The organism is Paeniroseomonas aquatica, assembly GCF_030409335.1.
Lineage (GTDB): Bacteria > Pseudomonadota > Alphaproteobacteria > Acetobacterales > Acetobacteraceae > Belnapia > Belnapia aquatica.
This window is the reverse complement of the sequence record NZ_JAUFPN010000102.1, coordinates 1-42,838: the sequence shown is the minus strand read 5'-3', so window position 1 is coordinate 42,838 and position 42,838 is coordinate 1. Positions and strand designations below refer to the sequence as shown.

General features: G+C 73.0%; 47 protein-coding genes and 1 riboswitch. Of the genes, 18 read left to right on the top strand and 29 right to left on the bottom strand.

What is annotated here, in order from left to right:
* From QWZ14_RS09050 to QWZ14_RS09035, 4 genes are all read right to left on the bottom strand, one after another.
* Positions 1-657 (bottom strand): endonuclease III domain-containing protein (locus QWZ14_RS09050; protein WP_290316307.1); only part of this gene is annotated, 657 nt, incomplete at its 3' end.
* Positions 658-687: 30 nt separating this feature from the next.
* Entirely contained in the window at positions 688-2,325 is a 1,638-nt protein-coding gene (locus QWZ14_RS09045) for an ATP-binding protein (protein WP_290316306.1), read from the bottom strand.
* A gap of 22 nt (positions 2,326-2,347) precedes the next feature.
* Complete coding sequence (locus tag QWZ14_RS09040) at positions 2,348-3,874, bottom strand: ATPase domain-containing protein (RefSeq protein WP_290316305.1); 1,527 nt, start codon at positions 3,872-3,874, stop codon at positions 2,348-2,350.
* Positions 3,875-4,087: 213 nt separating this feature from the next.
* A complete protein-coding gene (locus QWZ14_RS09035) occupies positions 4,088-4,477 on the bottom strand; it encodes a carboxymuconolactone decarboxylase family protein (protein ID WP_290316304.1) in 390 nt (129 codons plus the stop codon).
* A gap of 143 nt (positions 4,478-4,620) precedes the next feature.
* Here QWZ14_RS09035 and QWZ14_RS09030 point away from each other — a divergent pair, with 143 nt between their 5' ends.
* From QWZ14_RS09030 to QWZ14_RS09020, 3 genes are all read left to right on the top strand, one after another.
* On the top strand, positions 4,621-5,502 hold the full coding sequence (locus QWZ14_RS09030) for an NAD(P)-dependent oxidoreductase (protein ID WP_290316303.1): 882 nt from the start codon (positions 4,621-4,623) through the stop codon (positions 5,500-5,502).
* Between the two features lie 110 nt (positions 5,503-5,612).
* The gene (locus tag QWZ14_RS09025) at positions 5,613-6,299 is read left to right on the top strand and encodes an SCO family protein (protein WP_290316302.1); all 687 of its coding nucleotides are present in this window, start codon (positions 5,613-5,615) and stop codon (positions 6,297-6,299) included.
* Positions 6,300-6,391: 92 nt separating this feature from the next.
* A complete protein-coding gene (locus tag QWZ14_RS09020; RefSeq protein WP_290316301.1) occupies positions 6,392-6,676 on the top strand; it encodes a hypothetical protein in 285 nt (94 codons plus the stop codon).
* Positions 6,677-6,678: 2 nt separating this feature from the next.
* Here the strand turns inward: QWZ14_RS09020 and QWZ14_RS09015 are convergent, their stop codons facing one another.
* Both QWZ14_RS09015 and QWZ14_RS09010 read right to left on the bottom strand, forming a co-directional pair.
* Positions 6,679-7,410 (bottom strand): tRNA1(Val) (adenine(37)-N6)-methyltransferase, encoded by a 732-nt coding sequence (locus QWZ14_RS09015; protein ID WP_290316300.1) that lies wholly within the window; start codon positions 7,408-7,410, stop codon positions 6,679-6,681.
* Positions 7,407-7,622 (bottom strand): putative signal transducing protein, encoded by a 216-nt coding sequence (locus tag QWZ14_RS09010; protein WP_290316299.1) that lies wholly within the window; start codon positions 7,620-7,622, stop codon positions 7,407-7,409. Before QWZ14_RS09010 ends, QWZ14_RS09015 begins: the two co-directional genes overlap by 4 nt.
* 125 nt (positions 7,623-7,747) lie before the next feature.
* On the opposite strand from QWZ14_RS09010, the gene QWZ14_RS09005 reads away from it, so the two are divergent.
* Entirely contained in the window at positions 7,748-8,749 is a 1,002-nt protein-coding gene (locus QWZ14_RS09005) for a polyprenyl synthetase family protein (protein ID WP_290316298.1), read from the top strand.
* A 5-nt stretch (positions 8,750-8,754) separates the two neighbouring features.
* Here the strand turns inward: QWZ14_RS09005 and QWZ14_RS09000 are convergent, their stop codons facing one another.
* From QWZ14_RS09000 to QWZ14_RS08975, 6 genes are all read right to left on the bottom strand, one after another.
* Positions 8,755-9,084 (bottom strand): YnfA family protein, encoded by a 330-nt coding sequence (locus tag QWZ14_RS09000; protein ID WP_408903656.1) that lies wholly within the window; start codon positions 9,082-9,084, stop codon positions 8,755-8,757.
* Positions 9,085-9,112: 28 nt separating this feature from the next.
* Positions 9,113-11,086: a TonB-dependent receptor plug domain-containing protein gene (locus QWZ14_RS08995; protein WP_290316297.1), complete on the bottom strand. Its 1,974-nt coding sequence runs from the start codon at positions 11,084-11,086 to the stop codon at positions 9,113-9,115.
* Positions 11,087-11,225: 139 nt separating this feature from the next.
* A riboswitch (cobalamin riboswitch) is annotated at positions 11,226-11,449 on the bottom strand.
* A gap of 97 nt (positions 11,450-11,546) precedes the next feature.
* Positions 11,547-12,200, bottom strand: coding sequence for an exopolysaccharide biosynthesis protein (locus tag QWZ14_RS08990; RefSeq protein WP_290316296.1), 654 nt, complete (start codon positions 12,198-12,200; stop codon positions 11,547-11,549).
* A gap of 153 nt (positions 12,201-12,353) precedes the next feature.
* On the bottom strand, positions 12,354-13,157 hold the full coding sequence (locus QWZ14_RS08985; RefSeq protein ID WP_290316295.1) for an enoyl-CoA hydratase: 804 nt from the start codon (positions 13,155-13,157) through the stop codon (positions 12,354-12,356).
* On the bottom strand, positions 13,154-14,371 hold the full coding sequence (locus tag QWZ14_RS08980; RefSeq protein ID WP_290316294.1) for a CaiB/BaiF CoA transferase family protein: 1,218 nt from the start codon (positions 14,369-14,371) through the stop codon (positions 13,154-13,156). The genes QWZ14_RS08985 and QWZ14_RS08980 overlap by 4 nt, the downstream gene beginning before the upstream one ends.
* A 72-nt stretch (positions 14,372-14,443) precedes the next feature.
* On the bottom strand, positions 14,444-15,172 hold the full coding sequence (locus QWZ14_RS08975; protein WP_290316293.1) for an endonuclease III domain-containing protein: 729 nt from the start codon (positions 15,170-15,172) through the stop codon (positions 14,444-14,446).
* A gap of 208 nt (positions 15,173-15,380) precedes the next feature.
* On the opposite strand from QWZ14_RS08975, the gene QWZ14_RS08970 reads away from it, so the two are divergent.
* A complete protein-coding gene (locus QWZ14_RS08970; RefSeq protein ID WP_290316292.1) occupies positions 15,381-16,544 on the top strand; it encodes an aminotransferase in 1,164 nt (387 codons plus the stop codon).
* A gap of 27 nt (positions 16,545-16,571) precedes the next feature.
* Here the strand turns inward: QWZ14_RS08970 and QWZ14_RS08965 are convergent, their stop codons facing one another.
* Together QWZ14_RS08965 and QWZ14_RS08960 are read right to left on the bottom strand one after the other, a co-directional pair.
* Entirely contained in the window at positions 16,572-17,858 is a 1,287-nt protein-coding gene (locus QWZ14_RS08965; RefSeq protein WP_290316291.1) for a hypothetical protein, read from the bottom strand.
* A gap of 66 nt (positions 17,859-17,924) precedes the next feature.
* Positions 17,925-19,430 (bottom strand): flavin-containing monooxygenase, encoded by a 1,506-nt coding sequence (locus QWZ14_RS08960; protein ID WP_290316290.1) that lies wholly within the window; start codon positions 19,428-19,430, stop codon positions 17,925-17,927.
* Between the two features lie 203 nt (positions 19,431-19,633).
* Here QWZ14_RS08960 and QWZ14_RS08955 point away from each other — a divergent pair, with 203 nt between their 5' ends.
* Genes QWZ14_RS08955 through QWZ14_RS08945 form a run of 3 tightly spaced genes read left to right on the top strand, consistent with a single transcriptional unit; the run spans position 19,634 to position 22,051 of the window.
* Complete coding sequence (locus QWZ14_RS08955; protein ID WP_290316289.1) at positions 19,634-20,254, top strand: 3-keto-disaccharide hydrolase; 621 nt, start codon at positions 19,634-19,636, stop codon at positions 20,252-20,254.
* Positions 20,255-20,260: 6 nt separating this feature from the next.
* On the top strand, positions 20,261-20,923 hold the full coding sequence (locus QWZ14_RS08950; RefSeq protein WP_290316288.1) for a DUF1194 domain-containing protein: 663 nt from the start codon (positions 20,261-20,263) through the stop codon (positions 20,921-20,923).
* Between the two features lie 12 nt (positions 20,924-20,935).
* Positions 20,936-22,051, top strand: coding sequence for a 2-aminoethylphosphonate--pyruvate transaminase (locus tag QWZ14_RS08945; RefSeq protein ID WP_290316287.1), 1,116 nt, complete (start codon positions 20,936-20,938; stop codon positions 22,049-22,051).
* A 12-nt stretch (positions 22,052-22,063) separates the two neighbouring features.
* On the opposite strand, the gene QWZ14_RS08940 is transcribed toward QWZ14_RS08945, so the two are convergent.
* Together QWZ14_RS08940 and QWZ14_RS08935 are read right to left on the bottom strand one after the other, a co-directional pair.
* The gene (locus QWZ14_RS08940; RefSeq protein WP_290316286.1) at positions 22,064-22,726 is read right to left on the bottom strand and encodes an OmpW/AlkL family protein; all 663 of its coding nucleotides are present in this window, start codon (positions 22,724-22,726) and stop codon (positions 22,064-22,066) included.
* 117 nt (positions 22,727-22,843) lie between these two features.
* On the bottom strand, positions 22,844-23,056 hold the full coding sequence (locus QWZ14_RS08935) for a DUF1289 domain-containing protein (RefSeq protein ID WP_290316285.1): 213 nt from the start codon (positions 23,054-23,056) through the stop codon (positions 22,844-22,846).
* A gap of 113 nt (positions 23,057-23,169) precedes the next feature.
* Between QWZ14_RS08935 and QWZ14_RS08930 the strand changes: the two genes are divergently transcribed.
* Positions 23,170-24,840, top strand: a complete 1,671-nt coding sequence (locus tag QWZ14_RS08930) for a formate--tetrahydrofolate ligase (RefSeq protein ID WP_290316284.1) — start codon at positions 23,170-23,172, stop codon at positions 24,838-24,840.
* 182 nt (positions 24,841-25,022) lie between these two features.
* Positions 25,023-25,547, top strand: coding sequence for an RNA polymerase sigma factor (locus tag QWZ14_RS08925; protein WP_290316283.1), 525 nt, complete (start codon positions 25,023-25,025; stop codon positions 25,545-25,547).
* Between the two features lie 16 nt (positions 25,548-25,563).
* Here the strand turns inward: QWZ14_RS08925 and QWZ14_RS08920 are convergent, their stop codons facing one another.
* Positions 25,564-25,728 carry a hypothetical protein gene (locus QWZ14_RS08920; RefSeq protein ID WP_290316282.1) on the bottom strand — a complete coding sequence of 55 codons (165 nt, stop codon included), beginning with the start codon at positions 25,726-25,728 and terminating at the stop codon, positions 25,564-25,566.
* 236 nt (positions 25,729-25,964) lie between these two features.
* Between QWZ14_RS08920 and QWZ14_RS08915 the strand changes: the two genes are divergently transcribed.
* Complete coding sequence (locus tag QWZ14_RS08915; protein ID WP_290316281.1) at positions 25,965-27,185, top strand: class I SAM-dependent DNA methyltransferase; 1,221 nt, start codon at positions 25,965-25,967, stop codon at positions 27,183-27,185.
* Here the strand turns inward: QWZ14_RS08915 and QWZ14_RS08910 are convergent.
* The 3 genes from QWZ14_RS08910 to QWZ14_RS08900 form a co-directional block, all read right to left on the bottom strand.
* Entirely contained in the window at positions 27,172-27,861 is a 690-nt protein-coding gene (locus QWZ14_RS08910) for an RraA family protein (RefSeq protein ID WP_290316280.1), read from the bottom strand. The two genes, QWZ14_RS08915 and QWZ14_RS08910, sit on opposite strands and share 14 nt — an antisense overlap.
* Positions 27,862-27,946: 85 nt before the next feature.
* Entirely contained in the window at positions 27,947-28,279 is a 333-nt protein-coding gene (locus QWZ14_RS08905; RefSeq protein ID WP_290316279.1) for a hypothetical protein, read from the bottom strand.
* An 81-nt stretch (positions 28,280-28,360) separates the two neighbouring features.
* The gene (locus QWZ14_RS08900; protein WP_290316278.1) at positions 28,361-29,068 is read right to left on the bottom strand and encodes an SDR family oxidoreductase; all 708 of its coding nucleotides are present in this window, start codon (positions 29,066-29,068) and stop codon (positions 28,361-28,363) included.
* Between the two features lie 107 nt (positions 29,069-29,175).
* Between QWZ14_RS08900 and QWZ14_RS08895 the strand changes: the two genes are divergently transcribed.
* Complete coding sequence (locus QWZ14_RS08895) at positions 29,176-30,345, top strand: NADH:flavin oxidoreductase/NADH oxidase (RefSeq protein ID WP_290316277.1); 1,170 nt, start codon at positions 29,176-29,178, stop codon at positions 30,343-30,345.
* A gap of 6 nt (positions 30,346-30,351) precedes the next feature.
* Here the strand turns inward: QWZ14_RS08895 and QWZ14_RS08890 are convergent, their stop codons facing one another.
* Positions 30,352-30,609, bottom strand: a complete 258-nt coding sequence (locus tag QWZ14_RS08890) for a hypothetical protein (RefSeq protein ID WP_290316276.1) — start codon at positions 30,607-30,609, stop codon at positions 30,352-30,354.
* Between the two features lie 41 nt (positions 30,610-30,650).
* Positions 30,651-31,628 (bottom strand): Bug family tripartite tricarboxylate transporter substrate binding protein, encoded by a 978-nt coding sequence (locus QWZ14_RS08885; protein ID WP_290316275.1) that lies wholly within the window; start codon positions 31,626-31,628, stop codon positions 30,651-30,653.
* A 107-nt stretch (positions 31,629-31,735) separates the two neighbouring features.
* Here QWZ14_RS08885 and QWZ14_RS08880 point away from each other — a divergent pair, with 107 nt between their 5' ends.
* The 4 genes from QWZ14_RS08880 to QWZ14_RS08865 all read left to right on the top strand — a co-directional run bounded on the left by QWZ14_RS08880 (position 31,736) and on the right by QWZ14_RS08865 (position 35,072).
* On the top strand, positions 31,736-33,106 hold the full coding sequence (locus QWZ14_RS08880; RefSeq protein WP_290316274.1) for a replication-associated recombination protein A: 1,371 nt from the start codon (positions 31,736-31,738) through the stop codon (positions 33,104-33,106).
* Positions 33,103-33,483, top strand: coding sequence for a fluoride efflux transporter FluC (locus QWZ14_RS08875; protein WP_290316273.1), 381 nt, complete (start codon positions 33,103-33,105; stop codon positions 33,481-33,483). Before QWZ14_RS08880 ends, QWZ14_RS08875 begins: the two co-directional genes overlap by 4 nt.
* A 68-nt stretch (positions 33,484-33,551) precedes the next feature.
* Positions 33,552-33,932 (top strand): lipocalin-like domain-containing protein, encoded by a 381-nt coding sequence (locus QWZ14_RS08870; protein ID WP_290316272.1) that lies wholly within the window; start codon positions 33,552-33,554, stop codon positions 33,930-33,932.
* 78 nt (positions 33,933-34,010) lie between these two features.
* Complete coding sequence (locus QWZ14_RS08865) at positions 34,011-35,072, top strand: zinc-dependent alcohol dehydrogenase family protein (protein WP_290316271.1); 1,062 nt, start codon at positions 34,011-34,013, stop codon at positions 35,070-35,072.
* On the opposite strand, the gene QWZ14_RS08860 is transcribed toward QWZ14_RS08865, so the two are convergent.
* Positions 35,065-35,463 carry a type II toxin-antitoxin system VapC family toxin gene (locus QWZ14_RS08860; RefSeq protein WP_290316270.1) on the bottom strand — a complete coding sequence of 133 codons (399 nt, stop codon included), beginning with the start codon at positions 35,461-35,463 and terminating at the stop codon, positions 35,065-35,067. The genes QWZ14_RS08865 and QWZ14_RS08860 overlap by 8 nt on opposite strands.
* On the bottom strand, positions 35,460-35,699 hold the full coding sequence (locus QWZ14_RS08855; RefSeq protein WP_290316269.1) for a FitA-like ribbon-helix-helix domain-containing protein: 240 nt from the start codon (positions 35,697-35,699) through the stop codon (positions 35,460-35,462). Before QWZ14_RS08855 ends, QWZ14_RS08860 begins: the two co-directional genes overlap by 4 nt.
* A 120-nt stretch (positions 35,700-35,819) precedes the next feature.
* Between QWZ14_RS08855 and QWZ14_RS08850 the strand changes: the two genes are divergently transcribed.
* The gene (locus QWZ14_RS08850) at positions 35,820-37,259 is read left to right on the top strand and encodes an amidase (protein ID WP_290316268.1); all 1,440 of its coding nucleotides are present in this window, start codon (positions 35,820-35,822) and stop codon (positions 37,257-37,259) included.
* Between the two features lie 14 nt (positions 37,260-37,273).
* Here QWZ14_RS08850 and QWZ14_RS08845 read toward each other — a convergent pair whose 3' ends face one another.
* The 4 genes from QWZ14_RS08845 to QWZ14_RS08830 all read right to left on the bottom strand — a co-directional run bounded on the left by QWZ14_RS08845 (position 37,274) and on the right by QWZ14_RS08830 (position 41,958).
* Positions 37,274-37,540 (bottom strand): acylphosphatase, encoded by a 267-nt coding sequence (locus tag QWZ14_RS08845; RefSeq protein ID WP_290316267.1) that lies wholly within the window; start codon positions 37,538-37,540, stop codon positions 37,274-37,276.
* The gene (locus tag QWZ14_RS08840; RefSeq protein ID WP_290316266.1) at positions 37,537-38,241 is read right to left on the bottom strand and encodes an ATP12 family chaperone protein; all 705 of its coding nucleotides are present in this window, start codon (positions 38,239-38,241) and stop codon (positions 37,537-37,539) included. The genes QWZ14_RS08845 and QWZ14_RS08840 overlap by 4 nt, the downstream gene beginning before the upstream one ends.
* 3 nt (positions 38,242-38,244) lie before the next feature.
* Entirely contained in the window at positions 38,245-40,887 is a 2,643-nt protein-coding gene (locus tag QWZ14_RS08835; protein ID WP_290316265.1) for an AsmA family protein, read from the bottom strand.
* Between the two features lie 81 nt (positions 40,888-40,968).
* Positions 40,969-41,958: an RluA family pseudouridine synthase gene (locus QWZ14_RS08830; protein ID WP_290316264.1), complete on the bottom strand. Its 990-nt coding sequence runs from the start codon at positions 41,956-41,958 to the stop codon at positions 40,969-40,971.
* 93 nt (positions 41,959-42,051) lie between these two features.
* On the opposite strand from QWZ14_RS08830, the gene QWZ14_RS08825 reads away from it, so the two are divergent.
* Positions 42,052-42,519 (top strand): septal ring lytic transglycosylase RlpA family protein, encoded by a 468-nt coding sequence (locus tag QWZ14_RS08825; RefSeq protein WP_290316263.1) that lies wholly within the window; start codon positions 42,052-42,054, stop codon positions 42,517-42,519.
* A gap of 112 nt (positions 42,520-42,631) precedes the next feature.
* Here the strand turns inward: QWZ14_RS08825 and QWZ14_RS08820 are convergent.
* Positions 42,632-42,838: hypothetical protein (locus tag QWZ14_RS08820; protein ID WP_290316262.1), on the bottom strand; the 207-nt coding region annotated here is incomplete at its 5' end.

The window sequence follows — 42,838 nt, the reverse complement described above, 5'->3', positions numbered from 1 at the left end:
CCGGCACAGCCGCCGCAGCAGGCAGCCCGAGCAGCGCGGCCTCTCCCCGGTGCAGATGGCCTTGCCGAAGGGCACCAGCCTCTCGTTGAGCTCTATCCAGTAGCGCTCCGGCAGCACCGCCACCAGCGCCCGCATGGTCCGCTCCGGCGTGCCGGCCGCCACATAGCCCCAGCGGTTGACGATGCGATGCACGTGGATGTCGACCGAGATCGCCGGCACCCCGAAGCCGACGCCGAGCGTCAGCGCCGCGATCTTCGGGCCGACGCCCCGCAGCGCCATCAGCCCCTCCGCCGTGTCGGGTACCGTGCCCGCCGCGGCGATGCTCCGGGACAGCGCCAGGATGTCGCGCGCCTTGGGCTCGGGGAAGGTGGCGCCGTGCAGCAGGCCGACCAGCGCCTCCTCCGCCAGCGCCGCCATCGCCGCCGGGGTGCGGGCCACGGCAAAGAGCCGCAGGCAGACCGGGGTGGTGGTCTCGTCCCGGGTGCGGGCCGAGATCAGCGCCGCGACCAGCTGCTCGAAGGGGCTGGCATGGCCGCGGTCGCGCAGCTCGAACATCGCCGCCTTGGGCAGCGGCGCGACGGCCTCGCGCAGCAGGCGGAAGGCCTGGTCGATGTCGAAGGGGTCAGGGGCGGGGGCGGCGTCGGCGGCTTGGGGCATCCCGGCCGAACGCCCGGCGCGGGCCGCGGATCACCGGCCGAGCGCCGCCCGGGTGATCGCCGCCAGTTCGTCCAGCCGGTAGGGCTTGGGCAGCAGGGCGATGCCCTCCGCCTCGGCGTCGTGCTTCGCGGTGCCGGCATAGGCGGTGGTCAGCACCACCGGCAGTTCCGGACGGCGGCGGCGCACCTCGCGGACCAGCTCCACCCCGTTCATCCCCCCCGGCATCAGCACGTCGGAGAAGACCAGGTCGATGGCCCGGCCATCGGCCAGCGCCCCGAGCGCCGCCGCGGCGCTGGCCGCCCGGGTCGCCTCGAAGCCCAGCTCGCCGAGCATCTGCCCGACCAGGGCGGCGACCTCGTCGTCGTCCTCGACCAGCAGCACATGGCCGCGGCTGCCCGGCGCCTCGACCCGGCGCGGCTCGGCCGTGGCCCGCACCTCGGCCGCCGGCGGCCGGGCCGAGCGCGGCAGCAGCAGCTCGATGGTGGTGCCGCGGCCGACCGCGGTGTCGATCCGCACGGTGCCGCCGGATTGCCGGGCGAAGCCATAGACCTGCGCCAGGCCGAGGCCAGAGCCCTTGCCGATGTCCTTGGTGGTGAAGAAGGGCTCGAAGACCCGGGCGACGACCTCGGGCGGCATGCCGGTGCCGGTGTCGATCACCGCCAGGCGGACGAAGTCGCCGTGCAGCCCGTCGGCGTCCCAGCCGGCCAGGTTGCTGGCGCGGATGCTGATGGTGCCGCCCTCGGGCATGGCGTCGCGGGCATTCACCGCGAGGTTCAGGATCACCAGCTCCAGCTCGCCCGGGTCGACCTCGACCGGCCAGAGCCCGAGGCCGAAGTCGAGCGCCACGTGCACGTCGCCGCTCAGGCTGCGGTCGAGCAATTCGCGCATCGAGCCGATCTGCCGGCGCAGGTCCACCGGTTCCGCCTGCAGCGCCTGGCGGCGGGAGAAGGCCAGCAGCTGGCGGGTCAGCGCCGCGCCGCGCCCGGCCGCCTGGCGCATGCCGTCCATCAGCCGCCGCTGCCGCGCCGGGTCCTTCTGCCGGCCCAGCATGTCGAGCCCGCCCGAGATGACCATCAGCAGGTTGTTGAAGTCGTGCGCCACGCCGCCGGTGAGCTGGCCGATCGCCTCGATGCGCTGGGCGTGGCGGAGCGATTCCTCGACCCGCTCGCGCTCGGCGATCTGCGCCCGGAGCGCGGCATTGGCCGCCTCCAGCTCCCGGGTGCGGGCGATGACCTGCTCCTCGAGGTGGCGCGCCGCGCTCTCGCCGGCGGCGAGATGCGCCCGCACCTCGTATTGCCGGCGCCGGGCGCGCACCGCGGCCTGGATGGTGGTGGTCAGCGTCAGGGTCTGCACCGGCCGCTCGAGCAGGGAGACGTTGCGCAGCGCGCCCACCAGCCGGCCGCGCTCGGCCACCACCACGGGCTGCTGGCGATGGCTGGTCAGGACGACGAAGGGCATGTCGGACCAGGGCGGCTGGTCCTCGACCCAGCGGACCAGCGGCTCGATCGGCTGGCGGTGCAGCGCCTCCTCGGCGACGAAGACCGCCTCGGCGCCGGCCTCGAGGCAGGCGACCAGGCAGTCCAGGCTGTCGCAGACGCCGGCATCGAGCCCGGCGCGGCGCAGCAGCTCGGCCGAGGCGGGGCCGTCCCGGCCGGTGGGGGCGAGCACCAGGACCCGCGCGCCCCGCGCCCTACCCGTCAGCACTGTCGTCATCGGCGAGCAGCGGCGTGCGGGTGCCGGTATAGACCGGCGTGCCGGTGAAGATGCCGCTGAACTGCTGCAGCGGCGGGCCGATGGCGAGGCCGCGGCCGCTCAGGCGGAATTCGCGGATCCAGCGTTCGTGGGCGCCGCTGCGCTTCTTCACCACCGACAGGGCGCGGCGCACCGAGCCCTCGAACTCGAAGTAGCGCAGCATCAGCACCGCGTCGCTGAGGTAGCTGATGTCGATCGGCGTCTGCATCGGCCCGACCAGCCCGTGCTGCGCCAGCACCAGGATGGTGAGCACACCGAGCTGGTTCAGGTAGCTCAGCAGCTCGTGCATCTGCAGGATCAGGAAGCGCTCGTCCGGCATGGCGCTGAGGTAGCCGTTCAGGCTGTCGATGATGACGATCCGGGCGCCGTCCCGGGTCACCGCCTGGCGGACCAGGTGGACGAATTCGCCGGGGGAGAGCTCGGCCGGGTCGATCTGCTGGATGTGGATCAGCCCGGCGTCGAGGGCGTCCTGCAGCGGCAGGCCGAGCGCCGCGCAGCGGGAGAGGATGGTCGCCCGGCCCTCGTCGAAGGCGTAGAAGACCGTTTTCTCGCCGCGCTCTGCGGCGGCGATGGCATAGGTCAGCGCGACCGAGGACTTGCCGACCCCGGCGGCGCCCAGCAGCAGCGCGCTGCTGCCGCGCTCCAGCCCGCCGCCGACCATCGCATCCAGCTCGGCGCGGCCGCTCGAGACCTTGGCGGTGGCGACCTCCTGCCGGTGCTCGGCGGCGACCAGGCGCGGATAGATCTCGAGCCCGCCGCGCCGGATGGTGAAGTCGTGGAAGCCGCCGCGGAAGGGCATGCCGCGCATCTTCACCACCCGCAGCCGCCGGCGCTCGCCGCCGTAGTCGAGCGCGACCTGCTCGAGCAGCACCACGCCATGGGCGATGGAGTGCAGCTGCAGGTCGTCCGCCTTGGAGGACATGTCGTCCAGCATCAGCACGGTGCAGCACCGGCCGGTGAAGAAATGCTTCAGCGCCAGGATCTGCCGGCGGTAGCGCAGCGAATTCTGCGCCAGCAGCCGCAGCTCGGACAGGCTGTCGAAGACGATGCGGGACGGGTTCAGCGCGGCGACCCGGTCGAAGACCATCTGGGTGGTCTCGCTCAACTCCATCTCGGCGGGATGGAAGACCGTCAGCTCCCGGTTGGGATCGAGGCTGGCCTCGGGCGGGACCAGCTCGAAGACCGCGATCCCGTCGAGGCTCCAGCCGTGGCGCTTCGCCACCAGGCGCAGCTCGCGCTCGGTCTCGGACAGGGAGATGTACAGGACCGTCTCGTGCCGGGCGAGGCCGGCGAAGAGGAATTGCAGCGCCAGGGTGGTTTTGCCGGCGCCGGGGCGGCCCTCCACCAGGTAGAGGCGGTCGGCGTCGACGCCACCGCCGAGGATGTCGTCGAGCCCTGCGCTGCCGGTCGATATGCGGGGGGGATCGTCTTCGGGCGTCGTCGCCCTCTGCTGCGGGTCAGCCATCATTGCTCCCTGCGCCAGGCAGGATCGCCTGGTCGAGCGCCCGAGTCTTCCCCAGCATGTTCCTGCCCCAGGATAACACAACCATGACGGGAAAAATCAGTGGGATTGCACGCATTCGGCGGAGACGGATCCCCGGGGGTTCTACCGCCGCAGAACGTATCGGTGGCGCGGACAGTTCCCCGCCTGCGCGACCGCAGGCAGGGCCGGGGCCAGCTAGCGCGCCCCGGCGAACTCGGCTTCGGCGAGCACCTCCCGGGCGATGCCGAAGGCCTCGCCGGCCGCGGGCACGCCGCAATAGACGCAGCTCTGCAGCAGGACCTCCTGGATCTCCGCCCGGGTGGCGCCATTGGTCAGGGCGCCGCGGAGGTGGATCCGCAGCTCGTTCGGCCTGCCCAGGGCGATCAGCATGCCGAGGTTGACCAGGCTGCGGGTCCGGCGGTCGAGCCCGGGGCGGCCCCAGACCTCGCCCCAGCAGTAGCGCAGCGCCAGCTCCTGGAAGGGCAGGTCGAAGTCGGTCGCCGCCTGCATCGCCGCATCGTGCCGCCCCTGGCCGATGACCTCGGCGCGGCGCCGCTTGCCTTCCTCGAGACGATCGCTGGTCATGCGCATCCGGTCCTGTCGCTGAAAGCCCCGAGTGTCGCGGCCCGGCGGCCGGGCGGCAAGGCCGCCCGGGCCGGTGTTGCCGCCGCCGCCCGACGCGCTACACCGCGGCTGGAACGCGGCCCGGGACCAGGGGACAGGACAGCATGAGCATCAGGATCGTCGGCGTCGTCGGCCTCGGCAACATGGGCCTGCCCATGGCGGCGAGCCTCGCCCGCCAGGGCTTCGAGGTACTGGGCTTCGACCTCAGCGCCGCCCGCCGCGACCTCGCCGCCGCTGAGGGCATCCGCCCGGTGGCGGAGGCGGCGGCGCTGCTGCAGGCGGCCGACGCGGTGGTCTCCTCGCTGCCCTACGGCCGGGACGTGGAGGCGCTGGTGCGGACGCCGGGCGGGCTGCTGGCGCGCCGGGACCGCCGGGTGACGCTGGTCGACACCTCGACCGCCGACCCGGGCACCAGCCGGCGGCTGGCGGCGCTGCTGGAGGCGGCGGGGCATGGCCACCTGGATGCGCCGGTCAGCGGCGGCCCGGCGGGCGCGGCCGCCGGCCAGCTCACCATGATGGTCGGCGGCAGCGAGGCGGATGTCGCCGCGGCGCAGCCGGTGCTCGCGGCGCTGTCGGCCACGGCGCTGCATGTCGGCCCCTCCGGCGCCGGCAACGTCGCCAAGCTGATCAACAACATGCTGGTCGCCGCGCACCTGATCACCAACGGCGAGGCCTTCCGCCTGGCCGAGGCGGCGGGGGTGAAGGCGGAGGCGGTGCTGGCGGTGGTCAATGCGGCGACCGGACGCAGCGCGGTCAGCGAGGCCTTCTTCCCGAAATGGGTGATCCCCGGCCGCTTCGACAGCGGCTTCGCCGCCGGGCTGATGCGCAAGGACGTCGGCCTCGCCGCGGAGCTCGCGCGGGAGGTGGGGCTCGACCTGCCGCTCAGCGGCAAGGTCGCAGCACTCTGGGCCGACAGCCACGCGGCGGTGCCGGATGCGGCCGACTTCACCCGCATGGCCGACTTCCGGCCGCGCGACGGCGGGTGAGCCTCGCTCCGCCGATGCTGTGACGTGTCGGCGCACCCAAAGGGCACAGTCGGCGGCGATCGGCACCGGCCACCCTGGCGGCGCGGCGTGGCCCCGGCTATGCAGGCGGCATGCTGCGCACCATTCGCCTCATCGCCCTGTTGCTGTGCCTGCTGCTGGGTGGCGTCTGGGCCCTGGCCTGGGTGACCCGGGCGCCGGACGAGGGGCTGGCGGATGCCTTCGTCGGCCGGCTCGGGCAGATCTTCGGCGGCGAGGGCAGTCCGGTTTCCTCCGGCGGGGTGCAGCTGCCGCAAGGCATGTCGCTCGGCGGCCCCTTCAGCCTGACCGACCAGACCGGCCGGGCGGTGACCGAGCGCGACTACGCCGGGCGCTGGATGCTGGTGTATTTCGGCTACAGCTTCTGCCCGGACATCTGCCCCACCGAGCTCGGCACCCTGGCGGCGGCGCTGGATGCGATGGGGCGGGCGGGGGAGGCGGTGGTGCCGGCCTTCATATCCGTCGATCCGCAGCGCGACACGCCGGAGCACCTCGCCGATTACGTCAGCCGCTTCCATCCCCGCATGCAGGGGCTGACCGGCACGCCGGAACAGGTGGCAGATGCGGCGCGGCGGTTTAGGGTCTATTACGCCAAGGTTCAGCGGCCCGAGATGACCGATTATCTCATGGACCACTCCAGCTTCATCTATCTGGTGGGGCCGGACGCCAAGGTGAGGACGCTGTTCCGGCCGGAGCTGTCGCCGGAGGCGATCGCCGCGGCGGTGACGGCGCAGGTCGGGCGCACCGGCAGCGGCGGATGACACGGGCGGCGCTGCAAGGCCCCGCATGATCGGCTAGGCTACAATAGCGGAACTGCCCTGGGTTCAGGCTGGCCGCAACCGGAGAAGGCAGTATGGCGGACGACGACTCGGACCAGGATGGCGCGGGGGGGACCGGACGTGGTGCGGCGGCGCCGCGGCACAGCCGCCGTCTGTCCGACAAGATCCTGATCGCCTTCCATCATGCCTGCGACCAGGGCGACTACGAGGTGGCGGAGCAATTGCTGCGCATCCTCGAGATGATGCTGACGCGCCGCCCGGTCTCGCCGGACACCAACCGGCGCCGCAACATGGAAAGCCTGGTCGCGGCGCATGAGCGGCTGTGGCATCTCCGCCACCCGGACACGGCCTCGGGCTGAGGTCAGCCGGCCTCGAGCGCTGCGGCATCGCGCAGGATGGCCTGCGCCGCCGGGGTGAAGCCGTCTTCGGCGTGCAGCACCAGCCCCGGGGCGATGCGGGCCGGGCCGCGGCTGCCGCGCCGGGCCTGCAGCAGCATGCGCTTGGCCGGCATCCCGCCGCGCGGCCAGAAGGGCACCAGCCGGGTGCCGGCGCAGCCGGCGGCGGCGAGCGCCGCCATGGCGGAATCGAGCAGCACCGCGGGCAGGATCAGGCTCAGCGTGCCGCGCCGGGACAGCGGCGTGGCGAGGAAGCGGGCCCAGTCGGCCAGGCTGGCGGCGCCGGCGGGCGCATGCGTCATGCTGCCGCGCTGCGGCACCGGCGGGGTGGTGCCATGCGGCCAGAAGGGCGGGTTGGCGAAGGCGTGGTCGCAGGGCGGCAGCCGCCGGGCCAGCGCGGCATCGCGGATGTCGCCGGTGATGACCTCGGCCGCGACCCCGTTGGCGGCGGCATTGGCGGCGGCGAGCGCGGCCAGCGCCGGGTCGCGCTCCACCGCGATGATCCGGAGTCCGGGCACCCGGGCGGCGAGGCAGAGGAAGGCGGCGCCGCTGCCGCAGCCGGCTTCCAGCACCTGCTGCCCCGGGCGGGCCGGGATGCCGGCCGCCAGCAGCACGGTGTCCAGCCCGGCGCGCAGGCCGAGCACCGGCTGTCGCAGCCGCACCCGGCCGCCGAGCAGCGTGTCGTCCGAATGGGTCACGCGTCGTGGTCCTCGCCGGCCTCCCGCAGCAGGCGGCGGGCGGCGGCGAGGTCTTCCTCGGCGACCGCGAGGCGACGGGGGAAGGCGCCGATGCCGCCTTCGAGCGCGCTGATATGCTGGTCCAGCAGGATGCAGGCGATGCCGGCATCCTTCAGCAAGGCCATGAGGAAGCTGATGCGCACCGGGTCCACGCTTTGCACGATGAGCCGCATGGTCGGTGAAATCCTTGTTTTTCCAGCGCTTGTCGCCAAGTGGCACGGTGGCTATGGTGCCGCCCCCCAAGCCAGGGTCAAGTGTAGTGCCAGCGGTTGCCCGTCTAGTGCCGGATAATTCCCCGATGAAGAGGCCGGCCGCTGGCGGCGAGGATGCGCTGACCGCGCTCATCGCCCTCGTCCAGGCGGACCTGGAGGCCTGCAACCGCCTGATCGTGCAGCGGATGCACTCCCCGGTCGCGCTGATCCCGCAACTGGCCGCGCATATCGTCGCCGCCGGCGGCAAGCGGCTGCGGCCGCTGCTGACCCTGGCGGCGGCGCAGCTCTGCGGCTACCGCGGCGACCGGCACGTGGCGCTCGCCGCCTGCGTCGAGTTCATCCACACCGCCACCCTGCTGCACGATGACGTGGTCGACGAGAGCTCGCTGCGGCGGGGCCAGGCGAGCGCGAATGCGCTGTTCGGCAACAAGCCCAGCGTGCTGGTTGGCGACTTCCTGTTCGCGCGCGCCTTCCAGTTGATGACCGACGACGGCAGCCTGAAGGTGCTCGGCATCCTGTCCCAGGCGGCGGCGACCATCGCCGAGGGCGAGGTGCTGCAGCTCGTCACCCAGAACGACATCTCGACCACCGAGGCGCAGTACCTCGCGGTGATCGAGGGCAAGACCGCCGCGCTCTTCGCCGCGGCGACGCGCATCGGCGCGGTGGTCGCCGACCGGCCGGAGGCGGAGGAGCGGGCGCTCGATGCCTTCGGGCACAACCTCGGCATCGCCTTCCAGCTGGTCGACGACGCGCTGGATTATGCGGCGGAGCAGGAGCGGCTCGGCAAGACGGTCGGCGACGATTTCCGCGAGGGCAAGATCACCCTCCCGGTGCTGCTGGCGCATGCCCGCGGCGATGCGGCGGAGCGCGAGTTCTGGCGCCGCACGCTGGAGGACAAGGAGCAGGCGCCGGAGGATCTGGCCCGCGCCCAGGAGCTGATCGAGCGCCACGGCGCGCTGCGCGACACGGTGGCGCGGGCGCAGGGCTACGGCGATGCGGCGCTGGAGGCCCTGGCGGTTTTCCCGGATGGCCCGGTGCGCCGGGCGCTGGCGGGGATCGTGGCCTTCTGCATCGCCCGGGCGCGGTAGCCGCCCTAGCCGCGCAGCGCCCCGCCGAGGATGACGCCGGCGCCGGCCAGGCAGAGCGCCGCCCCGGCGAGGTCGGTGCCGCTGGGCATCCGCCCCTCCACCGCCCAGAGCCAGAGCAGCGAGGCCACCACATAGACCCCGCCATAGGCGGCATAGGTGCGGCCGGCGGCCTCGCTGTCGACCAGGGTGAGCAGCCAGGCGAAGGCTGCCAGTGCCGCCGCGCCCGGCAGCAGCCACCAGGGCGAGGCGCCGGACCGGAGCACCGACCAGAGGGCGAAGCAGCCGCCGATTTCCGCCAGGGCGGCGAGGGGGTAGAGGGCCAGGGCATGGATCATGCCCCGGCTTCCCCCGCCGCCTCGGCGATTACAAGGCGAAGCGGGTGCCGACGAGCAGGCTGCGGCCCGGCGTGACATAGCCGCTGGTCGGCTCCCAGCGGCTGTTGCCGAGGTTGCGGCCCTCGAGGAAGAGGCTGACCACCTCGGTCGCCTTGTAGGTGGCGCCGAGGTTGACCACGGTGCCGCCCCGGACGGCGCCGCGCGAGCCGAAGTCGCCGGTATTGGTGATCAGGAAGTCGCTCGACCGGCCGGTGAAGAGCACCGTGGGCGCGATGACCAGGCGCGGCGTCGGCACCACCCGGGCGGTGATGCTCACCACATGCTCCGGCCGGCGCAGCAGGCGGCGGTCGGTGATGGCGTCCTCCGCTTCGGTGATGGTCCAGTTCGCCGTGGTCTCCAGCCAGGGGGCCGGGCGGAGCGTGAGGCCCAGCTCGGCGCCATGGATGTCGGCGCGGTCCACGTTGACCGAGGTGAAGACGAAGCCCGGCAGCGGGGCGCGGACCGAGTTGATCAGGTTGGTGATGCGGCTCTGGAAGAAGGTCCAGCTCGCGGTGGCGGCGCGGGGCCGGCCGAACAGCGCCACGTCGGTATCGGCGCCGATCTCCCAGCCGGTGCTGCGCTCCGCCTTGAGCGCGGGGTTGCCGAGGGTCGAGGCATTGGTGCCGAAGCGCTCGTACAGCGAGGGCGCCCGGAAGGCGGTGCCGGCGGAGATGCGGAGGCGGCTGGCCACCTCGGGCAGCGCCAGCACGGCGCCGAGCTGCCAGGTCGTCGCATCGGTGAAGCCGGTGGTGCTGTCCTGGCGCAGGCCGGCGGTCAGGTCGAGCCGCTCCCAGGCGCGGTACTGCAGCGAGGCATAGCCGGCGGTGACATGCTGCTGGGCGAAGACCCGGGTGCGCGAGGCCGGGCTGCCGCTGAGGCTGCGGCTCTCCTCCAGCGCATGGGTGACGCCGAAGGCCAGCGCCCCGTCGGCGAAGGCGCCGAAGCCGGGCAGGCGGACGGTATTGCCCCAGTCGAGGCCGGTGCGGCTGCCGCGGTAGAGGTCGTCGGCGATGCCGGAGGCGCCGGGGTTGGGACGGTTCACGTAGCGCCGGCGGTCCTCGGTGGTGAAGCCGCGCAGGCCGGTGGTCCAGGCGCCGTCCAGCAGCCGGGTCTCGCCGCGGAGCTGGCCGAACCAGCGGCGGTCCTCGCCGGAGTAGTTCGGGTCATCGGCCTGGCGGAAGGCGTTGTTGCTGCCGTCCAGGCCGAAATTGTTCTGCCGCCACTGGACGATGCCCTCCAGCCGGCTGCCCTCGACCGGGGTCCAGCCGAGCCGGGCCATGGTGGACTGGCCGCGGAAGCCGTCGCGCTCGCCGTTGGTGGTCTGCAGCCGCGGCGCCAGGGCATTGGAGCCGCGGGTCGAGAGCGACTGGCCGGAGACGAGGTAGTCGAAGGCCTCCACCCGGCCGGTGGCGCCGAGGTTGCCGCGGATGGTGGAATTGCTGCCGCCGGCGACCTCGCCGAAGGGGGCGAAGACCTTGCCCCCCGGACCCCCTTGGGGCGCCTGGCGGGTGACGAGGTTGATCGCGCCGCCGAGCGCTGCGCTGCCGTAGAGCGAGGCGGCGGGGCCGCGGACCACCTCGATCCGGTCGAGGTTGCCGAGCAGGTCCTGGCCGAAGTTGAAGGCGCCGGCGGGGGTGGAGGCATCGTTGATCGGCACCCCGTCCAGCAGGACCAGGGTATGGCTGCTGTTGGTGCCGCGGGTGAAGGCGCTGGTCTGGCCGCCGAGGCCGCCCTGGCCGACGAGGTTGATGCCGGGGACGGCGGTGAGCGCCTCGGCCAGCGACTGGTAGCCGCGCTCCTCGATGTCCTGCCGGGTGATGACGGTGATGGCGGCGGGGACGCGCTCGGCCGGCGTCGGGATCCGCGTGGCGGTGACGATGGTGTCGGGGATGGCCTGCTGGGCATGGCTTTGGCTGGCCAGGGCGGCGAGGCCGCTGGCGAGGAACAGGGACAGGTGGCGCATCGGGTCCTCCGGATGCGGTGACGACACTGCCCCGCCCGGCGAGGGGAGGGGCGACGGGCGTCGTTCCCGCAATCGGAAGGCCTGCCGCGGGGCGGCGGGCCCATACTCCGGTGCGCCGGTGCACCTCGCCCGGCACGCGCGAGACAACTCTGCGCCGGCCGGTCTCCTGGCTCGCGGTGGGGGCGCCGGGGCGATGTCCCGGGACCCATGGGCCTGCCGCCTTCTCACGCCCGCGAGGGCGCAATGGCTCTGGGCAGGACCTCACCGCCTACAGTTGCGAGGGCAGCCGCGGACCGGCGGTCTTCACCGCCTGCCGCATTCCCGTTTCAGCCCTTGCGGGCCACCGGCGCATGCAGGGCCGATAGCAGGATTGCGGCGGGGGAACAGCCCCCGCCGGGCCATCCCGGCACGGAAGTCACAGGGCCTGTGGCCCTGGCGCCGCAGGCGGCCAGGCCACCGTTCAGAAGATCCAGCCGAGCGCCTTGATGCCGAGCCAGCCGAGTGCGACGAGGACGAAGGTGGCGAAGGCGCAGCCGGCCAGCGTCAGCCCGACGCCCCAGGCGGTGGTGCGGTTGTCGTGCTCCACCAGGCCGAGGGCCATGACGATGTTGCCGAAGGCCGGCGGGCCGTTGGTGCCGGGGCCGGGCAGGATGAGCATCAGCGCGACATAGGCGGTCAGCCAGCCGAACAGCCGGTCCCCGAGCGGCGAGGTGAAGAAGCCGGGGCGGGGGCGAACGTATTGCTCGACCTTGGTCATCCATTTGGAGCCATTGCCGGAGAGGCGCAGCAGGTCGGTGCGCTTGACCGATTGCCGGGCGAGGAAGGCGGGCAGCTTCGGGGTGCGGCGGCCGAGCCCCATCTGCACGCCGAGGATCAGCACCGGCAGGCCGAAGACCGAGGCCATGCCGGGCAGCAGCGAGGGCAGCAGCAGCAGCAGGATCAGCAGGCCGAAGGCGCGGTCGCCAAAGGCCTCGGCCATCTCGCCGAGGGTGATGCGTTCGCCGGGGAAGCGCGCCGCCACCTCGGCCACGATGCGGGAGATGGGTGCCCCCGCGGTACGCCCGCATGAACCAACCTGCGCGCCGACGATCGGCGTTTCGACGTTGCCGTCCATTCCCAGATATTGACCTCATGCCCAGACGTAACGTGCCGACCGCCGCGTCCGGATTGGTTCCGGTTGTGTCACGGCTGGCGGCATCCTAGTCACTCCCGGCGCGTCATGCACCGGGATTTTCGCGCGAACCTGGACACGGGTCCTTGGGTCGTTTCAGCTTCCGGTGAAGGCCGGCTTGCGCTTCTCCATGAAGGCGCGGCGGCCTTCCTTGTAGTCGGCGCTGTCGAAGCAGGCGGCGAGCGCGCGCTTGTAGGCGTCCATGTCGCGGTCGGCGCGGTCCATCAGCACCTGCTTCACGGTCTGCTTGTTGGTCAGCAGGGAGAGCGGGGCGTTGCCGGCCATGGTCGCTGCCAGCTTGGCGACCGTCGCCTCGAGCTCGGCGACCGGGACCACCTTGTTGACCAGGCCGAAGCGCTCGGCCTCCTTCGCATCGAAGCGCTCGCCGGTCATCAGGATCATGTGGGCATGGGCGGGGCCGACCAGGTCGACCAGGGCGCGGACCATGTCGAAGCCATAGGCGATGCCGAGCTTGGCGGCCGGGATGCCGAACTGGCTGTCGTCCGAGGCGATGCGGATATCGGTCGACATCGCGATGCCCAAGCCCCCGCCCATGCAGAAGCCGCGGATCTGGGCGATGACCGGCTTCCTGTAGGCCGAGAGCCTGGCGCGGCCGGCGCTGGTCAGCTTGTCGTATTGGCCTTGGGCATCGGCGTTGTTGCGGACCTTCTCGAACTGCGAGATGTCGGCGCCCGAGACGAAGGCCTTGTCGCCGGCGCCCTGGAGGATGACGCAGCGGACGGATGCATCCTCGGCGAACATCTCCAGCGCCTCGCCCATGCCGGTCCACATGGCGACCGACATGGCGTTGCGCTTCTCGGGCTGGTTGAAGGTGATCCGGCCGACGCCGTCGGCGCTGCTGGCGAGGATCTTACCGTCGGCGAGTTCCATGGTGCTCATGCTCCGCCAAGGGCTCCCTTGGCTTTCAATTCGGCGATGTCGGCAGGCGTCAGCCCGGCCTCGGCCAGGATTTCGTCGTTGTGCTCTCCGAGGTTCGGCATGTCGCGGTAGAAGCCGGTGTCGACGCCCTCGATGTTCACCGGCTGCGCCACGACCTTGATGTCGCCGCGGGTGCGGTGCTGCATCGGCATGGCCATCTCGAGGTGCTGGACCTGGGGGTCCTCGAAGACCTCGCGGATGTTGTTGACGGGGCCGCAGGGGATGCCGGCTTCCTCGAGCTTGTCGATCCAGTACTCGGACGACTGCTGCTTCGTCACTTCGGCGATGACCTGGTTGATCCGCTTGCGGTCCTTGGAGCGGCCGCCGTTGGTCTTCCATTCCTCGACCTCGAGCCATTCCTCATGGCCGGCGGCCTTGCAGAAATTGGTCCAGAGCTTGGCCGAGGAGGCCGCGATGTTGATCGGCTTGTCCTTGGTCGGGAAGACGCCCATCGGGATGTTGACGGGGTGGTCGTTGCCGGCCTGTCCCGCGACCTCGCCATCCATTAGGAAGCGGCTGGCCTGGAAGTCCAGCATGAAGACCTGGGCCTCCAGCAGGGAGGTGTGGACGTAGCCGCCGCGGCCCGTGCGTTCGCGGTCATAGAGCTTCATCATGATGCCCATCGCCAGCAGGTTGCCGGCGGTGAGGTCGTTGATCGGGATGCCGACGCGCATCGGCCCGCGGTCGGGCTCGCCGGTGATGGTCATCAGGCCGCCCATGCCCTGGGCGATCTGGTCGACGCCGCCGCGCTTGGAATAGGGGCCGGTCTGGCCGAAGCCGGAGATGGAGGCGTAGATCAGGCGGGGGTTGAGGTCCTTCAGGTCGTCATAGGCGATCTTCAGGCGGTGCTTGACCTGCATCCGCATGTTCTCGACCAGGATGTCCGCGGTGGCCGCGACCTTGAGGAAGGCGGCGAGGCCGGCCGGGTTCTTCAGGTCGATCGACAGGCCGCGCTTGTTGCGGTGCAGGTTCACCTGGTCGAAGCCGTCGCGGGCGCCGCCGAGGCCGTCGCCCTGGCCGGGCGGCTCGACCCGGATGATGTCGGCGCCCCAGTCGGCCAGGTGGCGGACGCAGGTGGGGCCGGCGCGGGCCAGGGTGAGGTCGAGCACGCGGAGGCCGGCGAGGGGCAGGCGGGTTTCCGCCATGAGTTTGGGGTCGGTCGGGGCTTCGGGCACGGGGTTTCCTCCCTGGATGCCCCGAAGATTAGGGGAGCGCGCCCGGAGTGGCCAGATGGGGGAGGGGCGGCATCAGGCCGGGGTGGTGCCGAGGCGCGACTGCCCCTCCGGGCACAGGTCCCGCAGCACGCAGCGGCCGCAGGCCGGGCCACGGAAGAAGCAGCAGCGCTGGCCGTGCCGCATCAGCATCTGGTGGTGGTCGTAGAAGCCCTGGGCATCCCAGTCCTCCGGCAGCAGGGCTTCCAGCACCGCGTGAGAGGGGCCGACCGCCAGGGATTTCGGGATGAGCCCGAGCCGGGCGGCGACGCGGTGGTGATGGCTGTCCACCGGCAGGGCGCGGCCGCGCAAGGTGCTGAAGGAGAGCACCGCCGCCGCCGTCTTCGGCCCGACGCCGGGCAGGGAGGCGAGCCAGGCCGTCGCCTCCGGCACCGACATGCCGGCGAGATGCGAGAGGTCGAGCAGGCCCTGGCGCTCCGTCAGCGCCCGCAGGGTGCGTTGCAGGGCGGGGGCCTTGGCCTCGGGCCAGGTGACGCCGGCGATGGCGCGCTCGACCTCGGCGACGGGGGCGTCGCGGACGGCGGCCCAGTCCTCGAAGGCGGCGCGCAGGCTGGCGAAGGCGCGGGCGCTGTCGGCGTTCTTGGTGCGGTGGGAGAGCAGGGAGGAGACCAGCTCGTCGAGCGGGGACAGGGCGTGGAAGTACAGGACGGGGCAGCCGTATTCGGCGCAGAGGCGACGGTGGACCTCCAGGGCCAGGTCGCGCTTGGTGGCATCGGGCGCGGGCGCCGGGCGGGGGAGGGGCATGGCGGGTGTAACGGCAGCGGCGCGGGTAGGTTCGCAGCGACCTGGTGCAGGGCCGCGATGGCGCCGCCGGGGCGACCTTCGCGGTGGACGGCGTGGCGTCGCGGGCCGGGTCCGGATCACTTCCGCGGCGGATGCGGCAAATCTCCTGGGCTGCGGCAAAAAGCCCTGCGGCCGTGCGTTGGCTGTCTCTCGCCCGACAGGATGATGCATGACGCCGCTGAACCCCCGCCTCCTCGATACCGGCAGCCCACCCATTCCGGAGATCCAGGCCTGGGGCGCCCGCTATGCGGGCCGGGGCGGGTTGCTCAACATGTGCCAGGCGGTGCCGTCGCATGCGCCGGCACCCGGCATGCTCGAACGCCTCGCCCGCGCGGCGGGGGATCCGGCCTCCGCCACCTATGGCCCGATCCTGGGTGAGGCGGCGCTGCGGGAAGCCTATGCCGCCGATCTCGGCGCGCTCTACGGGGGCCGGATCGATGCCGCGGAGGTGGCCATCACCGCCGGCTGCAACCAGGCCTATTTCGTCGCCATGATGGCGCTGGCGCAGCGCGGCGACGCGGTGCTGCTGCCGACCCCCTGGTACTTCAACCACCGCATGACGCTCGACATGCTCGGCGTCGAGCCGCGCCCGCTGCCCTGCCGCGCGGAGGCGGGCTTCGTGCCCGACCCGGAGGCCGCGGCGGCGCTGATCGACGCGCGGGTGCGGGCCATCGTCCTCGTCACGCCGAACAACCCGACCGGTGCGATCTACCCGCCCGAGGTGATCGCCCGCTTCCATGCCCTGTGCCGGGAGAGGGGCATCTGGCTGGTGCTGGACGAGACCTACCGGGACTTCCTGCCGCCCGGCCATGACCGGCCGCACGGCCTGCTCTCCGGCGAGACCTGGCCGGAGAACCTCGTACAGCTGCACAGCTTCTCGAAGTCCTTCGCCATCCCGGGGCACCGGCTCGGCGCCCTGGGCGCGCCGGCTGCGCTCTTCCCGGAACTCGGCAAGGTCATGGACTGCGTGCAGATCTGCGCCGGGCGGCCGGCCCAGGCCGCGCTCGCCTGGGGGCTCGGCGCGCTGGCGGACTGGCGGGCCGCGAACCGGGCGGAGATGCAGGCCAGGGCGGCGGCCGTGCGCGCCGCCTTCGACCGCCTGCCGGGCTGGGAGTTGCAGTCGCTCGGCGCCTACTTCGCCTATGTGCGGCACCCCTTCGGGGACACCTCCGCCTGGCGGGTGGCGGAGCGGCTGGCCGCCGGGCACGGGCTGCTGTGCCTGCCCGGCCCCGCCTTCGCCGGGGAGGAGGCGCATCTCCGCATCGCCTTCGCCAATGTGGCGGAAGCCGGCATCGCCTCGATGGAGGCGCGGCTGCGGGCGGCCTCCGCCTGACCGCGCCGGGTGGTCAGGCCAGTTCGCTCAGCCCAGCCAGCCCAGCGCCCGCAGCCGCTCGCGCTCGCCGTTCAGGAAACGGTCGCCGATGTCGCCGCGCCAGCGCAGCTCGGGCGCGACGACGTTGCGGGCCCGCGCCCTCGCCTCCTCCTGCGCCGCGGGCACGGTGTCACCGGTGCCGGTGACGATCATCAGGTGGCCGGAGCGGCGGCGGCCCAGCAGCTGGCCGCCCTCCATCCGCATGTCCACCAGGTGGTAGCGGTCCAGCTCGGCCCCTACGGGCGGGCGGAGGAAGAAGACCGGCGGGTCCTCCTCCGGCGTGGCGGTCTCGGTATGGGCGGGAAAGGGCGGCACCGTCAGTACGATGGCGACGGACCAGCCCGGGCGGGTGGCGAAGCGCGCCGGCGTGCCGGCCGGGGCGCCGCCGGCCCCCCCACTGGCCATGCGGGCGAGCAGGTCGCCCCAGCCATCCGGCTGGAGCGCGGCGAGCACGGCGAAGCCGGGATTGCCGAAGCGGCAGGTGAATTCGAGCGGCCAGGCGCCGCGCTCGTCGACGATCATGTTGAGGTTGACGTAGCCGACGTGCCCGGCCGCGGCGAAGCGCGGCGCGAGGCGGCCGAGCGTCGCGGCGAACAGCGGCTCGGATCCGTCGTAGGCGGCAAGCGTCCCCATCTCGCCGGTCATCTCGCCCATCTCGCCGGGGAAGAAGCGCTTGTGCTCGAAGTCGATGCAGGCGGGGCGGAGGAAGCGGGTCCCGTCGAAATAGGCGCCGACGCCGACCTCGACCCCCTCCAGCCGCTCCATCAGCAGCACGCGGCCCTCCCCGGCACGGCGGAGCATGAAGGCGAGGTCGGCGCCCTCCGGGTGGTCGCCGACGAAGGTGGTGCGCGCGGTGTCGTCGTGCTTCAGCACGTAGCGCCCGGGATGCTGCCCGAGCCAGGCGAGGGCGAGCGCGGGACGGGCGAAGGAATGGCTCTCGGCGATGGCGAGCCCGGCCTCCCGCAGCATGGCCTGGCCGAAGGCGCGATCCTGCTCCAGCCGGTCGCCGAAGGCGCTGCCGCCGACGACGCGGAACCCTCGGGCGCGCAACTCATCCTGCAGCGTGCCGCGGCCGACCCGCTCGAAGAGGATGACGCCGTCCCGCCCGACCCAGTCGAGCTCCGCCCGCCAGTCCGCGATGCAGTCGATCAGCCCGCCGAAGGCCCGCTGCTCCGGCGGATCCTCGGCGAAGACCCGGACCTCGTGGCCCTCCCGGCGAAGCGTCAGGTAGATATCGCCGAGATAGGCGCGAGGCCCGATGGCAAGGATCCGCATGCGTGTTCCGTTCCTCACTCACGGCGGGAGCCCGAGGCCAGCGCCCTCGGCCTTGAACCCCCAAAATCACCGATACCGGAACGCCGCATCCGTCAGGTCGATCGCCGGGAATTCGTCCTTCTCCGCCCAGTAGTCCTGGGTATGCTGCCATTCCGGCTTGTCGATCCGCTTCGGCAGCAGGTGCATGCCGCGCATCAGGTAGCCCGGGTTGAAGTTCTCCGGGTCGATCCAGGGCAGCAGCGGCAGGCCTTCGTCCTCGGGCCGTAGCGCCGGCGTCACCTGCCTGGCGCCGATGGCGTCCATGTGCCGCAGCAGGCGGCAGACGAAGTCGCCGACGAGATCCGCCCGCAGGGTCCAGCTGGCACGGAAGTAGCCGAAGACCCAGGCCATGTTGGGCACGCCGGTGAACATCATGCCGCGGTAGGTGACGGTGCTGCCGAAATCGAGCGGCTGGCCGTCGATCTCGAAGGCGATGTCGCCGAGGACGTTCAGGTTGAAGCCGGTGGCGGTGACGATGATGTCGGCCTCGAGGTGCTGGCCGGATTTGAGCTGGATGCCGCCTTCGGTGAAGCCCTCGATCTCGTCGGTCACGACCGAGGCACGGCCCTTGGCGACTTCCTGGAAGAGGTCGCCGTCCGGGATGAAGGCGAGGCGCTGGCGCCACGGCCGGTAGCCCGGGGTGAAGTGCGGGTCGACCGGGTAATCCTTGCCGACATAGGTCTGCACGTTGGCGAGGAGTTCCTGGCGGACGACCTCCGGCTCCTCGAAGGTGCGGCGGGTGAAGACCGCCTGGTCGCGCAGGATGGTGCGGCGGGTGATCTCGTGGATCCAGGTCTCGTCGATGTCGAGGCTGCGGAGCTCGTCCGCGATGGCGATGGCGTTGCGGCCGGTGCGGAAGTAGGTCGGCGTGCGCTGGAGCATGGTGACATGCGCGGCCTTGGCGGCCATGGCGGGGACGACCGTCGCGGCGGTCGCGCCGGAGCCGATGACGATGACGCGCTTGCCCGAGTAGTCGAGTTCCTCCGGCCATTCCTGCGGGTGGATGAGCTGGCCCTGGAATTTCTCCATGCCGGGCCATTCGGGGGTGTAGCCCTTCTCGTGCCGGTAGTAGCCCTGGCACATCCAGAGGAAGTTGGCGGTGAACCGGACCGCCTCGCCGGTGTCGCCGCGGGTCGCGGTGACGGTCCACATCTGGTGCTCGCTGGACCAGGCGGCGGAGGCGATGCGGTGGTTGTAGCGGATGTGCTGGTCGAGCCCGGCCTCGGCGATGACCTCGCCCATGTAGCGGCGGATCTCCTCGGCGGTGGCGATCGGGGCGCCGGTCCAGGGCTTGAAGCGGTAGCCGAAGGTATAGAGGTCCGAATCCGAGCGGATGCCGGGGTATTTATGGGTCAGCCAGGTGCCGCCGAAGCTGTCCTGCGCCTCGAGGATGGCGAAGGTCTTGCCAGGGCATTGCTGCTGCAGGTGCCAGGCGCCGCCGATGCCGGAGATGCCGGCGCCGACGATCAGCACGTCGACATGGGTGGTGGGCTGGGAGACGGGCGGGCGGGCGAGGGTCTCGTTCTCGGACATGGGGGGCGATCTTCTTCGGCTGAGGGCGCGAGGCGATGCTTCGTGGCAGCAAGGCTATACCCGGGCGGGGGCCCAGGCCAAGCATAGCCTGCTATCGATTGGCAGGCGGCGCTTCCGTTCGATGGTGGATCGGACCTAGTCTCCCCGCAACCGCCAGGCGGCGGGCGTCCGGAGCGAACCGGGCGCGTGGGGAGGAATGCAGCATGCAGCGAAGGTCGTTCAATCTTGCCGTGGCGGCGCTGGCGGGCGGCGCGGCGCTGGGCCCGGCGCGGGCGCAGCAGGCCGGCTGGACCGCTCTCTTCAACGGCACCGGCTTCGAGGGCTGGGACAAGCTCGGCGCGGCCAACTGGCGGGTGGAGGAGGGGATGCTGGTCGCCGACCGGGGGAACGGCTTCCTGGTCTCCCAGGCCTCCTACGGGGATTTCGAGCTGCGGGCGGAGTTCTGGGTGGATACCGCGACGAACAGCGGCATCTTCATCCGGGCGACCGACCCCGCCACCATCACCTCCGCCAACGGCTACGAGGTGAACATCTGGGACGAGCGGCCGGAGCCGAAATACGGCACCGGCGCCATCGTCGATGTCGGCGCGGTCGACCCCATGCCCAAGGCCGGCGGGCGCTGGAACACCTTCGAGATCACCGCCAAGGGGGACCGCTTCACCGTGGTGCTGAACGGGCAGAAGACGGTGGATGGGGCGCGGGATGCGAAGCATGCCAGCGGGCGGATCGCCCTGCAGCACGGTGACGGGCTGAAGGACGACAAGGGCGTGGCGAACGACCGCGGGGTGGTCCGCTTCCGCAAGGTGGAGATCCGGACGCTGTAGTCCGAGATGGAGCCGGTCGACCTCGCGCTGTGCCTGGCGATCGATGTCTCGGCCAGCATCGACTACGACGAGTTCGGGTTGATGCTGGGCGGGACGGCGGCGGCGTTCCGGGATGGGGAGGTCGTGGCGGCCTGCCTCGGCGGGCCGCGCGGGGCGGTGGCGGTGGCGGCGGTCTTCTGGTCCTCGGCCGGGCCGCCGCAGGGCGGGCCGGAGGTGGCGGTGCCCTGGATGCGGGTCGACAGCTTGGCGGCGGCCGCGGCGCTGGCCGAGGCGCTGGAGGCGGCACCACGGCTGCCGCAGGCCGGGGCGACCGCGCTGGGGCAGGGCATGGCGGCCGGCCTGGCGCTGCTGGCGCGCTGCCCGGCGGAGGCGACGCGGCTGGTGCTGGATGTCTCGGGCGACGGGCGGCACAACCAGGGGCGGGCGCCGGGGCCGGTGCGGGATATCGGCGTGGCGGCGGGGGTCACCATCAACGGGCTGGCGGTGCTGAACGAGGAGCCGGACCTGCTGGATCACTACCGGGCGGAGGTCATCGGCGGCCCCGGCAGCTTCGCCGTGCCTTGCGCCGATTATGCCGATTTCGCCGCGGCGATCCGCGCCAAGCTGCTGCGGGAGATCGGCGGCCTTCTCCTGTCCGGCCTGGATGCGGTATTCCACCCGGGCGTCTAGAGGTGCCCCTTCATGCTGCTGCTCATCCCCGGCCCGGTGCAGACCCGCGCGGAAACCCGCGCCGCCATGGCGCAGGACATCGCGCCCTGGGACCTCGGCTTCCGCGCCGTCTATGCCGGCATCCGGGACGACGTGCGGAGGATCGCCGGCGGGGTTGAGGGGGTGCATGCGACCCTGCCGCTGCAGGGCTGCGGGCATTTCATCATGGAAGCGGCGATCCGCACCTTCGTGCCGGTGACGGGCAAGCTGCTGATCGCCCACAACGGCTCCTACGCGGACCGGGCGGTGCGGCTGGCGACGGAGGCCGGGCGGCAGGTCGTGACCCTGCCCGGGCCGGATACGCGGCCGGTGACGGCGGAAGAGATCGGCGCCGCGCTGGCCGCCGACCCCGGCATCACCCATGTCGCCATCGTCCATCATGAGACGGGCAGCGGCATCGTCAACGACCCGGAGGTCATCGGGCCGGTGGTGCGGGCGGCCGGGCGGCGGCTGATCCTCGACAGCGTCTCGGCCTTCGGGGCGCTGCCGGTGAACCTGGCCGCGCATCCGGAGGTCGACGTGGTGCTCTTCACCTCCGGCAAGTGCCTGGAAGGGCTGCCGGGGATCGGCTTCGCGGTGGCGCGGATCGACAGCGTGCTGGCGGCGGCCGGCAATGCCGGGTCCTGGTCCTTCGACCTCTCGGATGTCTACCAGCATGCGCTGCGGGCGGGCTGGGGGAGCTTCCGCTTCACCCCGCCGGTGCAGGCGCTGGCGGCCTTCCGGGTGGCGCTGGATGCCTTCGCGCAGGAGGGCGGGCAGCCGGCGCGGCTGGCGCGCTACCGCGAGAATTGCCGGGTGCTGTACGATGGGGTGAAGGCGCTGGGGCTGACCCCCTACCTCGAGCCGCGGCACCAGGGGCCGGTGATCGTCACCGTCCACCAGCCGGCCGATCCGGCCTTCGTGCTGCAGGGCTTCGTCGATGCGCTGAAGGCGCGCGGCGTGCTCATCAGCAATTTCCACAACACCAAGGCGCCGAGCTTCCGCGTCGGCTGCGTCGGCGCCATTACGCCCGAGGACATGCGGGGCGCCGTCGCGGCGATCGGCGGGGCGCTGGACGACCTCGGCGTCAGGCGACGGGAGGCCGCCTGACGCCAGGGCCGGTCAGAAGCGGTAGCGGACGCTGGCGCCGATGATCCAGGGGTCGAGGTCCACCCGCGCATGCACCAGGCCGGAGTTGACGCTGGCATCGGGGCGCAGGAACAGCTTCTTCAAATCGGCATTGACCAGCCAGTTCGGCGCGATCTCGTAGTCGGCGCCGAGGTTCAGCGCGAAGCCGACGGCGGTATCGACGACCAGGCGGTTCACCGGCTCGGTGCGGCGGCCGCCCTCGCCGTAGAAGAAGCTGACGTTGAGGCCGGCGCCGACATAGGGGCTGAAGCGCGCGGCCGGGAAGGGGTGGAACTGCAGGGTCAGGGTCGGCGGCAGCACCCAGACATGGCCGAGGTCGAGGTTGCCGAGCGCCGAGCCCTTCACGCTGACATCGTGCCGCGTGGTGGCGGCGATCAGGTTCAGCGCGATCTGCGGGGTGACGAAGTAGGAGAGGTCGAGCTGCGGGCTGGCGCTGTTGCTCGCCTCTGGCTTGCCGCCGATGAGATCCACGCGGCCACCGTTGCTCGGCAGCACGCCGATGGCGCCGAGGCCGAGGACGAGGTCGCCCGCCTGCTTGCCGCGCACCACATCCGAGCCCACCTGGGCCGCGGCCGGCGTGGCGATGGCGGCGGCCAGCGCCAGGGCACCAGCCAGCTTCGATAAAGTCTTGCGCATGTCCCTCGCATCCATTCCAGGCAGCCGCTGCTGCCGGGGGGACCCTAGGCGAGGGAGGCAGACCGATCCTTGAGCGAAATCAAAACGCCGGGAGAACCTGCGTTTTTCGGGCGCCGGTCAGGACTTCTTTTTCTTCTTCTTGGCCGCCTCGCCGGTGGGGTGGCCCGCCGCGGCGAGCGACAGCAGCCGGCCCGGCAGGGACTCGAGGATCGCCGGCCGGCGCTCCTTCTCCTTCTTCCAGTGCTTCTTGTCCTTGCGGGTCATTCCGCAGCCGAGGCACCAGCCGGAGGCCTCGTCGTAGCGACAGATATCGATGCAGGGGCTTGCCATGGCGGTCATATGGCGTGGCGGGGCCGAAGGTTGCCTGCCCGCTTGCGTGGCCCGCAACGGGGCGATAAGCGCGGGTGCCAGAAGCACAGACCAGAACCGGGAGGCAACAGGCCATGGCATCCGACCTCGAGATCGCGCGGGCCGCGACCCTCCGGCCCATCGGCGAGATCGCCGCCCGCGCCGGCATCCCGGAGGCGGCGCTGATCCCCTACGGCAAGTACAAGGCCAAGGTGGATTTCGGCTTCCTGGCCGGCCAGGCGGCACAGCGGGAGGGCAAGCTGGTGCTGGTCACCGGCATCAACCCGACCGCGGCCGGGGAGGGCAAGACCACCACGACAGTCGGGCTCGGCGACGCGCTGAACGCGCTGGGCACGAAGACCATGATCTGCCTGCGCGAGCCCTCGCTCGGCCCCTGCTTCGGGGTGAAGGGCGGGGCGACGGGGGGCGGTTATGCCCAGGTGCTGCCGATGGAGGACATCAACCTCCACTTCACCGGCGACTTCCACGCCATCACCAGCGCCAACAACCTGCTGGCGGCGATGATCGACAACCACATCTACTGGGGCAACAGCCTCGGCCTGGATGAGCGGCGCATCACCTGGCGGCGCGGCATGGACATGAACGACCGGGCGCTGCGCGCCACGGTCACCTCGCTCGGCGGCGTCGCCAACGGCTTCCCGCGCGAGGACGGCTTCGACATCACCGTGGCCTCCGAGGTCATGGCGATCTTCTGCCTGGCGACCGACCTCGAGGACCTGCAGGCCCGCCTCGGCCGGATCATCGTCGGCACCACGCGGGAGGGCGTGCCGGTCACGGCGCGCGACCTGAAGGCGGATGGCGCCATGGCGGCGCTGCTGCGGGATGCGCTGGCGCCGAACCTGGTGCAGACCATCGAGGGCTCGCCCGCGCTGGTCCATGGCGGGCCCTTCGCCAATATCGCGCATGGCTGCAACAGCGTGATGGCGACGAAGCTCGGCCTGTCGCTGGCCGATGTGGTGGTGACCGAGGCGGGCTTCGGCGCCGACCTCGGGGCGGAGAAATTCCTCGACATCAAGTGCCGCAGCGCCGGGCTGTCGCCCGGGGCCTGCGTGGTGGTGGCCACCGTCCGGGCGCTGAAGATGCATGGCGGCGTCGCCAAGGCGGCGCTCGGGACGGAGGACGTGGCGGCGCTGCGGCGGGGGATGGTGAACCTCGCCCGGCATGTCGAGAACATGCAGAAATTCGGCCTGCCGGTGGTGGTGGCGCTGAATGCCTTCACCAGCGACACCCCGGCCGAGATCGCCGCGGTGCAGGAGGCGATGGCGGCGCTCGGGACCGAGGCGGTGCATTGCACCCATTGGGCGGATGGCGGCCGCGGCGCGGCCGACCTGGCCCGCGCGGTGCTGCGCCGGCTCGAGGCCGGGGAGGCACGCTTCGCGCCGCTCTATCCCGATTCGCTGCCGCTGGCGGAGAAGATCCGCACCGTGGCGCGGGAGGTCTATCGTGCTTCGGATGTGCAGATCCCATCTGCGATCGCCGCACGGTTGCGTCGCTTCGAGGAACAGGGATTCGCGCATGTCCCGGTCTGCATCGCCAAGACCCAGTACAGCTTCAGCGCCGACCCGACGGCGCTCGGCGCCCCCACGGGCCATGTGCTGCCAGTGCGCGATGTCAGGCTTTCCGCAGGCGCAGGCTTCGTTGTTGCGATCTGCGGCGAGATCATGACCATGCCCGGCCTGCCCCGCCGGCCGGCGGCCGAGAGCATCGGCCTCAATGCCGAAGGCGGCATCGAAGGGCTGTTCTGACCCCCGGAAGGCGCGCTGCCGGACCCCGAGATCGCGCCGCTGCCGCTTTCCCACGCAAGCGTGCAGACGTCCCCCCTAGGCTACACGCAAGGGTGTCTCTACCTCCGCCCATCCCGACGCGGGCTTGGTTTACTGTCCGCCCCCGTCGCAATGCCAGGCGTAGAGGGGGCTGCCGATACCGTATGCAGGAGGATAGGGCGCCCGGGCCGGACGCACTCGCGACCGCGATCGCTGCCGAAATACCCCGACTGAGACGCTTCGCCCGGGTGCTGACCCGGGGCGGGGACCAAGCCGACGACCTGGTGCAGGAAACCCTGCTCCGTGCCATCGCGGCCCAGGCTCAGTTCGAGCCGGGCACCAACCTGCGCGCCTGGCTCTTCACCATCCTCCGTCATGCCCGTGCCGCGGCGGCACGGCGCGCCGCCCGCAGCCCGATCCTCGAGGCGGAGACCCTGCCGGAAGCGGCCGTCTCCGGCGGCCAGGAGGAACGTCAGGCCATGCGGGACGTGGCGAATGCCTTCCGCCAGCTCGCCTCGATCCATCGCGAGGCGCTCTGGCTGGTGGTGGTCGAGGGGCTCGACTATTCCGAGGCCGCCCGCATCCTGAACGTGCCGCCGGGCACGCTGCGGTCGCGGCTGTCGCGGGCCCGCGAGGCGCTCCGGCAGGGCATTGGCCTGGAGCCCGGGGAAGAGGGTGGCAGCCCCTAGGGCCCGCCGCCCAGCCTCAGGAGTTCTGCGACGGGGTCTGCAGGATGCGGAGCAGGCGCTCCGGCACCGGATCCTGCAGGACGCTGTCATGCGCCTGCACCAGCGCCCGGCGGAGCCAGGCGTCGAAGACGGCATCGTCCGAGGACGCGAAATGCGGCGGAGGCTGCGGGGGTGTCGGCATCGCGATCAACATCGGATCTTTACGCTCGGATACGGGCGACGGTTCCGCCACGGCTGCGGCATTGTGTTTGGACTTTTCGGGCATCGAGGGACCGGGATGGACACAGGGTGGGACTGGCCTCCGCGCTTCAACCTAAGGGTGGCATTCTGCCGCCGCAACCACAGAAACGTGATTTCGATTTAACCTTGATCGACTGTGGCGTTGCCGCCATGGGCGCCACGCCGCAGACTGCCGCCATGGCTTCCCCCAGCACCACGCGTGATCCCCAGGCCCTGCTCCGCGCCGGCGCCGCCCGCCATGCCGCCGGCGACCTGGCGGCGGCCGAGCGGCTCTACCGCCAGGTGCTGAAGGCGGCGCCGCAGGACCCCAATGCGCATAACCTGCTCGGCGTGCTGGCGCGGCAGCGCGGCGACGTCGCCGGGGCGCTGCGGCACACCGAGCGCGCCCTGGCGCAGCAGCCGGAAACCGCGATCTTCCTGGCCAACCGCGGCGCCGCCCTGGCCGAGGCGGGGCGGCTGGCGGAGGCGGTGGCGGCGCTGCGGGCCGCCCTGGCGCGGCGGCCTGAGGATGCGGTGACCCTGCGCAACCTCGGCCAGGCGCTCTGCGCGCTGGGCGATGCCGCCGCCGCCCTGGCGGCGCGCGAGGCCGCCGCCCGGCTGCTGCCGGCGGCGCCGGAGCCGCAGCTGGCACTGGCCCATGCCCGGCGGGAGGCGGGCGATGCGGCCGGGGCGGCGGCGGCGGCCGAGGCGGCGCTGGCGCGGTCGGAGGACCGGCCCGAGCTGGCGGCGCAGGCCGAGTTCCTGCTGGCCGCCCTCGGCCGCGGCACCACGCCGGCCCGGGCGCCGGCGGCCTATGTGCGCGACCTCTTCGACCAATTCGCCCCCCGCTTCGAGGCCGAGCTCACCGGGGCGCTGGGCTATGCCACGCCGGCGCTGCTGGCCGGGCTGCTGGCCGAGGCGGGGGTGGTGCCGGCCCGGGCGCTGGCGGTGCTCGACCTCGGCTGCGGCACCGGGCTATCGGGGGTGGCGCTGGCGCCCCTCGCGCGGCGGCTGGAAGGGCTCGACCTCTCGCCGCGGATGCTGGCCGAGGCCCGCCGGCGCGGGCTCTACCATGCCCTGCACGAGGCCGACCTGCTGGACTGGCTGCCGGGGCGGCCGGGCGCCTTCGGCCTGGTGGCGGCGGCGGATGTGCTGAACTACCTCGGCGACCTCGGGCCGGCGCTGGCGGCGATCGCCGGGGCGCTGGTGCCGGGCGGCTGGGCCGCCTTCTCGGTCGAGGCCGGGGCGGGGGCGCCCTTCGCCCTGGGGGAGGCGATGCGCTTCCGCCACGACCCGGCGCATGTGCTGGCGCTGGCCGCGGCGGCCGGGCTGGCGCCGGTGGCGCAGCGCGAGGCCAGCCTGCGCACCGAGAAGGGCCGGCCGGTGGCCGGGGCGCTGTTCGTCCTCAGCCGGCGGTGAGGATGCGCGCCTCGGCCAGCAGGCGGCGCATCCTGTCGTTGCCGGTGGCGCCGGCCTCGACCGCCGCGATCGCCCGGGCCTCGGCGGCGCGGACGGCGTCCAGGGCGTCGAGCACCACCTCGGCCTGCTCCAGCGGCACCACCACCACGCCGTCGGCGTCGCCGACGACGATGTCGCCGGAGCGCACCGCGAGGCCGCCGCAGACGATGGGGGCGCCGACCACGCCCGGGCCGTTGCCGGCGGGGGAGGTCGGGACGATGCCGGCGGCGAAGACCGGCATCCCGACCGCCAGGATGCCCGCCTTGTCGCGGGCCAGGCCCTCGGTGACGAAGGCGGCGATGCCGATGTTCTTCATCATGCCGGCGACCAGGTCGCCGAAGACGGCGGCGGCGCGGAAGCTGTCGTTCGCCACCACCACCACGTCGCCGGGCCGGGCCTCGCCCATGGCGCCGTAGACGCCGACGATGTCGGCGGGATAGGCGAAGGCGGTGAGCGCCGGGCCGACGAAGGCGGCGCAGCCGGGGTCGAGCGGCTTGATCTGCCAGTCCATGGCGCCGCGTCCCGCCATGGCATCGACCAGGTGCGAGGTCTGGGCGCCGCGGAAGCGGTCCAGCAGGGCGGGCTCCGGGCGGCGGTGGCCGCGGTGGATGGTCAGCAGCGGCGGGTTGTCGAGCATGGCGGATCCCCCAGCAGGTGGCGCAGCTTTGCGCGGCGGCCCCACTGGGACAAGACGGGCGGCAAGACGGGCGGCCCGGCGGGGTTCAGCGGCTGGGCAGGCGGCCGATGCGGGCGCCCCAGAGCTTCCCGTCGGGGATCCGGGGCGGCAGGATCAGCGCCTCCCCGCGGGGCGAGCAGGGGCGGACGCGGCGGGCGGGGATGTCGGACAGCGTCGCCAGCCCGGCGTCCTTCGGCAGGGCATAGCCGGCGATGCGGATGGTGAGCAGGCCGCCGGCCCCCACCGCCACCACCTTGCCCCAGTCGCCGACCTGGCCCTGGGCCAGGTCGCCGGGCTCGCTCCGGTGCAGCAGCACCATGTCGCCGGGCTCGTAGCGGGCGACGAATGCCTCCCCGTTCGGGCTGTAGCCGAGTTCCATCCCCGCCTCCGCATCCATGGCCGGGGCAGGATGCCGCGAGGTGGTTGAGGAAGCGTCAAGCCGGCCCGGGCGGGCCAGGCCCTATTCGACGTAGCGCATCCGCCGCGTCATGCCGCCGTCGGTCAGGAACTCGGCGCCGGTGACGAAGCCGCTCTCGGGCCCGACCAGCCAGGCGACCAGGGCGGCCACGTCCTCCGGCGTGCCGACGCGGCCGGCGGGGTGCTGGGCATGGTCCTCGGGCCGCAGCGCCTCGCCCCTGGTCTCGATCCAGCCGGGGCTGACGCAATTGGCCCGCACCTCGGGGCCGAGGCTGACGGCAAGGGCATGGGTCAGGGCCAGCAGCCCGCCCTTGGAGGCGCTGTAGCTCTCGGTATCCGGCTCCGACTGGTGGGCGCGGGTGGAGGCGATGGTGACGACGGCGCCGCGGCCGGCGCGCAGCATCGCCTCGGCGGCCCGGACCAGCAGGAAGGTGCTGGTGAGGTTGGTGCCGAGCACGGCGTTCCACTCCGCCAGCGTCAGCGTGCCGAGCGGCTTGCGGATCATGAAGCCGGCGTTGCAGACCAGGGCGTCGAGCCGGCCTTCCTGCTCGGCGATGCCCTGGACCAGGCGGGCGACCGCGGCCTCGTCCGCGACATCGGCGCGGACGCTGCGGCCGGGCGGGGCGGCCTCGCCCGGGTCGCGGTCGGCGGCGACCACCTGCCAGCCGTCCCGGGCGAGGCGGGCGGCGACGGCGCGGCCGATGCCCCGGGCGGCGCCGGTGACCAGGGCCACGGGGTGCGGGATGGGCATGGGCTGCGGTCCTTCGGTTACCGCCGCGGCAACGCGGCGGGCGGGGCGGGTTTCCGTGCGGCCGAAGCGGCGTAGCATGGCGGCGAAGCACCGAGGGGACCCCGCCGATGACCGCGCCGCTGCTGTTCACGCCCATGACCATCCGGGGGGTGACCCTGAAGAACCGCGCCGTGGTGGCGCCGATGCACCAGTATGCCGCCATCCGCGGCTTCGCCACCGACTGGCACCTGATGAATGCCGGGCGCTACGCCGCCGGCGGCGCCGGGCTCGTCATCATGGAGAGCACCAAGGTGGAGCGGCGCGGCGCCGGCACCGTGGGCGACCTCGGGCTCTGGGACGATGCGCATATCCCCGGCCTGGCGCGCTGCGTCGAGTTCATCAGGACGCATGGCTCGGTCGCCGGCATCCAGCTCGGCCATTCCGGGCGCAAGGCGCGGCGGTTCCGGCCCTGGGAAGGGGGGCGGCCGCTGGTCCGGACCGATGCGGTCGAGGCCGAGGCGGGCCCCTGGGAGGAGTGGGAGCTGGTGGCGCCCTCGGCGGTCAACAGCCCGGACAGCGACCCGGTGCCGCGCGGGCTGACCCGGGCGGAGGTGCAGGTGCTGGTCGGGCGATGGGCCGATGCGGCGCGGCGGGCGGACCAGGCGGGGTTCGAGGTGCTCGAGATCCATGGCGCGCATGGCTACCTGATCCACCAATTCCTCTCGCCCTTCAGCAACCTGCGGAACGACGACTACGGCGGGACCGAGCTCAACCGGATGCGCTTCTGCCTCGAGATCACCGAGGCGGTGCGGGCGGTCTGGCCGCAGCACAAGCCGCTGTTCCTGCGCCTCTCGGTGGATGACGACGCGGGCTGGGACCCGGATGCCTCCTCCCGCCTCTCGGCGCTGGTCAAGGCCAAGGGGGTGGATGTGATCGACTGCTCCTCGGGCGGCATGCGCGGGGCGCCGGTGGTGAGCGCCGGGCCGATCACCTACGGCTACCAGGTGCCCTATGCGGCCAAGATCAGGCGCGAGACCGGAATCCTCACCATGGCGGTCGGGCTGATCGTGCATGCCGACCAGGCCGAGGGCATCCTGCAGCGCGGCGAGGCCGACCTGATCGCCCTGGCGCGGGAGCTGCTGTACAACCCGAACTGGCCGATGGATGCGGCACAGAAGCTGGGCGTCGACCCGGAATTCGCCCTGGTGCCGCCGCCCCAGGCCTATTGGCTGGAGAAGCGGGCGCGGCAGGTGAAGGACATGGTGCCGAGCACCTACCGGGAGACGCTGGGCGCCTGACGGGGCTCAGGCCGGCCCGGGCTTCGCCATGCTGGCGACGACCCCGAGGCCGAGCGCCGTGCCCTGCGCCAGGAGGCTGGGCAGGCCGAGGGCGGCCAGGGCGACGAAGCCGAGGAATTGGCCGAGGAAGACCGCCGCCCCGAGGTTGAGGGCGTGCTGACCCGGCTGCAGTGCCCGGGCGGCGGCGAGGCCGGCGATGACGGCGGCCAGGATGGCCAGCGCCAGGAAGGCGAGGTGCGGCAGGAGGGTGATGGGACTGCTCATCCTCCCCCAACGCCGGATGGCGCGCATCGTGACCGCGCCGCTCAATCGAGGCGAATGCCCTCGGCCGCGACCAGGGCGGCGAGGCGGCGGCGCTGTTCCGCCAGGAAGGCGGCGAGTGCCGCGGGGCCTTCGCCCACCACCTCGAGGCCGAGGGACTGCAGCCTCTCCCGCACCGGCGGGTCGCGCAGCCCGGCATGGGCTGCCCCGGCGATGCGGGCGATGATGGGCGCCGGCGTGCCGGCGGGGACGAAAAGCCCCTGCCACTCGGTCAGGGCGAAGCCGGGGAAGCCCTGCTCGGCGACGGTCGGGACCTCCGGGAAGCCGGCCAGGCGGCGGGCGCCGGAGACCGCCAGGGCGCGCAGCCGGCCTTCCCGCACCAGCCCGGCGACGGCGGGGATGCTGATGAAGGTAAAAAGCACCTCGCCCGAGAGCATCGCCTGCACCTGCAGCGGGCTGCCGCGATAGGGGATGTGCTGGGCGGCGGCGCCGGCCTGGCGCAGCAGGATGACCGAGGCGAGGTGGGAGGCGGTGCCGGTGCCGGAGGAGGCATAGGGCAGCGGCGCCCCGGCGCCGCGGAGCCGGGCGATGAGCGCCGCCAGCGTCTCCGGCCCCCCATCGGCGCGGACCACCAGCATGCCGGGGCCGGCGGTGAGCTGCGTCACCGGGGCGAAGGCGGTGGCGTAGTCGAAGGACAGCCCCTGCATCAGCGCCGGATTGGCGGCCTGGGTGCTGGCATCGGCGAGGATCGTATAGCCATCGGGTGCCGCCTGGGCGACGGCGGCGGCGCCGATGGAGCCCGCGGCGCCGGCGCGGTTCTCGATGACCACGGGCTGGCCGAGGGCGGCCTGCACCGGGCCGGCGACGAGGCGCATCGGCGCATCGACGCTGCCGCCGGCGGGCCAGGCGACGATGATGCGGAGCGGCCGGACCGGCCAGGCCGGGGAGGGGGACTGGGCCAGGGCCGGGGTTGCGGCGGCGGCGAGCGCCAGCGCCGAACGTCGTCCGATGATGCGCCGCATGTCGGCTCTCCCACCTGCCGGCCGCATCATGCCGGCGCCGCAGCGGTCGCGCCAAGCCCGGCGGCCGGTGGGGCGCCAGCCGGGCGCAGCGGGGCTATACTGCCGCCATGCCCGCGCGCCGCCCTGCCCCCCCGGCCACCCCCGCCGCCCCACCCGACCTCTTCGGCGCCGATGCGCCGCCCTCGCCCCGGGTGGAGGTGCCGGTCGGGCCGCGCCCGCTGGCCGACCGGCTGCGGCCGCGCGAGCTGGAGGAGGTGGTGGGGCAGGACCATCTGGTGGGGCCGGCCGGGTCGCTCTCGGGCATGCTGGCGCGGGGCTCGCTCGCCTCGCTGATCCTCTGGGGGCCGCCGGGGGTGGGCAAGACCACCATCGCCCGGTTGCTGGCCGAGCGTGCCGGGCTGGTCTTCGTCTCGCTCTCGGCCGTGTTCTCGGGCGTGGCCGATCTGAAGCGGGCCTTCGAGGAGGCGCGGCAGCGGCGCCGGGCGGGGCAGGGGACGCTGCTCTTCGTCGACGAGATCCATCGCTTCAACCGGGCGCAGCAGGATGGCTTCCTGCCGGTGGTCGAGGACGGGACGGTGACCCTGGTCGGCGCCACGACGGAGAACCCGAGCTTCGCGCTGAACGGCGCGCTGCTGTCGCGCTGCCAGGTGCTGGTCCTCAAGCGCCTCGACGACGCGGCGTTGGAGCTGCTGCTGGCGCGGGCGGCCGCGGAGGCCGGGCGCGGCCTGCCGCTCGATGAGACGGCGCGGGCAACGTTGCGCGCCATGGCGGATGGCGACGGGCGCTACCTGCTGAACCTGGCCGAGCAGTTGCTGGCGCTACCCACGGATCAGCCGGTGCTGGACGCGGTGGGGCTCGGCGAGCTGCTGGCGAAGCGGGCGGCGCTCTACGACAAGGACCGGGAGGAGCACTACAACCTCATCTCGGCGCTGCATAAGTCGCTGCGCGGCTCCGATCCGGATGCTGCCCTCTACTGGTTCGCCCGGATGATCCAGGGCGGAGAGGACCCGCGCTACATCGCCCGCCGGCTGACCCGCTTCGCGGCGGAGGATGTCGGCATGGCCGACCCTCGGGCGCTGCCGCTGGCGATCGCCGCCTGGGAGACCTACGAGCGGCTGGGCTCGCCGGAGGGGGAGCTGGCGCTGGCGCAGCTCGTGGTGCACCTCGGCACCGCGCCGAAGTCGAATGCGGTCTATGTCGCCTGGGGCGAGGCGCAGCGGGCGGCGAAGGAGACCGGCAGCCTGATGCCGCCGAAGCATATCCTGAACGCGCCGACCAAGCTGATGCAGGGGCTCGGCTACGGCGCCGGCTATGCCTACGACCACGACACGGACGGCGCCTTCTCCGGCCAGGATTACTTCCCCGAGGGCATGCGGCGGCGGGCCTTCTACCGGCCGAGCGACCGCGGCGCGGAGGCGGCGATCGGCGAGCGGCTGGAGCGCTGGGCGGCGATCCGGGCGGAGAAGGCACGTCAATGACCGGGCTGGAACTGGTGCCGGTGCTGCTGGTGGCGGCGGGTGGGGCGATCGGCTCGGTGCTGCGCTACGTCATCTCCCTGCTGGCGCTGGAGGCCTTCGGCACCGGCTTTCCCTGGGGGACGCTGGCGGTGAATGTCATCGGCAGTGCGGCGATCGGGGTCTGCGGCGGGATCGCACTCGGCGGCAATCCGCGACTGCTGCTGGTGACCGGAATGCTGGGGGGCTTCACCACCTTCAGCGCCTTCAGCCTGGAGACGGGGCTGCTGTGGGAGCGGGAATGGTGGCTCGGCGTGGTCTATGTGGTGGCGAGCCTGGGGCTGGGGCTGGCGGCCTTCGGGGCCTGCTTCGTGGTGGCGCGACGGCTGGTCGAGGGCTAGTCCGCCGCGGCTTCCATTGCGGCCGGGGTGCGGCCACCATCGCCCCCAGAAAATGGGGGGAATGATCCATGCTTTCGATGCTCGGCACCTGGCGGCTGGTGGCGGTGCGCGCCTTCGATCCGGAGGGGCGGGAGGTGCCGTCCCAGTACGGCCACCTGCCGATGGGGGTGGTGACCTTCGAGCCCACGCGGATGATGGCGGTGCTGGGCGACAGCCGGCCGCCGGCGGCGGGTGAGGCGCGTTTCTATACCTCCTACACCGGTCCCTGGACCTTCGATGGCGCCACCTTGGTGACGCGGGTCGATGGCTGTTCCGACCCGGCGCGGATGGGCACCGACCAGATTCGCCAGGTGCGGTCGGAGGGCGAGCACGTCGTGCTGGTGCCGCCGCCGCGGCTGCACCAGGGGGTGATGCAGCAGCCGGAGCTGGTCTGGGAGAGGCTCGCCTGAGGCTTGCCACCGCGCCCGGCTGCGCCATCATGCGGGCATCGGGCGACGGCAAGCCGCCCGCAACGGAGGAATCAATCCATGAAGGGCGTGGTCTTTCTCGGTGACCGCCAATTGGCGTTGCAGGATTTCCCGGACCCGACGCCGGGGCCGGATGAGGTGGTGCTGGAGATCAAGGCCTCCGGCATGTGCGGCAGCGACCTGAAGTACTACCGCGCGCCGGCCTCGGGCGGCGCCGCCAACCTCGGCTTCACCAAGGGCATCTCCGGGCCGATCATCCGCGGACACGAGCCCTGCGGCGTGGTGGTGGCGGTCGGCAAGAACGTCTCGCCGAAGCAGGCGCATATCGGCCAGCGGGTGATGCAGCACCACTACGTCGGCTGCGGCGTCTGCCCGCAATGCTCGACCGGCTGGATGCAGCTCTGCGACGACGGGGTCGACCAGGTCTTCGGCGCGACCGGCCACGGCGCCCACGCCAAGTACATGAAATGCCCGGCGCGCACCGTGGTGACGCTGCCGGACGAGCTCTCCTTCGAGACCGGCGCAGCGATCTCCTGCGGCACCGGCACCGCCTGGGGGGCGCTGCAGCGGATCGGGCTGCAGGGCGACCATACCATCGCGATCTTCGGCCAGGGCCCGGTCGGGCTTTCGGCGACGCAGCTGGCCGCCGCCATGGGCGCGCGGGTCATCGCGCTGGATACCAGCCCGGAGCGGCTGGCCCGCGCCAAGGAATTCGGCGCCGAGGTGCTGATCAACCCGATGGAATGCAACGACATCGTCGGCGCCATCAAGGATGCGACGCATGGGCTCGGGGCGCACCGGTCGCTGGATGCGTCGTCCTCGCCGCAGGCGCGGGCGCAGGCGGTGCGCTGCGTCAGGACCTGGGGCACCGCCTGCTACGTCGGCGAGGGCGGCGAGGTCACGCTCGACGTCAGCCCGGACATGCTGCGGCGGCAGGTGACGCTGGTGGGGTCCTGGACCTTCTCGACCGTCATCCAGGGCGAATGCGCGCGCTACATCGCCGACCGCGGGGTGCAGGTGGACAAGCTGTTCACCGATCGCTGGACCCTGGACCAGGCGGCCGAGGCCTATGTGCTGTTCGACCAGCAGAACACCGGCAAGGGCGTGATCCTGCCTAACTGATCAGCCGGATGTCGGCGTCACCGGCGAAGCGCTCCGCGAGGCGGCGGTCGCCGGTGGCGAGCGGCGCCGCCTGCCGCATCGCCAGGGCGACGTAGGTGCAGTCGTAGACCGGGTGGTCGCGGCGGAGGGCGAGGTCGAGGGCCTGGGCGGCGAGGTCGTGCAGGGGGACGAGGGGTTCGAGCCAGTCCTGCAACTGCGCCACCGCCGTCCGGGCCAGCGCCGGCGTCAGGCTGCCCATCCGGACCTTGCGCCAAAGGGCGTTGGAAACCTCGGCCAGGATCAGTTCCGGCGCGAGGAGGGTATGGCCCTCGAGGAAGGCATCGGCCGCCTCGCTGCCCGGCTCGGCGGTGATGACCTTCACCGCCAGCGAGGCATCGACAACCAAGATCAACGGCTGTCGCGATCCTCGCGGATCATCTCCGCGGCGGTCGGCTCACCGGGCTGCCACGGGCGGCTCTTGGCGCGGATGACGCGGAGCGCTTCCAGCGCCTCCTGCCGCCGGTTTCGCGCGGCATGGCCAAGGATGTCGCGCACCTCGGCCTCCAGGCTGCGGCCGTGCGCGGCGGCCATGGACTTCAGCCTGGCGACAACGGTGTCGTCGAGGTTGCGGACGAGAAGCTGGGGCATCGGGTCACCCAGGTTGCTATCAGGGTGATAGCATAGGGTGGTGGGGCAGGATTTTCCAGCGCGGATTGCGCCCGCGCCCGGCCGGGGCTGCAATGCGGGACGCAACGCCGGAGCGCGCCCATGTCCCTCATCGCCCTGACCGCCACCGAGGCCGTGGCCCGGCTGAAGCGCCGCGAGGTCTCGCCGCTGGAGCTGGTCGAGGCCGCTGCCGCCCGCATCGCCGAGGTCGAGCCGGCGGTGAATGCGCTGCCGACCCTCTGCCTCGACCGGGCGCGGGACCATGCGAAGCGCATCATGGCCGGGGAAGGTGCGGAGAACGCTGAGCATCCCGGCTGGCTCGCCGGGCTGCCCGTGTCCATCAAGGACCTGACCGACGTGGCGGGGGTGCGGACCACCTACGGCTCGCCGATCTTCCGCGACCATGTGCCGACCGCCTCGCATCCGCTGGTCGCGCGGATCGAGGCGCTGGGCGGCATCGTCATCGGCAAGTCCAATACGCCCGAGTTCGGTGCCGGCGGCTCCACCTTCAACGAGGTCTTCGGCCGCACCTGCAACCCCTGGAACACCGCGCTGACCTGCGGCGGCAGCACCGGCGGCGGCGCCGTCTCGGTCGCCACCGGGGAGGCCTGGCTGGCGCATGGCAGCGACCATGCCGGCAGCCTGCGGCGGCCCGGGACCTATTGCGGCGTGGTGGGCCTCAGGCCCTCGCCGGGGCGGGTGACGCGGGGGACGCCGAACAACCTCTTCTCGCCGCTCTCGGTGCAGGGGCCGATGGGGCGTTGCGTGGCGGATGTCGCGCTGTTCCTCGATACCATGGCGGGCTGGGACATCCGCGACCCGCTGACCTATGAGGCGCCGGCGGTCGCCTATGGGGCCTCCCTGGCGCCGCGGCCGCTGCGCGTCGCCTTCACCGCCGATTTCAACGGCGCCCTGCCGGTGGACCGGGAGACGCGGGCGATCTGCGAGGCGGCGGTGCGGCGCTTCACCGACGCCGGCTGCACGGTGGAGCACGCGGCACCCGAGCTGGCCGCGCTGCAGGAGGCCTTTCTGGTGCTGCGCAGCCAGCATTTCGTGGTGGACCGTGAGCTGCAGCTGCACTCTCACCGTGCGCTGCTGAAGCCCGACATCATCTGGAACACCGAACGCGGCCTGGCCGCGACGCCGAGCCAGCTGGCCTGGGCCGAGCGTGAGCGGGCGGCCTGGTACCGCCGGCTGGCGGACTTCTTCGGCCGCTTCGACGTGCTGGTGACGCCGGGGGCGGCGACGCCGGCCTTCGACGTGATGCTGCGGCACCCCGAAAGCGTCGCGGGCAAGAAGCTCGAGAACTACATGGCGGCGTCGATGCTGAATGCCGCGATCACCCTGGCGGGCTGCCCGGCCGTCGCGGTGCCGGCGGGGTTCGACCAGTACGGCCGGCCGGTCGGGTTGCAGGTCGCGGCACCGCCGCGGCAGGATGCGCGGGCGCTGCGGGCGGCGGCGATGTTCGAGGCGGCATCAGGGCTGGACAAGGCGGTGCCGATCGCCCCGAAGCCCGGGGTGGTGCCGCCGGTGGAGGGCTGAGGCGCCGGCCGCGGTCAGCGCTGATGGAAGCCGTCGGCCTCGGGCAGGGCGGCGAAATCCTCCTCGATGCCATCGACCCGGGCCAGCAGCGGGCCGCGCCGGCAGGCGGTCAGCAGCGCCTGCACCGCCGGCTCGGGCCCGGCCACCACGGCCTCGACCTTGCCGCCGGGCAGGTTCCGCACCCAGCCGCTGAGCCCGAGCCGGCGGGCTTCCCGCACCATCCAGGCGCGGTAGCCGACGCCCTGGACCCGGCCCTCGATCAGCAGGTGACGGGCGTTCACGCCGCCAGCTCCAGCAGCCGGGCGATCACCGCCACGTCCTCGGCGATGCGCTGCCGCCGAGTGGCGGCCTCGGCATCGAGGCCCCAGAATTCCTCCTGGTAGGTTTCGTCGAGGATCGCCAGCCGGTGGCCCTCGGCGGCGGCGATATGGCCCTGCACCACGGCCAGCGCCAGCACCAGGCTGCCGAAGGCGGGCACCAGCACGCCCATCGCCACCAGCTCGGTCGGGGACAGCGTGGCGACCACCCGGCGCAGCGCCGCCAGCGCCAACGGGTCCTGCGGCACCGGCATGATGCCGGTGGTGACCCGCAGCGGCGCGTCGTGCTGCAGCGCCGCCCAGTCGAGCAGCGGCTGCCATTCCGCCGCCTGCCAGGCCGCCAGCTTCTCATCCGCGGCGCGGTAGCAGAGCAGGTCGGTCTCGGCGTATTTCGCCAGGCCCTCGACCATCGGCGCCGGATCGGCGGCGATGCGTTCCTGCGCGGTGCCGGCGAGGCGGGTGAGCGGCAGCTCGGCCATGCTCATCTCGCCGCCCCGGGCGCCGCCGCCGGCCGCGGCCCATTCGGCGGCGACCGCCGCGGCCAGCCTCGGCGACGGCATCAGCAGCGGCCCGCCGCCGGGGATCCGCAGCGGCTTGCCGTCGAGCAGGATGCCGAAACCCTCCGGCTGCGGGTCCAGCCTCGCCTCATCCCAGAATCGCTTCATCGTCTAGCGTCCCCGCCCGAAGAGCCCGCGCAGCAGTTCCTGCGTCGGGTTGGCTGTTCCGCCCCGGCCCTCGGCGGCCGGCGCCGGGGTGGGCGCGGCCGGCACCGCGGAGGCCGGCACCGGCCCGGCCCGGCCGCTGCGGGCCGCGCCCAGCGCGGTGCCGCAGTCCGCGATCGCGGCGCTGGCCCCGGGCACCACGCCCTGCGGCCCGCCCAGCGCCCCGAGCAGGCCCTCGGCCAGGTTGCCCGGGGTCCGCAGCAGGCCATCGGCGGTGCCGAGCAACCCGCTGGCGGCGACCGCGCCGAATTCCGGCCGCGGCTGGGCGAAGGTGCCGCCGAGCGGCACCGGCGCGCGGATCCGCAGCGCGTTCACCCCGGGAATCGGCAGCCGCAGGTCGAGGTTGAGCTGCATCGCCAGCCGCTCGTCCCGCAGGTTGGCGGTGCCGGAGCCGCCGATCCGGCCCAGGGTGGTGTCCAGCAGCAGGGCCTGGGTATGGGCGATGCCGCCCTCGAGCGCCCAGCGCCCGGCGAGGCAGGCGATGCCGATCTTGCCCTCGGCGAGGTTGCCGAGCTCGGGCAGGCCGCGCCGCAGGTCGCCGAAGAGCCGCGCCAGCAGCCCGCCGGAGCCCTGCTCGACCTGTGCCGAGGTCAGCCCCAGCCCGACATGCCCGGCGGCGCCGGCGGCCACGGCGCGCAGCGTGTCGCCCTGGCCGCGGATGTCGATGTCGAATTCCGCCCGCCCAGTCGTGCCGGCCGGCAGCCGTAGCGCCGCCAGCAGCGGCGGCAGGTCCAGCCCGGCCGACAGCGCCGCGACCTGCACCGAGGGCGGGGTGGTGGTGACATCCGCCGCCGCCCGCAGGCTGACGGGACCGCCGGGCAGGGTGGCGGTGAAGGGGTCGAGCCGGGCCCTGCCGTCCTGGATCACCAGCGCGCCGCGGAGATCCGCAAGCGTGATGCCGCTGGTCACCAGGGTGCCGATCTGCCAGCGCAGGCTGCTGTCGGTCAGCCGCAGCGCCTCCAGCGGCAGCGGCAGGTCGGGGATCACCCGGCGGTCGCGCGCCGGCGGCGGCGCGGCGGGGGCCTCGGCCGTGGCGGCGCCGGGGGCCTCGGGCGGGCGCAGCGCGTCGAGGTCGATGCGGGTCGAGGTGATGCTGCCGGCGAAGCCCCGCCGCTGGCCGATGACATAGGTCAGCTCCGGCGAGGCCGCATCCGCCGCCGAGGAGGCGAAGCGCAGGTCCCGCAGGAAGGCGCCGGCGGCGAAGCCCGGGCCGCGCTCGGCGATGCGGCTGTCGAGTGCGATGTCCCGCACCGGCGGCAGCGGCCGGCCACCGGCCAGCGGCGCCAGCGCCGCCAGTTCCGGCACCCGCAGCGCCAGGACCAAGTCGACGCCGGTGATCCCCCGGGGATCGGCGATCCTGCCAGCCAGCGTCGCGGTCGCCGCGCCCGAGGACAGCTTCAGGTCGAGCGGCCAGGGCTGGGCGGCGAGCACCAGCGCCGGGGCGCCGAGGCTGCCCTCGAGCCGCAGCGGCTGGCCATGCAGTGTGGCCTCCGCAGTCAGGGCCAGCGGCTGGTCCTGGCGCGGCATGGTCGCGGTCAGCCCCGCGAGTTGCAGGCCTGGCAGCAGCGCCTCCAGCGTTGCCGGGCCGAGCGTCAGCCGCAGGTCGCTGACCGTGGGCAGCGCCTCGCCGGCATCCGCCAGGCCGGCGACCAAGGTGAGGTCGCGCAGCGGCGGCATGGGCACATCCGGCAGCAGCGGCGCCAGGCGCTGCAGCTCCGGCACCCGGGCATCGAGCGCCAGCCGCCAGCCGCTGGCCTGCAGCGGCCGGGCGATGCTGCCCTCGGCGGCGATGCGGGCCCCGGCCGCCTCCAGCACCAGCCGGAGCGGCCAGGGGCTGGCGGGGTTCGGGTCGGTGAGCGTGGCCAGCGAGCCGGTATCCCCGGCCAGGGTGAAGGGGGTGCCGTCGAGGGCGAAGCGGCCGGTCAGCTGCAGCGGGCCGGTGGCGCCGGCGGCCTTGGTCTGCAGGCTGGCGATCTCCAGCAGGCGGGTCTGGCCGGTGCGGCCGTCGCGCCAGCCGAGCCGGCCATCGGTCACCGCCACCTGGTCCACCGCGATGCCGAGCCGCCGCCCGGCATCCCGCGCCGCGGCGGCCGGGGCGGCGGCCGGACTGGCCGTCGGGTTGGCCGGGGTATCGGCGGCGGCGGCTTCGGCCTGGCCGCGGTCCGGCGCAAAGGCCCAGTTCGGCCGGCCCTCGGCATCGGTCTCGAGCAGGATGTCGGGCGCCTGAAGCACCAGCCGCCGGACGTCCAGCCGGCGGGAGAGCAGCGGCAGCAGGGCGAACTCGACCTCCACCCGGCGCACCCGGGCCATCTCCGGCCGGCTGCCGCCGGGGGCATTGGCCAGCGCCACATCCTCGAGCGTGAGGGTCGGGACCAGGGAGAATTTCACCCCGATCGGCCCGGCCAGGGTCAGCGCCCGGCCGGTCGCCGCCTGCACCGCGGCGATGATGCGCGGCTTCTGCGCCTCGGTATCGAAGGTGGCGAGGAAGATCGCGGCGCCGGCCAGCGGCACCAGCACCACCACGGCAAGGCCTCCCAGGCCCCAGCGCAACCAGGGGCGGCGGGTGGGGCGGGGCATGGCATCCGACATCGGCGTCTCCGGAGGGGCGGTGGCGCGGCGGGGCGGGCTAGCGCCCCGAGGCGTCGGTCAAGGCGGCAGCCGTCACGAGGTTCACCGCCGGGAAACGGGGGCCAGCCGTCGCGGCTTCAAGGTCTTCGGCGCCTCGAAGCCGAAGAAATCGAAGGTTCCCTTCATGTGGGGCGGCAGGGCCGCCGCCGCCTCCAATGTTCCGCCTTCGGGATGCGGCAGCCGCAGCGCCCGGGCATGCAGGTGCAGCTCGGCGGAGAGCCCGTCCATGTGCGCCGCCGCGCCGCCATACTTGCCGTCGCCGAGGATCGGCGTGCCGAGCCCCTCGGCGCAATGCACGCGCAGTTGATGGGTGCGGCCGGTCAGCGGCTTCAGCTCCAGCCAGGCGGCGCGGCCCTTGGCGGCATCCAGCGTGCGGAAATCGGTGATGGCGCGGGCGCCGGCATCGGGGTCGTCCATCGCCATCACCCGCTCGCCGCGCGGGCCATCCTGCTTCAGCAGGGCGATGTCGATGCGGCCGTCGTTCTGCTCGGGCTTCGGGATGACCACGGCCCAGTAGGTCTTCTCGACGCCGCGGCCGCGGAACTCCTTGGCGAGGAAGGCGGCCGCGCCCGGGGTGCGGGCGATGAGCAGGACGCCGGAGGTGTCGCGGTCCAGCCGGTGCACCAGCCGCGGCCGGTCCTCGTAGCCGAAGCGCAGCGCGTCCAGCATGCCGTCGAGGTGGCGGGTGATGCCGGGGCCGCCCTGCACCGGCAGGCCATGCGGCTTGTCCAGCACGATGACGCTGTCGTCGCGGTGCAGCACGAGGCCCTGCAGCCATTCGGCGTCCTCGCCGGAGACGAGGAACTGGTCGCGCGCCGGCGGCGGGCCATCGGGCAGCGGCGGGATGCGCACCTCCTGGCCGGCGGCGAGGCGGGTATTGGCCTCGGCACGCTTGCCGTCGATGCGGATCTGGCCGGTGCGCAGCATCTTCTGCAGCGCGCCCTGGGTGAGTTGCGGGAAGTGGCGGCGAAACCAGCGGTCGAGACGGGTATCCGCCTCGGCCTCCGCCACCGTCCTGGTCTGGATGGTCATGCGCCACCCTCTAGCACGGGCCGCGGGCAATCCGCGAACTCCGGCACTGAACCTTCGGCGCGTTGAGGCGTAAGTTCTGGCATGACACGTATCATGGCCATGGCCGCAGGCGCGGCCCTCATGGTTCTGGGTGTCGCCACCCCGAATCTTTCGTCCTCCGCCGACGCCGCCGAGCGCGCGCGGAACCCGCAACAGCAGCGCGCCGCGGCGGCCAAGCCGCAGCATCCGGGTGCCGCCAGATCGCAGCGCGGCACCGCCAGCTACTACGCGCAGCGCTTCAACGGCCGCCGCATGGCAAATGGCAAGCGCTTCGACGCGCGCTCGAATTCGGCGGCGCACCGCACCCTGCCGCTGGGCACCACGGCGCGGGTGACCAATGTCGAGAATGGCCGCTCCGTCGAGGTGAAGGTCGAGGATCGCGGGCCCTATGCCCGCAACCGCGTCATCGACCTCAGCCCGCGCACCGCGCAGGAGCTGGGCATGAAGGAGCAGGGGACCGCGCAGGTCGTGGTGACGCCGGTGCAGGTGCCGGACCAGGACGAGCGCTACGCCCAGCGCTGAGCCTCGGCCGATGCCGTGACGCCGGCCGGACCGCAGCCAGCCGGTCCGGTCCAGACAAAGAAAAAGCCCGGGGTCCTGCGACCCCGGGCTTTTTTGCGGGTGGTGTGGGCGATCAGTCCTCGCCGCCGACGCGCCAGGTGGCGTCGCGCGCGCTCGGCGCCGCGCCGCTCTCGCGGAAGTCGGCATCGCGCCAGCGGCGGTCCTTGCGGCCGACGGTGGCGATGGCGGCCGGCATGGCCCGGCGCCGGGTCTGGCCGGCATCGGGGCCGCGCGGCGGGGCCGCGGGGCGGCCCTGCGGACGCGGGGCGCCGGAGCGCGG

Bases quoted from the DNA above. Each gene is read 5' to 3' on its own strand.
- QWZ14_RS08830 (WP_290316264.1), bottom strand. From the start codon at position 41,958: ATGACCATCCAGACCAGGACGGTGGCGGAGGCCGAGGCGGATACCCGT.
- QWZ14_RS08955 (WP_290316289.1), top strand. From the start codon at position 19,634: ATGCAGCGAAGGTCGTTCAATCTTGCCGTGGCGGCGCTGGCGGGCGGC.
- QWZ14_RS09035 (WP_290316304.1), bottom strand. From the start codon at position 4,477: ATGACCAGCGATCGTCTCGAGGAAGGCAAGCGGCGCCGCGCCGAGGTC.
- QWZ14_RS08970 (WP_290316292.1), top strand. From the start codon at position 15,381: ATGACGCCGCTGAACCCCCGCCTCCTCGATACCGGCAGCCCACCCATT.
- QWZ14_RS08945 (WP_290316287.1), top strand. From the start codon at position 20,936: ATGCTGCTGCTCATCCCCGGCCCGGTGCAGACCCGCGCGGAAACCCGC.
- QWZ14_RS08840 (WP_290316266.1), bottom strand. From the start codon at position 38,241: ATGAAGCGATTCTGGGATGAGGCGAGGCTGGACCCGCAGCCGGAGGGT.
- QWZ14_RS09025 (WP_290316302.1), top strand. From the start codon at position 5,613: ATGCTGCGCACCATTCGCCTCATCGCCCTGTTGCTGTGCCTGCTGCTG.
- QWZ14_RS09040 (WP_290316305.1), bottom strand. From the start codon at position 3,874: ATGGCTGACCCGCAGCAGAGGGCGACGACGCCCGAAGACGATCCCCCC.
- QWZ14_RS08875 (WP_290316273.1), top strand. From the start codon at position 33,103: ATGACCGGGCTGGAACTGGTGCCGGTGCTGCTGGTGGCGGCGGGTGGG.
- QWZ14_RS08895 (WP_290316277.1), top strand. From the start codon at position 29,176: ATGACCGCGCCGCTGCTGTTCACGCCCATGACCATCCGGGGGGTGACC.
- QWZ14_RS08835 (WP_290316265.1), bottom strand. From the start codon at position 40,887: ATGTCGGATGCCATGCCCCGCCCCACCCGCCGCCCCTGGTTGCGCTGG.
- QWZ14_RS08950 (WP_290316288.1), top strand. From the start codon at position 20,261: ATGGAGCCGGTCGACCTCGCGCTGTGCCTGGCGATCGATGTCTCGGCC.
- QWZ14_RS08850 (WP_290316268.1), top strand. From the start codon at position 35,820: ATGTCCCTCATCGCCCTGACCGCCACCGAGGCCGTGGCCCGGCTGAAG.
- QWZ14_RS08915 (WP_290316281.1), top strand. From the start codon at position 25,965: ATGGCTTCCCCCAGCACCACGCGTGATCCCCAGGCCCTGCTCCGCGCC.
- QWZ14_RS08885 (WP_290316275.1), bottom strand. From the start codon at position 31,628: ATGCGGCGCATCATCGGACGACGTTCGGCGCTGGCGCTCGCCGCCGCC.
- QWZ14_RS08935 (WP_290316285.1), bottom strand. From the start codon at position 23,056: ATGGCAAGCCCCTGCATCGATATCTGTCGCTACGACGAGGCCTCCGGC.
- QWZ14_RS08985 (WP_290316295.1), bottom strand. From the start codon at position 13,157: ATGAGCACCATGGAACTCGCCGACGGTAAGATCCTCGCCAGCAGCGCC.
- QWZ14_RS09020 (WP_290316301.1), top strand. From the start codon at position 6,392: ATGGCGGACGACGACTCGGACCAGGATGGCGCGGGGGGGACCGGACGT.
- QWZ14_RS09010 (WP_290316299.1), bottom strand. From the start codon at position 7,622: ATGCGGCTCATCGTGCAAAGCGTGGACCCGGTGCGCATCAGCTTCCTC.
- QWZ14_RS08865 (WP_290316271.1), top strand. From the start codon at position 34,011: ATGAAGGGCGTGGTCTTTCTCGGTGACCGCCAATTGGCGTTGCAGGAT.
- QWZ14_RS09030 (WP_290316303.1), top strand. From the start codon at position 4,621: ATGAGCATCAGGATCGTCGGCGTCGTCGGCCTCGGCAACATGGGCCTG.
- QWZ14_RS08920 (WP_290316282.1), bottom strand. From the start codon at position 25,728: ATGCCGACACCCCCGCAGCCTCCGCCGCATTTCGCGTCCTCGGACGAT.
- QWZ14_RS08910 (WP_290316280.1), bottom strand. From the start codon at position 27,861: ATGCTCGACAACCCGCCGCTGCTGACCATCCACCGCGGCCACCGCCGC.
- QWZ14_RS08905 (WP_290316279.1), bottom strand. From the start codon at position 28,279: ATGGAACTCGGCTACAGCCCGAACGGGGAGGCATTCGTCGCCCGCTAC.
- QWZ14_RS08975 (WP_290316293.1), bottom strand. From the start codon at position 15,172: ATGCCCCTCCCCCGCCCGGCGCCCGCGCCCGATGCCACCAAGCGCGAC.
- QWZ14_RS08965 (WP_290316291.1), bottom strand. From the start codon at position 17,858: ATGCGGATCCTTGCCATCGGGCCTCGCGCCTATCTCGGCGATATCTAC.
- QWZ14_RS08900 (WP_290316278.1), bottom strand. From the start codon at position 29,068: ATGCCCATCCCGCACCCCGTGGCCCTGGTCACCGGCGCCGCCCGGGGC.
- QWZ14_RS08995 (WP_290316297.1), bottom strand. From the start codon at position 11,086: ATGCGCCACCTGTCCCTGTTCCTCGCCAGCGGCCTCGCCGCCCTGGCC.
- QWZ14_RS08925 (WP_290316283.1), top strand. From the start codon at position 25,023: ATGCAGGAGGATAGGGCGCCCGGGCCGGACGCACTCGCGACCGCGATC.
- QWZ14_RS08880 (WP_290316274.1), top strand. From the start codon at position 31,736: ATGCCCGCGCGCCGCCCTGCCCCCCCGGCCACCCCCGCCGCCCCACCC.
- QWZ14_RS08870 (WP_290316272.1), top strand. From the start codon at position 33,552: ATGCTTTCGATGCTCGGCACCTGGCGGCTGGTGGCGGTGCGCGCCTTC.
- QWZ14_RS08855 (WP_290316269.1), bottom strand. From the start codon at position 35,699: ATGCCCCAGCTTCTCGTCCGCAACCTCGACGACACCGTTGTCGCCAGG.
- QWZ14_RS09005 (WP_290316298.1), top strand. From the start codon at position 7,748: ATGAAGAGGCCGGCCGCTGGCGGCGAGGATGCGCTGACCGCGCTCATC.
- QWZ14_RS08930 (WP_290316284.1), top strand. From the start codon at position 23,170: ATGGCATCCGACCTCGAGATCGCGCGGGCCGCGACCCTCCGGCCCATC.
- QWZ14_RS08960 (WP_290316290.1), bottom strand. From the start codon at position 19,430: ATGTCCGAGAACGAGACCCTCGCCCGCCCGCCCGTCTCCCAGCCCACC.
- QWZ14_RS08825 (WP_290316263.1), top strand. From the start codon at position 42,052: ATGGCCATGGCCGCAGGCGCGGCCCTCATGGTTCTGGGTGTCGCCACC.
- QWZ14_RS09000 (WP_408903656.1), bottom strand. From the start codon at position 9,084: ATGATCCATGCCCTGGCCCTCTACCCCCTCGCCGCCCTGGCGGAAATC.
- QWZ14_RS08940 (WP_290316286.1), bottom strand. From the start codon at position 22,726: ATGCGCAAGACTTTATCGAAGCTGGCTGGTGCCCTGGCGCTGGCCGCC.
- QWZ14_RS08990 (WP_290316296.1), bottom strand. From the start codon at position 12,200: ATGGACGGCAACGTCGAAACGCCGATCGTCGGCGCGCAGGTTGGTTCA.
- QWZ14_RS08890 (WP_290316276.1), bottom strand. From the start codon at position 30,609: ATGAGCAGTCCCATCACCCTCCTGCCGCACCTCGCCTTCCTGGCGCTG.